The organism is Buttiauxella sp. JUb87 (assembly GCF_004361975.1).
In the GTDB taxonomy this organism is placed as follows: domain Bacteria; phylum Pseudomonadota; class Gammaproteobacteria; order Enterobacterales; family Enterobacteriaceae; genus Buttiauxella; species Buttiauxella ferragutiae.
Genome location: NZ_SNVY01000005.1, coordinates 115,343 through 173,013 on the forward strand (window position 1 = coordinate 115,343; position 57,671 = coordinate 173,013).

General features: G+C 48.8%; 53 protein-coding genes, 1 tRNA gene and 2 pseudogenes (2 of these 56 running past the window's edge). 35 read left to right on the top strand and 21 right to left on the bottom strand.

Going from position 1 to position 57,671, the window contains the following annotated elements; genetic code table 11:
* From EC843_RS17660 to EC843_RS17675, 4 genes are all read left to right on the top strand, one after another.
* Window positions 1-191, top strand: partial view of an RNA helicase gene (locus tag EC843_RS17660; RefSeq protein WP_133522735.1) — the 3' end only. The gene continues 313 nt to the left of window position 1, outside the view; only the last 191 of its 504 coding nucleotides appear in the window; its start codon lies beyond the left edge, outside the window; it ends in the stop codon at window positions 189-191.
* Between the two features lie 203 nt (window positions 192-394).
* On the top strand, window positions 395-955 hold the full coding sequence (locus EC843_RS17665) for an NlpC/P60 family protein (protein ID WP_121814327.1): 561 nt from the start codon (window positions 395-397) through the stop codon (window positions 953-955).
* Window positions 956-1,130: 175 nt separating this feature from the next.
* Window positions 1,131-1,676 (top strand): hypothetical protein, encoded by a 546-nt coding sequence (locus EC843_RS17670; RefSeq protein ID WP_064540044.1) that lies wholly within the window; start codon window positions 1,131-1,133, stop codon window positions 1,674-1,676.
* Between the two features lie 219 nt (window positions 1,677-1,895).
* Window positions 1,896-3,254, top strand: a complete 1,359-nt coding sequence (locus tag EC843_RS17675; protein WP_133522736.1) for an 8-oxoguanine deaminase — start codon at window positions 1,896-1,898, stop codon at window positions 3,252-3,254.
* A gap of 2 nt (window positions 3,255-3,256) precedes the next feature.
* On the opposite strand, the gene EC843_RS17680 is transcribed toward EC843_RS17675, so the two are convergent.
* The gene (locus EC843_RS17680) at window positions 3,257-4,618 is read right to left on the bottom strand and encodes a hypothetical protein (protein WP_064540040.1); all 1,362 of its coding nucleotides are present in this window, start codon (window positions 4,616-4,618) and stop codon (window positions 3,257-3,259) included.
* A 251-nt stretch (window positions 4,619-4,869) separates the two neighbouring features.
* Here EC843_RS17680 and EC843_RS17685 point away from each other — a divergent pair, with 251 nt between their 5' ends.
* From EC843_RS17685 to EC843_RS17715, 8 genes are all read left to right on the top strand, one after another.
* Complete coding sequence (locus tag EC843_RS17685) at window positions 4,870-7,404, top strand: penicillin G acylase (protein ID WP_133522737.1); 2,535 nt, start codon at window positions 4,870-4,872, stop codon at window positions 7,402-7,404.
* A gap of 238 nt (window positions 7,405-7,642) precedes the next feature.
* Complete coding sequence (locus EC843_RS17690) at window positions 7,643-7,900, top strand: hypothetical protein (protein ID WP_064540036.1); 258 nt, start codon at window positions 7,643-7,645, stop codon at window positions 7,898-7,900.
* 3 nt (window positions 7,901-7,903) lie between these two features.
* Entirely contained in the window at window positions 7,904-8,053 is a 150-nt protein-coding gene (locus tag EC843_RS24590) for a hypothetical protein (RefSeq protein WP_166642075.1), read from the top strand.
* A gap of 385 nt (window positions 8,054-8,438) precedes the next feature.
* Window positions 8,439-9,146 (top strand): oligogalacturonate-specific porin KdgM family protein, encoded by a 708-nt coding sequence (locus tag EC843_RS17695; RefSeq protein WP_064540034.1) that lies wholly within the window; start codon window positions 8,439-8,441, stop codon window positions 9,144-9,146.
* A gap of 295 nt (window positions 9,147-9,441) precedes the next feature.
* Window positions 9,442-11,904 carry a hypothetical protein gene (locus EC843_RS17700; protein ID WP_133522738.1) on the top strand — a complete coding sequence of 821 codons (2,463 nt, stop codon included), beginning with the start codon at window positions 9,442-9,444 and terminating at the stop codon, window positions 11,902-11,904.
* The gene (locus EC843_RS17705) at window positions 11,901-12,974 is read left to right on the top strand and encodes a glycoside hydrolase family 88 protein (RefSeq protein ID WP_064540030.1); all 1,074 of its coding nucleotides are present in this window, start codon (window positions 11,901-11,903) and stop codon (window positions 12,972-12,974) included. The genes EC843_RS17700 and EC843_RS17705 overlap by 4 nt, the downstream gene beginning before the upstream one ends.
* A gap of 39 nt (window positions 12,975-13,013) precedes the next feature.
* Window positions 13,014-14,657: an alpha-glucoside-specific PTS transporter subunit IIBC gene (locus EC843_RS17710; protein WP_064540028.1), complete on the top strand. Its 1,644-nt coding sequence runs from the start codon at window positions 13,014-13,016 to the stop codon at window positions 14,655-14,657.
* An 82-nt stretch (window positions 14,658-14,739) separates the two neighbouring features.
* The gene (locus EC843_RS17715) at window positions 14,740-15,573 is read left to right on the top strand and encodes a TIM barrel protein (RefSeq protein WP_121815693.1); all 834 of its coding nucleotides are present in this window, start codon (window positions 14,740-14,742) and stop codon (window positions 15,571-15,573) included.
* A 298-nt stretch (window positions 15,574-15,871) separates the two neighbouring features.
* On the opposite strand, the gene EC843_RS17720 is transcribed toward EC843_RS17715, so the two are convergent.
* Window positions 15,872-16,249: a hypothetical protein gene (locus EC843_RS17720; protein WP_133522739.1), complete on the bottom strand. Its 378-nt coding sequence runs from the start codon at window positions 16,247-16,249 to the stop codon at window positions 15,872-15,874.
* A gap of 323 nt (window positions 16,250-16,572) precedes the next feature.
* Window positions 16,573-16,956 (bottom strand): annotated as a pseudogene (locus tag EC843_RS24975) (RHS repeat-associated core domain-containing protein); the annotation flags it as partial.
* Window positions 16,957-16,966: 10 nt separating this feature from the next.
* Between EC843_RS24975 and EC843_RS17730 the strand changes: the two are divergent.
* Window positions 16,967-17,236 carry a SymE family type I addiction module toxin gene (locus EC843_RS17730; protein ID WP_133522767.1) on the top strand — a complete coding sequence of 90 codons (270 nt, stop codon included), beginning with the start codon at window positions 16,967-16,969 and terminating at the stop codon, window positions 17,234-17,236.
* Window positions 17,237-17,298: 62 nt separating this feature from the next.
* On the opposite strand, the gene EC843_RS17735 is transcribed toward EC843_RS17730, so the two are convergent.
* Both EC843_RS17735 and EC843_RS17740 read right to left on the bottom strand, forming a co-directional pair.
* On the bottom strand, window positions 17,299-17,628 hold the full coding sequence (locus EC843_RS17735) for a hypothetical protein (RefSeq protein WP_133522740.1): 330 nt from the start codon (window positions 17,626-17,628) through the stop codon (window positions 17,299-17,301).
* Window positions 17,629-17,637: 9 nt separating this feature from the next.
* Entirely contained in the window at window positions 17,638-19,299 is a 1,662-nt protein-coding gene (locus tag EC843_RS17740; protein WP_243739158.1) for an RHS repeat-associated core domain-containing protein, read from the bottom strand.
* Between the two features lie 81 nt (window positions 19,300-19,380).
* Here EC843_RS17740 and EC843_RS17745 point away from each other — a divergent pair, with 81 nt between their 5' ends.
* The gene (locus tag EC843_RS17745) at window positions 19,381-19,638 is read left to right on the top strand and encodes a SymE family type I addiction module toxin (protein ID WP_279535816.1); all 258 of its coding nucleotides are present in this window, start codon (window positions 19,381-19,383) and stop codon (window positions 19,636-19,638) included.
* Between the two features lie 50 nt (window positions 19,639-19,688).
* On the opposite strand, the gene EC843_RS17750 is transcribed toward EC843_RS17745, so the two are convergent.
* The gene (locus EC843_RS17750) at window positions 19,689-20,066 is read right to left on the bottom strand and encodes a hypothetical protein (protein ID WP_133522743.1); all 378 of its coding nucleotides are present in this window, start codon (window positions 20,064-20,066) and stop codon (window positions 19,689-19,691) included.
* A gap of 16 nt (window positions 20,067-20,082) precedes the next feature.
* Window positions 20,083-22,725, bottom strand: coding sequence for an RHS repeat-associated core domain-containing protein (locus EC843_RS17755; RefSeq protein ID WP_133522744.1), 2,643 nt, complete (start codon window positions 22,723-22,725; stop codon window positions 20,083-20,085).
* Here EC843_RS17755 and EC843_RS17760 point away from each other — a divergent pair.
* The 8 genes and pseudogenes from EC843_RS17760 to EC843_RS17795 form a co-directional block, all read left to right on the top strand.
* A pseudogene (locus EC843_RS17760) lies at window positions 22,711-23,898 on the top strand (type VI secretion IcmF C-terminal domain-containing protein); the annotation flags it as partial. The gene EC843_RS17755 and the pseudogene EC843_RS17760 sit on opposite strands and share 15 nt — an antisense overlap.
* Before the next feature lie 74 nt (window positions 23,899-23,972).
* On the top strand, window positions 23,973-24,452 hold the full coding sequence (locus EC843_RS17765; RefSeq protein ID WP_064539989.1) for an Hcp family type VI secretion system effector: 480 nt from the start codon (window positions 23,973-23,975) through the stop codon (window positions 24,450-24,452).
* Between the two features lie 17 nt (window positions 24,453-24,469).
* A complete protein-coding gene (locus EC843_RS17770) occupies window positions 24,470-25,345 on the top strand; it encodes a hypothetical protein (RefSeq protein ID WP_064556643.1) in 876 nt (291 codons plus the stop codon).
* Window positions 25,332-25,814, top strand: coding sequence for a DUF1240 domain-containing protein (locus EC843_RS17775; protein WP_133522745.1), 483 nt, complete (start codon window positions 25,332-25,334; stop codon window positions 25,812-25,814). The genes EC843_RS17770 and EC843_RS17775 overlap by 14 nt, the downstream gene beginning before the upstream one ends.
* A 65-nt stretch (window positions 25,815-25,879) precedes the next feature.
* Window positions 25,880-26,350 carry a DUF1240 domain-containing protein gene (locus EC843_RS17780; protein ID WP_064556647.1) on the top strand — a complete coding sequence of 157 codons (471 nt, stop codon included), beginning with the start codon at window positions 25,880-25,882 and terminating at the stop codon, window positions 26,348-26,350.
* A gap of 92 nt (window positions 26,351-26,442) precedes the next feature.
* Window positions 26,443-26,910 (top strand): hypothetical protein, encoded by a 468-nt coding sequence (locus EC843_RS17785; RefSeq protein WP_133522746.1) that lies wholly within the window; start codon window positions 26,443-26,445, stop codon window positions 26,908-26,910.
* A 66-nt stretch (window positions 26,911-26,976) separates the two neighbouring features.
* Complete coding sequence (locus EC843_RS17790; RefSeq protein ID WP_133522747.1) at window positions 26,977-27,444, top strand: DUF1240 domain-containing protein; 468 nt, start codon at window positions 26,977-26,979, stop codon at window positions 27,442-27,444.
* Between the two features lie 112 nt (window positions 27,445-27,556).
* Window positions 27,557-28,885, top strand: a complete 1,329-nt coding sequence (locus EC843_RS17795; RefSeq protein ID WP_133522748.1) for a type VI secretion system ImpA and VasL domain-containing protein — start codon at window positions 27,557-27,559, stop codon at window positions 28,883-28,885.
* A 157-nt stretch (window positions 28,886-29,042) separates the two neighbouring features.
* On the opposite strand, the gene EC843_RS17800 is transcribed toward EC843_RS17795, so the two are convergent.
* Window positions 29,043-29,804: a hypothetical protein gene (locus tag EC843_RS17800; RefSeq protein ID WP_064540247.1), complete on the bottom strand. Its 762-nt coding sequence runs from the start codon at window positions 29,802-29,804 to the stop codon at window positions 29,043-29,045.
* A 260-nt stretch (window positions 29,805-30,064) separates the two neighbouring features.
* Entirely contained in the window at window positions 30,065-30,973 is a 909-nt protein-coding gene (locus EC843_RS17805; protein ID WP_133522749.1) for a LysR substrate-binding domain-containing protein, read from the bottom strand.
* A gap of 100 nt (window positions 30,974-31,073) precedes the next feature.
* Here EC843_RS17805 and EC843_RS17810 point away from each other — a divergent pair, with 100 nt between their 5' ends.
* Entirely contained in the window at window positions 31,074-31,847 is a 774-nt protein-coding gene (locus EC843_RS17810; protein WP_064540245.1) for a 2OG-Fe(II) oxygenase family protein, read from the top strand.
* Here EC843_RS17810 and EC843_RS17815 read toward each other — a convergent pair.
* The 4 genes from EC843_RS17815 to EC843_RS17830 all read right to left on the bottom strand — a co-directional run bounded on the left by EC843_RS17815 (window position 31,844) and on the right by EC843_RS17830 (window position 35,198).
* On the bottom strand, window positions 31,844-32,938 hold the full coding sequence (locus EC843_RS17815) for a DUF2817 domain-containing protein (RefSeq protein WP_243739160.1): 1,095 nt from the start codon (window positions 32,936-32,938) through the stop codon (window positions 31,844-31,846). The two genes, EC843_RS17810 and EC843_RS17815, sit on opposite strands and share 4 nt — an antisense overlap.
* Window positions 32,939-32,949: 11 nt before the next feature.
* Window positions 32,950-33,720, bottom strand: a complete 771-nt coding sequence (locus EC843_RS17820; RefSeq protein WP_121814308.1) for an ABC transporter substrate-binding protein — start codon at window positions 33,718-33,720, stop codon at window positions 32,950-32,952.
* Between the two features lie 357 nt (window positions 33,721-34,077).
* Entirely contained in the window at window positions 34,078-34,869 is a 792-nt protein-coding gene (locus tag EC843_RS17825) for an SDR family oxidoreductase (RefSeq protein WP_064539978.1), read from the bottom strand.
* 253 nt (window positions 34,870-35,122) lie between these two features.
* Window positions 35,123-35,198, bottom strand: a tRNA-Phe gene (locus EC843_RS17830).
* 435 nt (window positions 35,199-35,633) lie between these two features.
* Here EC843_RS17830 and EC843_RS17835 point away from each other — a divergent pair.
* Entirely contained in the window at window positions 35,634-37,772 is a 2,139-nt protein-coding gene (locus EC843_RS17835) for an ornithine decarboxylase (protein ID WP_133522750.1), read from the top strand.
* 136 nt (window positions 37,773-37,908) lie between these two features.
* Here EC843_RS17835 and EC843_RS17840 read toward each other — a convergent pair whose 3' ends face one another.
* The 4 genes from EC843_RS17840 to mutY all read right to left on the bottom strand — a co-directional run bounded on the left by EC843_RS17840 (window position 37,909) and on the right by mutY (window position 41,911).
* Window positions 37,909-39,162: a nucleoside permease gene (locus tag EC843_RS17840; RefSeq protein WP_133522751.1), complete on the bottom strand. Its 1,254-nt coding sequence runs from the start codon at window positions 39,160-39,162 to the stop codon at window positions 37,909-37,911.
* Window positions 39,163-39,417: 255 nt separating this feature from the next.
* Window positions 39,418-40,494 carry a membrane-bound lytic murein transglycosylase MltC gene (gene mltC / locus EC843_RS17845; protein WP_064539972.1) on the bottom strand — a complete coding sequence of 359 codons (1,077 nt, stop codon included), beginning with the start codon at window positions 40,492-40,494 and terminating at the stop codon, window positions 39,418-39,420.
* Between the two features lie 59 nt (window positions 40,495-40,553).
* Window positions 40,554-40,826: an oxidative damage protection protein gene (locus tag EC843_RS17850; protein WP_133522752.1), complete on the bottom strand. Its 273-nt coding sequence runs from the start codon at window positions 40,824-40,826 to the stop codon at window positions 40,554-40,556.
* A 2-nt stretch (window positions 40,827-40,828) separates the two neighbouring features.
* On the bottom strand, window positions 40,829-41,911 hold the full coding sequence (mutY, locus tag EC843_RS17855) for an A/G-specific adenine glycosylase (RefSeq protein WP_133522768.1): 1,083 nt from the start codon (window positions 41,909-41,911) through the stop codon (window positions 40,829-40,831).
* A gap of 155 nt (window positions 41,912-42,066) precedes the next feature.
* On the opposite strand from mutY, the gene trmB reads away from it, so the two are divergent.
* From trmB to EC843_RS17870, 3 genes are all read left to right on the top strand, one after another.
* Window positions 42,067-42,786: a tRNA (guanosine(46)-N7)-methyltransferase TrmB gene (gene trmB / locus EC843_RS17860; protein ID WP_064539968.1), complete on the top strand. Its 720-nt coding sequence runs from the start codon at window positions 42,067-42,069 to the stop codon at window positions 42,784-42,786.
* On the top strand, window positions 42,786-43,112 hold the full coding sequence (locus tag EC843_RS17865) for a YggL family protein (protein ID WP_064539966.1): 327 nt from the start codon (window positions 42,786-42,788) through the stop codon (window positions 43,110-43,112). The genes trmB and EC843_RS17865 overlap by 1 nt, the downstream gene beginning before the upstream one ends.
* A gap of 72 nt (window positions 43,113-43,184) precedes the next feature.
* Complete coding sequence (locus EC843_RS17870) at window positions 43,185-43,901, top strand: DUF2884 domain-containing protein (protein WP_064539964.1); 717 nt, start codon at window positions 43,185-43,187, stop codon at window positions 43,899-43,901.
* Window positions 43,902-44,029: 128 nt separating this feature from the next.
* Here the strand turns inward: EC843_RS17870 and leuD are convergent, their stop codons facing one another.
* The 4 genes from leuD to leuA are packed head-to-tail and all read right to left on the bottom strand — an operon-like array spanning window position 44,030 to window position 48,714.
* A complete protein-coding gene (leuD, locus tag EC843_RS17875) occupies window positions 44,030-44,635 on the bottom strand; it encodes a 3-isopropylmalate dehydratase small subunit (protein WP_133522753.1) in 606 nt (201 codons plus the stop codon).
* Between the two features lie 11 nt (window positions 44,636-44,646).
* Window positions 44,647-46,047 (bottom strand): 3-isopropylmalate dehydratase large subunit, encoded by a 1,401-nt coding sequence (gene leuC, locus EC843_RS17880; RefSeq protein WP_064539959.1) that lies wholly within the window; start codon window positions 46,045-46,047, stop codon window positions 44,647-44,649.
* 2 nt (window positions 46,048-46,049) lie between these two features.
* Window positions 46,050-47,141 carry a 3-isopropylmalate dehydrogenase gene (gene leuB / locus EC843_RS17885; RefSeq protein ID WP_064539956.1) on the bottom strand — a complete coding sequence of 364 codons (1,092 nt, stop codon included), beginning with the start codon at window positions 47,139-47,141 and terminating at the stop codon, window positions 46,050-46,052.
* Between the two features lies 1 nt (window position 47,142).
* Window positions 47,143-48,714 (bottom strand): 2-isopropylmalate synthase, encoded by a 1,572-nt coding sequence (gene leuA, locus EC843_RS17890; protein ID WP_064539954.1) that lies wholly within the window; start codon window positions 48,712-48,714, stop codon window positions 47,143-47,145.
* An 844-nt stretch (window positions 48,715-49,558) separates the two neighbouring features.
* On the opposite strand from leuA, the gene leuO reads away from it, so the two are divergent.
* From leuO to EC843_RS17940, 8 genes are all read left to right on the top strand, one after another.
* Window positions 49,559-50,503, top strand: coding sequence for a transcriptional regulator LeuO (gene leuO / locus EC843_RS17900; protein WP_064539952.1), 945 nt, complete (start codon window positions 49,559-49,561; stop codon window positions 50,501-50,503).
* A gap of 410 nt (window positions 50,504-50,913) precedes the next feature.
* The gene (gene ilvI / locus EC843_RS17905; RefSeq protein ID WP_074388483.1) at window positions 50,914-52,638 is read left to right on the top strand and encodes an acetolactate synthase 3 large subunit; all 1,725 of its coding nucleotides are present in this window, start codon (window positions 50,914-50,916) and stop codon (window positions 52,636-52,638) included.
* A 2-nt stretch (window positions 52,639-52,640) separates the two neighbouring features.
* Window positions 52,641-53,132 (top strand): acetolactate synthase small subunit, encoded by a 492-nt coding sequence (gene ilvN / locus EC843_RS17910; RefSeq protein WP_064539950.1) that lies wholly within the window; start codon window positions 52,641-52,643, stop codon window positions 53,130-53,132.
* 173 nt (window positions 53,133-53,305) lie between these two features.
* A complete protein-coding gene (gene cra / locus EC843_RS17915) occupies window positions 53,306-54,310 on the top strand; it encodes a catabolite repressor/activator (protein WP_064539948.1) in 1,005 nt (334 codons plus the stop codon).
* Window positions 54,311-54,872: 562 nt separating this feature from the next.
* Window positions 54,873-55,331, top strand: a complete 459-nt coding sequence (gene mraZ / locus EC843_RS17925) for a division/cell wall cluster transcriptional repressor MraZ (protein ID WP_064539946.1) — start codon at window positions 54,873-54,875, stop codon at window positions 55,329-55,331.
* Window positions 55,332-55,334: 3 nt separating this feature from the next.
* Window positions 55,335-56,276, top strand: a complete 942-nt coding sequence (gene rsmH / locus EC843_RS17930; RefSeq protein WP_133522754.1) for a 16S rRNA (cytosine(1402)-N(4))-methyltransferase RsmH — start codon at window positions 55,335-55,337, stop codon at window positions 56,274-56,276.
* Window positions 56,273-56,638, top strand: a complete 366-nt coding sequence (gene ftsL / locus EC843_RS17935; RefSeq protein ID WP_064539942.1) for a cell division protein FtsL — start codon at window positions 56,273-56,275, stop codon at window positions 56,636-56,638. The genes rsmH and ftsL overlap by 4 nt, the downstream gene beginning before the upstream one ends.
* 15 nt (window positions 56,639-56,653) lie before the next feature.
* Window positions 56,654-57,671: the 5' portion of a peptidoglycan glycosyltransferase FtsI gene (locus EC843_RS17940; RefSeq protein WP_064539940.1), read on the top strand. Its footprint extends 749 nt past the window's final position; the window shows 1,018 of its 1,767 coding nt (coding positions 1-1,018); it begins with the start codon at window positions 56,654-56,656; its stop codon lies off the right edge, out of view.

Sequence of the window (57,671 nt, forward strand, 5' to 3'; positions counted from 1 at the left end):
CCGCTATCTATCGCTATTACGACAATCTCAGAAAACGTTGCACTGAGGGTGAAAAAGTCTCTTTTGCTGACATCGAAGTGCTGAACTTACGGCAGTGTTTTGATGAGTTCAGCCAGGATGCTTACCCAGCGCTGGTGGCACTGGTTTGGCCGCATTACCAGCGGCCGGAAGTCAGTCTCCATAACGTGTAAGCCCCATGCCAAACAGCCTGACTCAGTATCAGGCTGTTTTTAAAATAAAAAAAATAGAAGTCTAAAAATAGACCGATTCTCTCGTGGCTAAATTTCATACAGCGGTTATTATTTGCTCACCCAAAAGGAGTTGTTCGTCCCATTGCTAAAAATCAGCAATGGCTTGTTTCGCTGTATTTGCCAGTAGATGAAAGATATTTCTTATGCCTCGTTTAAAAAAATTAATTGCCGCAACTTTGTTTATTATTCCTGTTATTTTTAGTGCAAATTCCTTTGCTTTTAATATGCCAAAGGAATTTGCATCAATCGCAAGCCAGTCGCTTGCCAAGAAAGATGTGTTCTCTGAAAAAGGGAACTATATAAAGAATGATGATCACGGTAATACCAATAGTATTAAGTCTGCCATATTGGCACAATTTTCAAACTGGAAAGGAACGCGTTATCACCTTGGCGGTACGACACATCAAGGTGTCGATTGTTCTGCACTGATGCAGCATATATTTAGCGATTCATTCCATAAATCATTACCGAGAACCACAACGCAGCAAATAAAAAATGGGCAGCCTGTCAGCAAAGAAAAACTCGAGCCGGGTGATTTAGTCTTTTTTAGAACGTCGCCGGGGATGCGCCATGTCGGTGTTTATGTTGGCGATAACCAGTTTGTCCACGCCTCAAGCAGTGTCGGTGTCACCATGTCTTCTCTGGCGAACCGTTATTGGGTTGAACATTATGAAACCGCTCGCCGTTTAAACATGGTTGGTTAAATACAATTCTGGATTGCGGGTTTAATTTTATATTGATAATCACTATTATAGCGGCTGGTTTAAGATATTGGTTATTTTACTATGTGGTGCGCAAATATAATGATGGCGATGTATATTCATGACTTATGAATTAGCCGGTGATTATATTTTAATTTCCTACAGGGATTAGTATCAAATGAAACGAAATTTAATGCGTCAGATGACGGGTGCCGTAATCGCTGTAATGGTTGCTGGTACCTTGCTGGTTGGTTGCGATGCGAAACAAGCTGGAGAAGTTGAAATGAAATTTATTAATGTGGAAAAGGTCGCACTGGATTCAGGTCTGGTTAAGCAAGAACAAGCGTATCTCAAAGCAGTAAATGAAAATCTGCATAAAGGCCTGCAACTGGCAGAAAAGAATTATGCCACGCTGCCTGCAGATAAAGTCGCGGCCGCGCGCCAGGCAGATAAAAAAATTATTGCTCAGCAATGGCAAGGTCAGCAACGCGCCGCACGCCAGGTTGTGTTGGCAGCGGTAAAACAGGCAACTGATGCCTATCGCACTGAAAAGAAAATTGCTGCCATTATGCCTATGCAGACTGCAGTTTCGGTTGCGCCGGAACTCGATGTCACCGCTGACCTGACCACCAAATTGAATGCAACCAAACTGGATTTTGGCAAAGTGCCTGAAATCACGGTTAAAGCGGCTGATACTGCAAAACCGGCAGTAGCAGCAAAGTAATTAGCAAATAATTATCCGCAAATATTGGGCTTCGCCTGCGTGTTCCGCGAAGCCCATTTTCGTTAATCCTTAACACTTTCACCTGCCTGATAACAGCCATACGACGATGCCCCGTCAGTTTCCTGTTAGAATGGCAAAATTGCCCCCGCAATGCCTGGATCAGCAGACAGGCCATAACTGAGCTGGCTTCCTTCACTTTTTAATATTCAGGAGCCAGATATGTCTTACCAACGTTTGTGGATCAAAAATCCCCGCGCAGTTTTTACCGCCAATTCGCAAGACGCCGCAGGTGGCGTAGTGATCGAAGGGGCAATCATTCGTGAATTAATTCCCCTGGGTGGCAAGCCCGCAGTTCCATGTGACTCTGTGTTTGATGCTCGCGAACTTGTCTTGTTACCCGGACTTATCAACACACACCACCATTTCTATCAGACTCTGACCCGAGCGTGGGCACCGGTGGTTAACGTGCCGCTGTTTCCCTGGTTAAAACAACTCTATCCGGTTTGGGCGCGGCTTGATGCCGAAGCTTTAGCGCTGGCCAGTAAAGTGGCGATGGCTGAGCTGCTGCTTTCCGGTTGCACAACCACAACGGACCATCACTACCTTTTCCCGCAGGGCATGGAGGAGGCCATCGATGTGCAGGTTGATGTGGTGAACGAAATTGGCATGCGTGCCGTATTAACGCGCGGCTCGATGAGCCTGGGTGAAGATGACGGTGGGTTGCCTCCTCGCCACACAGTACAACAGGCCGGGACAATTCTGCGTGATAGCGAAAGATTGATTAAACGTTACCATCAGCGCGGGGAAGGGGCGTGGCTACAAATCGCGCTCGCTCCATGTTCGCCGTTTTCTGTGACCACTGAAATTATGCGGGATAGCGCCCAACTTGCGCAGCAAGAGGACGTGCGGCTGCATACGCATCTGGCTGAAACCATAGATGAAGAAAACTTCTGTCTGCAACGTTTTGGCTTGCGTACCGTGGATTATCTGGAAAGTGTTGGCTGGCTAAATGACCGAACCTGGCTTGCCCACGGCATCCATTTTAATGAGAGTGAAATTCAGCGCCTGGGGCGAGCGGGAGTCGGTGTCTGTCATTGTCCGGTTTCAAATATGCGTCTCGCATCAGGCATGTGCCCGACGGTTGATTTGGAAAATGCCGGTGCGCCAGTTGGCCTCGGTGTTGATGGTTCCGCTTCAAACGATGCGTCAAACATCATGTACGAGGCGCGGCAAGCATTGTATTTACAGCGCCTGCGTTATGGCGCTGAAGCGATTACTCCGCACAGAGTGTTAGGCTGGGCGACGCGTGGCTCGGCAAAACTGATTGGGCGTAGCGATATTGGCGAAATTGCCGTCGGGAAGCAGGCCGATTTGGCGCTGTTTGCTCAGGACGAACTCCGCTTTAGTGGCAGCCACGATGCGATTTCAGCCCTGTTGTTATGCGGTGTAGAAAGGGCAGAACACGTGATGGTTGGCGGTAAATGGCGAGTGACCGACGGCAATATCGTCGGGTTGGATGTGCCGGATCTGATATCCCGGCACCGCAAGGCGGCGGCGAAATTAGTCGCTGATGTTTAACATTAATCCTCGGTAACTTCCTCGCCGCTTTTGCCTTTTCCCCAGGCGACGCGGCGCTGAAGCATTTTTTTCAGCGCCCGTCCGCTGGTATTCAACCAACCGGTTGGACGTGGATCGGCCAGCATACTCAGTGCGCGAGCGTAATCCAGCACCAGGCCTGGCGTCCACGCCATGGTTTCAGCCCGTTTACGCAGTTGCAGTGCGACCCAAAGTTCCGGCGTCGACATCAGTTTTCCCATCGCCATCCAGAAACCACGCTTTTGCCAAAGCCTGCCGACCGACCCCTCAAGTGCCGCTTCCAAAGCCCGCGCCACACTGCTCGAACAGTTTCGATAGGTCAAATTGTAGGATTCATTCTGGCGATAGCTTTCCCAAAACGCTTTTAGCCGTGCTTCGCTGTAATTACGGATTCGTACTTTTCTTGTGGATGGGCACCACTTTGCGGATTCCGTTGCGTAATCCGGCTGGAAAATCCCCGGTACGTTGTTTTCAGGCGTGGCCCGCAGCAGGCGGGCAAACTCATCTGGCGACTGGTCGATAAGCTCAGCAGGATAGAGGCTGATGTAAACCCCGCCGGGAGATTCCAGTGCGGCGTGACCAGTCGAGATCACGCCGTTGCGATCGACCGCTGCGATATAACGGCTGATCACCGGGCGGGGGATCGCTTCTCCTGCGGCGGATCCGACGGGTGTCCAGACGTGAACCGTCAGCGCTCTTTCGTCATCGTCCGGTGGGCCGTCCCACTCCACAACGTCAGGCGGAAGATGGTCGGCTTCTGCCATAAATACTGAACCTTTAAGACCCGGATTCTCAGCGGCATTTTTAACGCGCATGGCGAGAATAAACAGGTTCCAGCCCGCAAATGCCAGGCCTAACCCGAGGCAATAAGGAACCGTTCCTTCATAGTTTGACGGCCAGGGCTGGAAGAAAAATATCGCCAGCGCAATTTCGGCAATGCCCCCCCACAAAGCGGGCCGCCATCGGCGATAACGCACCACCACAGCTGAAGCGATTTGCAGAGTGCCATCGAAGAAAAACAACAAGCCAAAGATCACCGATAACACGAAGTTACCGTGGTGATGACCGGCCAGAATCAACAGCGCCGCAAGGGAAAATGCCGCGCCTTTAACGTAGCGCAGAATGCGTTGCCCACCCATACCGCTATGCGCGACCATCAATGTCGCAGCGCCTTCAAACAGCAGCAGGCAGGCGAATGGCTCGATAGGGAAATAGAGCGAGCCATCCAGGGCATCAAGAAAAACGACTATTCCGGCAATAAGCGTAATCCAACCGAAACGACGCAGCCCACGCCAGTGGGAACGCAAAAAATCAATGCCGAGCAGGATCATCGTAAGCCGCATCATGGGGAAGTTTCCGTCAATTGCTCCACCAAATATATAGCCCACCAGACTCAAGTGCGATACGAAGCGAATCGACATAACTTTGTGCTTTATGTCAAATTTAATGATTCATATTTTTTGATTAAAGATAAAAATATGAATGATTAATTTAGTTGCCACGCTCACGATTTCATCAGAAACTGTTCTGTTTAAATGGATATTGCCAGCTCCGTTGCTAGTATCCTTTTGCGAGTCTTTCACCCGTAGAGGATACAATGAAAAATAAAAATACCATTATTATGAGTTGCTTTCTGACAGGAGTGGCTGTGTTGTACAGCGCGAAAGTGTTGGCTGCGGAACAAAGCAAAGACGTAAAAATCATTCGCGACGAGTATGGTGTTGCGCATATTTATGCCAACGACACCCACAACCTGTTTTATGGCTACGGCTATGTTGTTGCTCAGGACCGGCTTTTTCAGATGGAAATGGCACGTCGCAGTACTCAGGGTACGGTGGCGGAAGTGCTGGGTGACAAGTTTCTCAATTTTGATAAAGACATTCGGCTGAACTATTGGCCTGCCAGCATTCATGCCCAAATTGATGCTTTACCTGCTGAAGAAAAAGCTGTTTTACAGGGTTATGCCGATGGTATGAATGCGTGGATTGATAAGGTTAACGCCGAGCCTGGAAAGTTGTTGCCAAAAGAGTTTTCGACACTGGGTTTTAAACCGCAACACTGGCAGCCTTTCGATGTCGCGATGATTTTTGTCGGCACGATGGCTAACCGTTTTTCAGACAGCACCAGCGAAATTGATAACCTGGCGTTGTTTAACGCGCTGAAAGATAAATACGGTGACAAGCAGGGGATGGGGGTATTTAACCAAATCAAATGGTTAGTGAACCCTTCAGCTTCAACCACTATCGAACCAGAAGAACATCGTTATCCGTTCAAACTGGCAAACCAGGCCACGCAACTGGCTTATAACTTACCGCGTTTCGACCATACTCCTCCGATGTTCGAGCGCCTGGCAAAAGGTAATGATGGCGCTTTACTCACACTAACTCACCAGAAAAATCAGCAAGTAATTGGCGAACAGTTTGCTCACAGCGGCGCAAATGGGCTGGCGGGCTACCCAACCACCAGTAACATGTGGGTGATCGGCCAGAAAAAAGCGGCAGACGCTAAATCAATTATGGTTAACGGGCCGCAGTTTGGCTGGTACGCACCGGCTTACACCTATGGAATCGGCCTGCATGGCGCTGGATACGATGTGGTCGGGAACACGCCATTTGCCTATCCGGGCCTGGTGTTTGGGCATAACGGAAGCATCTCGTGGGGATCGACTGCCGGTTTTGGCGATGACGTCGATATCTTTGCGGAAAAACTTGATCCTCAACGCCCTGATTATTATCAGCGTCACGGGCAGTGGGTGAAAATGCTTAGCCGCAGTGAAACGATCAACGTTAAAGGCGGGGCTCCGGTTTCGTTCACGATCTATCGCACGGTACACGGCAACGTCATCAAAAACGACCCGCAAACCTCAACGGCTTACGCAAAATCTCGAGCCTGGGAGGGAAAAGAAGTCGCTTCATTGCTGGCGTGGACGCATCAAATGCAGGCGACAAACTGGACGCAATGGACGAAACAGGCGGCAAATCAGGCCTTAACCATCAACTGGTATTACGCGGATAAACAGGGGAATATCGGCTATGTTCACACTGGCGCGTATCCGCAGCGTAAACCTGGGCACGACCCACGCCTGCCTGTTCCGGGAACCGGTGAATGGGACTGGGATGGGATTTTGCCGTTCTCCAGCAATCCGCAAATCTACAACCCGAAATCGGGTTACATCGCAAACTGGAATAATGCGCCAGAAGCAGGTTATCCGGCCTCGGATCTTTTTGCTTTCCTGTGGGGGAGCGCCGATCGTGTCGATGAGATAAAAAAATTGATCGACGCACAGCCGAAACTCACGCATGAGCAGGCATGGGATATTATTGCCAAAACCAGCCGCCAGGATCTGAATCTGCGCCTCTTCCTGCCTTCTATCGAACAGGCGGTTAAAGCGTTACCAGCTGACGATCCGCGTCGCCAGCTTGCGGAGATCCTCGCAAATTGGGATGGCAACAATCAAATGAATGCCGACGGCAAAACTTATCAGCATCCGGGGTCAGCAATTTTGAACGCGTGGCTGACCAGCATGCTGAAACAAACGCTTGTTGCCGCTGTGCCTGCACCATTTAATAAGTGGTACAGCGCCAGCGGCTATGAAACCACACAGGATGGCCCAACCGGCTCACTGAATATCAGTGTCGGAGCCAAAATTCTGTATGAGGCATTGCAAGGAACGCGTTCACCAATCCCGCAAACGGTTGATCTTTTGGGTGGAAAACCATCGGATGAACTGATCAGAAATGCGTTGCAGGATAGCTGGCAGCAGCTATCACAACGTTATGGCACTCAAGTTGATAGTTGGAAAACTCCGGCGATGCCGCTGACCTTTAGAGCGAATAACTTCTTTGGCGTGCCGCAGGCCAACGCCGATGAAGCGGTGCATCAGGCGGAATACCAAAACCGTGGTACTGAAAACGACATGATTGTTTTTGGTGCGAAGGGAGATGAAGTGCAAGCGTGGGATGTGGTTGCACCTGGCCAAAGTGGCTTTATCGCTCCAGACGGAACGCCTGCGAAGCACTATCGCGATCAACTGGAAATGTATCAGACGTTTGGCCGAAAACCATTATGGCTAAACAGCGCAGACGTGAACGCCCATAAAGAGTCTGAAGAGGTAATTCAAGTCGTGCAGTAGTTAATTATTAGTACAGCCAAAATAGCGTGTGGTGGCTATTTTGGCTGTGGTTTATCCTGTCATGTTTTGTCATTTGTCCTCACATCCTTGCAAAATAGCCATTTCACTCATCACTCAGCGGCGTCGCCAAGCGATGGATCCTTTCGCCATGCATTGCGAGCCTTACATTATTGCAATCGCCACGGATAAAAGAGAGGGTTAAGCTCGTGTCAATTATCAGCGCTTTGATTCTGGAAACGTGAAAGTTTATGAACTGGCCGTTGTTCCCGATAACGCAATATTGTTATACGGGCCGGAAAACCCCGGTGATTTTGTCACCCTTAATCTGGCGCTAATGGAATCCGATGCTGATATCAGAATGGCTGGTGAAAATCTCGATGCTTTTATCAGCGATGCGGCAAATAAAACTCAAGCGTCCACATTACTGGCAGCCAACCCAACCGTTTCGGTTGCGATAAAAGTTGCTGAAGAAATGCTGGCATTAAGTGCCAGGTAAATGATGAAAAATGATGATGACAAGGTGATGTTGATTCATGATAGCTGGTTGCGCGATTCACCCATTCCTTACGATATTAACCATCACAAAATTCACGCTAATGACTTTGCTGAAATGACGCTGCGGGTTATGCCGATGATCAGTTCGAAATAATAAAAGAGGCGATATTTTCGCCTCTCTATTTCCGCCCCTAATTATTTCATTTAAAATTAAATTTATTATTAAACAAAAAAAAGAAAATCATTTTATTGAATTTGAAGCTGGCTCTCATTTTTTTAATGCGACAAACTCCCATCGTTGAAAATGAAACAGCGTGACAGTATATTAAAACCGTTGTTTTGAAAAAATATTGTGATTTAATTGAATAGGTTATGGCGGTACTTTAAATCTATGCCACTACTGTGCCTCTGACCCATTCGTTGCAATTTTACGCGCTCAATACGACCCCATGAACCCATTCCACATTAAGTGCCATAGAGCACGTTTTCTGGCGTGGGTCATTGTTAGTTGCCGTTTCACAGGAGAGTGATCGAAAGGTATGAAGTTAAAATTCGCATGTGCCGCTATTGCCGTTTGTTCGGTGTTAACCAGCATGAATGCTAACGCATGGAGCCTGAATTATCGCCACGAGTTTCTGGAAAAACAGGAACAGCAAAGCGACCGATTGGTTGTTTCGCATCGTTTCGATAATGGTTGGGGCTTTGGTGTAGAGTCCAAATTTACCAATGGTGGTGAAGGGGAAGGCGCTTTCGACGAATTCCACACTACCGGTACTGAATATGATTTGAGTTATCTTGCCAAACCTAATGACACATGGTGGTGGGAAGCCGGTTTTAATACCGAGATCACTGATACCGTGCAGGATTTGCGAGTTCATGTTAAACCAACGTATTGGTTCAACGAAAATTTTTATACTGCCGCTCGTTTCCGTGTTGGGCAGAGAAACTATACGGATGATGTCAATAAAGATAATGGCCATTATTTCCAGCTGAACTATTACCTTGGCTATAATGCGGAAAGATGGTCTATCGCCTATGACTTCGAATATAAGAAACTTGATTACCCTGATTTTAAGGGTGAAGAGTACTCTTATCTTAATAACGTAACAATTCGTGTGCCAATTAATAAAAATTGGCGGCCATATACCGAAATTGGTTATGTGTCATATAACGACCCTTCTGACAATAGCCCTTACCCAAATGACTGGCAGTGGCGTTGGCGCGTCGGGATTGAATACGTCTTCTAATTTTATCTCTGCTTCACTAACAATGAATCAATCACACTATTAATAGATTTTGTGAATGCATGGAGTGCATCTATTTTTTAGTGCGTGGCTTTTTAGCGCATGGTTTTTTAGCGCGTGGTTTAATTGTGTTGGTTATAACAATAATTCTCGGTGAAATAAGTTATTAGTTTATTGAGAACCATGTTTTCACCTTCATCAAGCTGCTTCCCCCTTTCTGGAATACAGGAAAGGGGGAAGTCAGGTTATTTAACTCTACTAGCACTCGATGGGTGCTAATGGCTTCAAGGACAGTTGTATGGACATTGGGAATTGGGTGCTTGAGCCAAATACAGCACTGACCCGTTTTTGTGTTTCTCCTCCTCGTGAGGAGCGATTCGCTGAATTTTTCGCTGGCGAAGCCATGGATATGGCTATGGATTACCGCTTCCAGAATGGCTCCGGGCCGCAAGAAGATGCGTTTTGTCGGCGTATTTTTCGCCAGCAGATGGCTGAACGCACCGTTGAACTGAGTGAGGCCATTGCGCGTACCCATGTGAGTTACACGGGTGAAAGCGACACGGTTTCCTTTTCCTCCTTCCAGCGCGTGCCATTCCATGTGCAACGTTGGCTGGAGTTGGAACTACACGCTACGGAAGCGGGCAGTTACCCTTTTCAGCTATCGACTTGTGGTGGGGCTCGCCTGTGGTGCAATGAACAGGCCGTCGCCAAATTCACTCCTTTCTCCCGCAACAAAATGCAAAGTTGTGAGCTGATGCTTCCCTTGCAGGCGGGTAAAAATACCCTGCTGATCCACCTGGAAGAGCTGTTTGAACGCGATACCGTGTTTGCGCTGCGTTTTATCTACCAGGGCTGCGTACCGCTTGGTGTTTCATTGCCGCAAACTGATGCCGCCGTGCTTGATGAATTGAGCCTGTTTGCTGGCGCTATGCGCCCGGAACTCACGGCCAGGGATAACCAGGTAAGGATTCGGCTTGGCGCAAATGCACCGACGCAACCGGTTAGTTTGTCGGGTGAGATCCACGGCATGGGTAATGACAATTTTACCCCGCGTCAGGTGGATTTCGGCACTGCCACGCCGGACGGTCAGCTGTTGACTCTGTCTCTGCCCGCGGAGATTGGTTCCGCTCACTATCAAATTGTGCTGCGCATGAGTTGCGCGGGTGTTTCGATTACCCGCAGTTTTGGTGTCAACCTCATGCCGTCGCCTGGCCATGCTGAGCATTCAACCAGCCTCGACGAGCGCAAACTGAAAGCGTTGAGTCACACCGCCCGGTATGGCATGGAGCGGACTTCTCGCCTGCTCGCCATGTTGCAATGTGGTGAAACAACAGCCGAAGCCGATCGGCTGTTGCTCGACACTTTAAAGCGGATCAGCGCCCGCGAAGATTGCTCAGATTTTTCTCTGGTTCCGCTATTGTGGATCTGGCGCGAGCACAATGGTGAACACTTCCCGGCGGCTTTATGGCGACGAGTGCGCAGTTCAATCCTCGGCTATCGCTACTGGATGGACGAGCAAGGCAACGACGTCATGTGGTTCTGGAGTGAGAACCATACCCTCTGCTTCCATACCGCCCAATATCTGGCAGGCCAGATGTTCCCTGATGAGCTGTTCCTGGCCTCTGGGCGTAGTGGCGAAGAGCAGCGTGCTATCGCCGCTCTTCGTCTGGCGCAGTGGTTCGATGCCATCGAACTGTACGGCTTCGTCGAGTGGAATTCAGCTCCTTACTATCCGGTCGATTACATTGGCCTGTTTGCGCTCTATCAACTGGCGGAAGATGCCTGGGTGCGTCAGCGTGCTAAGGGACTGATCGATCGCTTGATGCTGCTAAGTTCCCTGCATTACCAGGATGGGATTGCCGCAGGCACCATGGGCCGCGTCTACGAAAAAGAGCTGTTGGCAGGTGTGCTCACTGAGTTGTCAGCGTACGGAAATGTTGCCTGGGGCGGCGGCTGGTATAACCGCAAATGTGCTTCCTTGCCGCTTTTTTGTGCCAGCGACTATCAGCCACCGGTCGCCGCCGACAGCTACGCAAGGCTGTCTCAAGGCTCGCTCTCAGCCTTCTACCAGGCGGGCGGCGGCAATATTGTTGTCTGGAAAGAGCCGGGCGTTAGCCTCTCAAGTTGCATTAACCACCATCCCGGCCAGCGTGGCCATCAGCAACATCTGATGGACGTGCAGTTTGCCACTCATCACGACGCCAAATTCTGGGTCAATCACCCCGGTGAAGCAGAACCCGGTGGCGAGCAGCGCCCTTCTTATTGGTCTGGCAACGGCGTGCTGCCACAACTGATGCAGGTGGAGAATCGCGCTCTCCAGTTCTGGCAGTTGCCCGCAAATACCGCCTTCCCCTGGACTCACCTCTACCTGCCAGCAGATGCCTTCGAACAGGTGATCACATTGCCTCGGACTTGTCTGGTTCGCGCCGGTAATGCCTTTGCTGTGATTGGCTGCTCGGCACCGCTAAACGCGGTCACCACTGGAATGACCGCGGGCAATGAATATCGGGCCCAGGCGCATCACGTCGCCTGGTTTACCGAAGTCGGTCATGGCGACGACGCAGCTTTCGCGGCGTTCTGCCAGCGCATGGAAACACTGGTGGTCAGTATTGAAGACCAGCAGGCCGTTGTCAGTACGGCGCAAGGCGAGCTCATGCGCCTCGATTGGCAGGGTAAATGCCTGATTGAGGGCGTCGTACACCGTTTCCCCGACGCGGCAGGATGCGATCCCATTGTTACCTGGAGTGGAGAAGCACAATGAAACAACAAGCACTGATCCCAACCCTGGAGCGAGTCGTTCACGGTTTCTGCCAGTTGAAAGGCATGGGTGAACTGACGGCCAGTAAAGGCCTGGCGATTCAGTTTGAGCAGTGGGAGTGGGAGGTTGGCGTTGGGCTATATGGTTTCTGGCGCTACGCCAGCCACAAAGACGATGTCGAACTTCAGGATTCTCTGCTGGCCTGGTACGAAGGGCAGATCCGCAAAGGGCTGCCTGCGATGCAGATCAACACCACGGCTCCGATGATCACCCTGGCGCTGCTGGCGGGTCACAGCGGCCGCGACGATCTACGCGAAACGGTGAACGCCTGGGCTGATGATCTGCTGGCTAATCTGCCAAGAACCGAGGAGGGCGGATTCCAGCACGTAGTGAAGGAGCAACCCAACACCGGCCAACTCTGGGATGACACCCTTTTCATGACCTGCCTGTTCCTCGGCACTGCCGGGATCGTGCTCAAGCGAAAGGATTTAATCGACGAGGCGGTCTATCAATTCCTGCTGCACACCCGTTACCTGAGCGAACCCAAAAGTGGACTTTGGTATCACGGCTGGACCTACGTCGAAAAACACCATTTTGCCGGAGTTTTATGGGCGAGAGGGAATGCGTGGATCACTGTTGCCATCCCCGAATTCATCGATCTGATGGGCGACCACCTGGATGCTGGCGTACGACGCTATTTAACCCAGGTGGTGTCACGCCAGGTGCGTTCTCTGTGTGCATTGCAGGCTGAGAACGGCATGTGGCACACGGTGTTGGATGACCCTTATTCACCTCAAGAATCCTCAGCCACGGCGGGGATCGCCTACGGCATGTTGCGCAGCGTGCGGCTGGGTCTGCTGGATGACAGCGTCATTGCCCCAGCCCTGCGGGCAGCCCATGCCGTGTGGCAGCGCATCGACGAGGACGGCATCGTTCTCGGGGCTTCCAAAGGAACCATGGTAGGGCATGACCACCAATACTACTGCGACATTGCCATCGCACCGGTTCCTTATGCACAGGCACTGACCATGTTGCTGCTACTCGAACTAGAGCAAGGCCAGTGGCTGGCATAACAGTTTAATTTTTTTTGTTATTTTTTGGAGAAACAAGAGATGTCCAAACGGAATTTTATGGGGGCCTTCCAGACTTTTGGTGGTGCTATGGCTGTCCCCATTGCCTTTTTACCTTTCACTGGTTTGCTGCTCGCTATCACCGGGCTACTCACCATGCCCGATATCATGGGGAGCCTGGCTCACCCTGACTCCAACTTTTACAAGGTGATGACAATCATCAAGTCGGGTGGCTGGACTATATTCCGCAACTTCCCGTTACTGTTCTGTATGGCGCTCCCTGTGGGTCTTGCCAGGACCGGCCAGGCACGAGCGGCGCTGGTCGCCTTCTTTGCCTACATGGCTTACAACTATTTCACCAACAGCATGCTGACCTTCTGGGGGCCAGAGTTTGGGGTCGATTTTAATCAGAATGTTGGCGGCTCCAGCGGCCTGGCAATGGTTGGTGGCGTCAAAACGCTGGATACCAGTATCGTCTTCTCGCTGATCATCGGCGGAGTGGTCACCTGGATCCACAACCGTTTCTTCGAAAAGAAACTGCCGGATTACCTGACTATTTTCCAGGGGATGAGCCTGGTCTTTATCGTCTCTTTCTGCGTGATGTTGCCGATGGCCTGGCTGACCTGCGAACTTTGGCCAAAGGTACAAGTCGGCATCAATGCCATGCAGAGTTTCTATGTTGAAGCCGATGCCTTTGGTATGTGGATGCTGGCGTTCGTGGAACGTATGCTGGTACCAACCGGCTTGCACCGTTTCGTTTACTTCCCGTTCTTCTTCGGCCCAGCGGTAGTGGATGGCGGTCTTTACACCCACTGGATCGAGAACGTCTCGACTTATGCAGCATCAACCACGCCTCTGGTTGAGCAGTTCCCAGCTGCCGGTTACTCCTTGTATGGCAACATCAGCGTGTTCTGCTCACTCGGTTCAGGCCTGGCTATTTATGCTACTGCTAAGAAGAAGATGAAGCGCAAGATTGCCGCTCTGGTGATCCCGGCGATCATCACGGCAATGGCTGTTGGTATTACCGAACCTATCGAGTTTACCTATCTGTTTGTGGCGCCGGTGCTGTATCTGGTCAATGCTATTATTGGTGCGACCCTGTGTGTGGCGCTCTATCTGTGCGGCGTAGTGGGTTTCATGGGCGGTGGTCTCAACGATATCATCCTGTTCAACTGGGTCTTCTATGCTAAGAACCATGCTCACCTTATCTGGATCCACCTTGCTCTGGGCCTCGGTTTCGCGGCTATCAACTTCTTCGTGTTCCGCTACATGATCCTGAAATTTAACTTCCTGACACCAGGCCGTGGTGATGAGGAAGAGGAAGAAGATGTGCGCCTTTATTCTAAACAAGACTACCGTGGCAAACAGTCTGGACCGGTTGTTGCAGGTCAAGAGCCAGATCGCCTCAGAGCTGCCGCAATCCTGCAATGTGTGGGTGGGTGTGAAAACGTCGATACCATCGGAAACTGTCAGACGCGTTTACGCCTGGTGGTGAAAGACCCGGCCCTGGTACAGGATGACAAGGCTCTCAAGCAAGCCGGAGCTTTGGGTGTGATGCGTACAGGTAAAAACCTTCAGGTTGTGGTGGGTTTATCCGCTCCAATGGTGCGCGAATATTTCGAGCAGGAGTACAATAAAGGCCCGGCCATTCAACCGGACACGACGACTCCAGTGCCAGCAGTCTGATTAGACTGGAAGCGTTTCATTAATTGAATTTGCGAGCCCTGATGGGCTCGCAAGCCATTTTATGACTTCACAGGATGAAGATATGACAACGTTAAAAATAGGCGCACGCGGACATGATCTTATCGATCAGACTCCAGAAGGGATTATTGCTTATGCGCGCCAGGCGGGGATTGACGGACTGCAACTGGCAGTACACAGGAGCTGGGTCGAGGCCTGGCAGGCTCGTGATATCGACACGATGGTCGCCAATATTCAACAGCTTCAGCAGGCCGGTATTTCCATCTTTCTGCTGGCCAGTTACTTCAACCCTGCTCATTCAGATACAGACTTCTTGAAGAGTGAGATGGAGCGCGTGCGTTTTAATATCGAACTTGCTCGCCGCTGCAATGTCGGCGTCGTGGGCAGTGAGACTGGCTCTCTGAACGACAATGACTGGACCTGGCATCCGGATAATCACAGCGCGGCCTCCTTCAAGAAAGTGGAGCGGACCTTTGAGCAGTTAAAACCCGAACTGGAGCAGGCAGGTTGTGATTTTCTGGTCGAGGCGGTCAAAGATCATATTATTTATGACGCCAATTGTCTGGCGAGCCTGAACACGCGATTGGGCGATAATTTCAAGGTGACTCTTGATCTGGCCAACTTGCTGGATGCGGATAATGCCGGGAACTGGCGTGAGATCTTAGTCGATTTTCTTAGCCAGCATGGCGAGCGCATCCGATTGTTCCATTTCAAGAATTTCATCTTGCAAGGGCGAGATAAGATTCCGACGAGCCTGGAACATGGCCTGATTGATTATGTTGAGGTGTTGGCTGTGCTGGAACAGCGCCAACTGGCTCATATTCCGATCATTGTTGAAGAACTGACCGGTGACCCGCTGTTAGAAAGTGTGGCTTACCTGCGCCGCTTGAGTCAGTGATTCATGGTTTAGAGATAGGGTTTTTCACGGCACGTGGCGCCTGGACGCCACGTTTTCCATAACTCAGCGGGGAGTCAATTATTCGACTCGCTCATCGCTTCATTTCGGTACTGGGCAGCAGCAGTTATGAGTTGCTCCACCCGTTTTTCCACCAGACTACCGTTAACAGCGTATTTCCAGGTGATGTTGTGTTCGTTCACTACCTGGACAAAACAGAGTATTAAATCGGCGCTGCGGGGAATGGTGAGTTAAGTACTCCCCCGGAAAGACCGAGGTAATCTTTCCGGGGGTTTATCAATTATAAATCAGTTGGATATAAGGTGACTTTATCCGGTGTAGTGACAAATGATACATACCCACTCGCAACATTTTCACCAGACACCTCAATAAAAATAATGTCTCCATCGAGTGATACAGTTAAGACACCATCATCCTCACATGCAATTATTTTCGCCTCAAATATCAATTTATCATCAGAGAATATTATACTGGTTCTATTCTCACCAATAAGATTTATATTATTCCGCCATTCAAAATGATCATCTATATCTAATTCAATTTCTTGATAGGAATCTAACAGTGGTTTTTTACCCGCCCAAACAGCAATCCCACTACCGATAGCAGATTTGAAACTCACGAATGAATTATCCAGCTCACTTATGATTATATTTTTCATTTTGGGAAAGGTACCCTGACGACACTATTATCGACATTCATTACGTTAGTAACAGGATCGTATGTCCATGTTTCTTCATGGTAGTGATGCTTAGTAGGACCGCTATTCATTTCATGATTACCGTAACGAATGCTCCGCGTGCCATCAGCAAAAACGATCCTGTCTGCATCTGGCATTCCTGTTCTTGGATGGGTATTTGTATGTGGCCCTGGCCCAAGGAACTTATCCCATTGATTTACTGCATCCTGGGGCTTCACCGGTTTGGGAGCATAAGTTTCATTATGATATCCCTGCCCTGTAGTTTCATTTGGACCGCTTTTACACAGCCCAAGTGGATCAACCCACTTCAACGGATTCGACACATACCCGTAAGGGTTCACCCCACCCGCCAGCCCTATCGGGTCTGCCGAAATATACTGCCCCGTCTCACTATCATAGTAACGGGAGCGGTTGTAGTGCAAGCCGGATTCTGTGTCTTCGTATTGCCCCGGAAAGCGCAGTCTGCAACTCAGCTTGTCATCATTCGCACTTTCTTCACGACCCCAGAGCTGTTGCTTGCCGCGCCAGACGATGGTGCCGTCTTCAGTCAGTAATTCCTGAATGCGGCCGACGGTGTCTGTGACGGCATAGTGCAGTTTTCCCTTCGCATGCCGCGCGACAGACGTTAGTGCCGCCGGCTCGTACAGCTACTGAACTCTTTCCTCAAACGTCGGCGTTATTGTCGGCTATGTACCGAACCGGGGCGATACCGGCACACCCAATATTCATTTAAAGGGGAAATGGCTGAAAGAAGCGGAGTTTGAGACGGGCGCACATCTCACCGTTAAAATAGCTGACGGCTGCATTGTGATTATTAAAGACAGCGACGAAGTGGACGAGCTGAAACATGAGCAGGAAGCGCTGCGCCAGCAACTTCGGGAGATTAAGCAGACTAATCTGAACATAAAGAGCGCCGCTAAGGCAGCGCTCCGTGGGATGGCAGTTTAGGATAAGTAAGAAGTAAAATAGCCGGGAAGATTTAGTTTCTTACCCGGCCTTTTTAGTTTCACTTATGGCATCATTTTTTTGATATCTTCAGTAGTCAAACTAAAACTATCTATAGTATTAGCATTTAATCCTAAATTAAACTCACTATCTACTTTTTTCAACCAACAACAAAACTCCAGAAATATACTTTCATTTTCCTCTGTCAACTCCATAAAACCAGAGTCAGTATGTGACAACTCTAATGAATTTATTACAGACTTCAAATCATCTGTATTCTCTGTTAAGTCTTCAGATTCAATTGACATTAAATATTTAATTGTCAATAGCTCATCTGATATATCCATTATTGTAGGAAGGGATGATACCTTTCCTTTTATTTCTTGTAACTTCATATAAACACCTCAATAGGATGAATCATCAAGAGGAATATGGGCACCATTAGGATCTGATTTAAATTTCCCCCATGTACCATCGGTTCTAAATACTTCTCCAGTTGAAGTATTTTTTATACTTGCTGTTGGGCCACTTGCAGCATTGGAATTAGGGAATTTGGCTGCTGCTGATGGATTAGCACCATGGCCATGTACGGTATAACTACCCGAGTCATATTTAAATCCACCACCAGGGAATTTTGCTGGATCATGCGCCCATGAATTAAGGATGCCATTTTGATTTGCCCAAGCATCAATATCAGCTTTACTTACTCTACCATTATTTACTATTTCAGAAGGATCGGTATTGCTTGTTAAGGTCTTACACAGCCCCAGCGGATCAACCCACCTCAGCGGATTCGGCACATACCCGTACGGATTCACCCCACCCAGCAACCCTATCGGGTCTGCCGAAATGTACTGTCCCGTTTCACTATCATAGTAACGGAAGCGGTTGTAGTGCAATCCGGATTCTGTATCTTCGTATTGCCCCGGAAAACGTAACCTGCAACTTAGGCTGTCATCATTTGCACTTTCTTCCCGACCCCAGAGCTGTTGCCTGCCTCGCCAGACGATGGTGCCGTCTTCAGTCAGTAATTCCTGAATGCGGCCGACGGTGTCTGTGACGGCATAGTGCAACTGGCCTTTTTCATAACGCGCCAGTGGTGTGAAGCTGCCTGGCTCGTAAATCCAGCGAATACTGTCGTCATATGCCGGAGTGCCACCGGCATACACCGGGATTTCTTCGGTCAGCTGGTCGCCATTCCAGTGGAAGTCGTAACCGGTTTTCTGGCGGTTGGTGCAGCGTTTGCTGATGCGCCTGCCAGACGGGTCGTAGCGGTATTCCCAGCGTTCGCCGTCCGGGGTTTCCAGCGCGGTGAGCTGGCTTCGGGCATCCCAGCGGTAGCGCCACTGGAGAGGGCGGTAACCGCCTTTATCCACCAGTTTTTCCACCAGACGACCGTTAACATCATATTTCCAGGTGATGTTGTGTTCGTTCACCACCCGGACAAAATTTCCGTCTTCCGGTTTCCCGCTGTCGGGGTTGATGCGTGAGGTGGTGTGCCGCCAGGCTTTATGCTCCCGCGATGCGACCCGGCTATGCTGCTGTTGCTGGTAGGCTTCGCTTTCCATTACGTCATTCACCCAGGTCTGGCGGCGGGTGATATTGAGGTTCTGGTCATAGGTGAAGCGTTCTTCGCGCATTGGCACACTGCTGCTGCCGGTCCAGGTGGAGTGGCTTATCTGGTCGTTCGCGGTCAGGGTGTGAACTGCGGTACCGCGCAGTGAGTCGGCAATCATTGTCAGGTTGTAAGCCTTGTCGTACAGCCACTGACGTTGCAGGTCTTTATTGCGGGCGTCTGGTTCAGTGTTACTGCCGGCGCGCTGCTGCGTCAGCATCCCGGTTGGTGTGTAACCCAGTTGCTGACGGAAGCCGGTGTCACTCTGTCGGGTGATTTCGTGGCCGCGCAGGTCGTGGGTGAAGGTCAGTGGCGCTTGGTCTGCTATCTGCCACTGTGTCAGCTCTCCCATTAATCCACGGGTGAAGTATTCGGTAATACCCGCAGAGGTGCGCTTCGTGACATAATCCTGTTGTGCATCGAACCGGTACTCAACAGCGCCGCTGACCACAGGCAACTAAGAAGGTAGTTAATTATGGCTGAGCACGATTGTATTTAAGAATCAGGGATTTCCAAAGCGCAGCGCCGTTATATTGTTGGCTATGTGCCGAACCGGGGCGATACCGGTACACCGAATATTCATTTAAAGGGTAAATGGCTGAAAGAGGCGGGGTTTGAGACGGGCGCACATCTTACAGTGAAAATAGCTGATGGCTGTATTGTGCTTATTAAAGACAGCGATGAAGTAGATGCGCTGAAGCATGAGCAGGAAGCCCTACGTCAGCAACTGCGGGATATAAAAATGGCTAATCGTAATATTAAAGCAGCGCCGTGGGGGATGGCGGGTTAAGTCAAAGGACCGGAAAGATCTGAGGATCCTTCCGGTCACGCTTAATTCCATTAACTTATCCTGTTTAATAGGATTTCAACATAAGATTTATCACCGTTATATATGAATCCGTCACCACCATCAGGCAAATCTAGTTTATTAGATATTATAGATTTCAATAGATTAACTTTTGAAACATGCTGTTGCTTGGAGAAATCAATATCTGTATAAAAATGTTCGCTCTTTGTAGTTTGTCCTTTCAATTTAATAAATCTTTCAGCACTACTCATAGATTCAGTATCTGATTGATAATTCTTATAATACTCAAAAAACAAATTCAAATCTCCAATCAATGAAAAACCGACAGTCAGCTTAGAACCATCGACTGAAACCTCTCGTTCAATTAATGGGATATCTTTTATTTCCCGACAATCCAATACAACCTTCATAAAATAACTCCAGTATTTAAGGTGTGATGATTATTCCGGCTTTAGTTCCATCAGGGAATAAAATGTTATAATGTGGATTTGTATCGTGCAATATATTATTAGAATCATGAACAGTATCTGAGAGTGGGTTTTTGGTATTATATAAATCACCGCGATATGTACCTTTTGGTTGTTTCCATACATCACCGAACGCAGTGTCTTTGAAAAGATAACCCGAATTAGCAGGGAAATTATCAACATGCGGCCTTAATTCAGACATATAATCTAATAATTTCCTCGCATCCTCTGCGCTTCTGACAGTCACATCCTGACCATTGCGTAACGCTTCCATATCGCGTAATTGCTGAGCGGCCGGAGGACAACAAGCCAGCCCCAGCGGATCAATCCACCCCAGCGGGTTATGCACATACCCGTAAGGATTCACCCCACCCAGCAGCCCTATCGGGTCTGCCGAAATGTACTGTCCCGTTTCACTATCATAGTAACGGAAGCGGTTGTAGTGCAATCCGGATTCTGTATCTTCGTATTGCCCCGGAAAGCGTAACCTGCAACTCAGGTTGTCATCGTTAGCACTTTCTTCCCGACCCCAGAGCTGTTGCTTGCCGCGCCAGACGATGGTGCCGTCTTCGGTCAGTAATTCCTGAATACGACCGACAGTGTCTGTGACGGCATAGTGCAACTGTCCTTTCTCATAACGCGCCAGTGGTGTGAAACTGCCTGGCTCGTAAATCCAGCGAATACTGTCGTCATACGCCGGAGTGCCACCGGCATACACCGGGATTTCTTCGGTCAGCTGGTCGCCATTCCAGTGGAAGTCGTAACCGGTTTTCTCGCGGTTGGTGCAGCGTTTGCTGATGCGCCTGCCAGACGGGTCGTAGCGGTATTCCCAGCGTTCGCCGTCCGGGGTTTCCAGTGCGGTGAGCTGGCTTCGGGCATCCCAGCGGTAGCGCCACTGGAGAGGGCGATAGCCGCCTTTATCCACCAGTTTTTCCACCAGACGCCCGTTAACATCGTATTTCCAGGTGATGTTGTGTTCGTTCACCACCCGGACAAATTTTCCGTCTTCGGGTTTCCCGCTGTCGGGGTTGATGCGTGAGGTGGTGTGCCGCCAGGCTTTATGCTCCCGCGATGCGACCCGGCTATGCTGCTGCTGTTGGTAGGCTTCGCTTTCCAGTACGTCATTCACCCAGGTCTGGCGGCGGGTGATATTAAGGTTCTGGTCATAGGTGAAGCGCTCTTCGCGCATTGGCACACTGCTGCTGCCGGTCCAGGTGGCGTGGCTTATCTGGTCGTTCGCCGTCAGAGTGTGGACGGCGGTACCGCGCAGTGTGTCTGCAATCATTGTCAGGTTGTAAGCCTTGTCGTACAGCCACTGACGTTGCAGGTCTTTATTACGGGCGTCCGGTTCAGTTTGACTTCCGGCTCGCTGCTGCGTCAGCATCCCGGTTGGTGTGTAACCCAGTTGCTGGCGGAAGCCGGTGTCACTCTGTCGGGTGATTTCGTGGCCGCGCAGGTCGTGGGTGAAGGTCAGTGGCGCATGGTCTGCTATCTGCCACTGTGTCAGCTCTCCCATTAATCCACGGGTGAAGTATTCGGTGAGTCCTTCAGTGGTGCGTTGTGAGATATAGTCGCGTTCTTTTTCCCATGTATATTCAGTGCGTCGGCCGTTGAGGGTTTCGGCAGTAATGCGACCGGCCTCATCATATTCATAATTGACGGTAGCATCGTCATTCTTCGCTTCGACCAGACGGCAGAGGGTGTCATAACGGAAGAGGGTGGTGCTGAGTACGCGGGTGCTGTCGCCCTGAGTGACGTCCTCGCGTACGACCTGGTCGGTGACGTTATATACCCGGTTAAGGTGGGCGCCATCCGGGAAAGCAGTGCAGATACAGCGGCCTGCGGCGTCGTAGCGGTAATTCAGCGTTCTGCCGGTGAAATCGGTTTCAGCAATCAGCTGCCCGGCTTTGTCGTAGGTCAGACGGTAGTGCTCACCAGCGGCGTTGGTGATTTCAGTCAGGCGGGTGAGTTTATCGTAACGGCATTCCAGCCGTTCACCGTCCGGGCGTATCACCGCCGTCAGCAGGTCGAATGCACCGTATTCATAACGGGTGGTTTTTCCTTCCCCGTCAGTGAAGCTTTCGGGCAGTTTTTCACTGTTCTGACGCATCAGTTCGCGCACACCGTCGGGGCGGTTAATTTCCTCGACGCTGCCCTGTGGCCCGGCATGCTTTTTGCTGTGGCGGAACTGCGTGGTGAAGCCCAGCGGGTCTTTGACGCTCAGCAGACGGCCCAGCATATCCTGTTCTGTGTGTGTGATACCGCCATTCGGGGCAGTGGTTTCCCGCACCTGGTGCAGGGCATCATGGCTCCAGCGCCAGGTCGCGCCGCCGGGAAGAATATGAGCCAGTAAATCGCCCTGTTCGCTGTAGCTGAACTGCTGGCTCCGGCCCTGCGGGTCAGTGAGGCTGACCACGCTGCCGAGCTCGTCGTAAGCCCACAGCCATTGCTGGTCGCCCGGTGTGGTCAGGCGGGTGAGCTGCCCGGCGTCGTTGTACTCGTACCAGAGACTGTGGCCGCCGGGGAGGGCGACATGGCGGATGTCGCCCTCATCGTTATAGTGATATTCAGTGGTGCGCCCAAGGGCAACCTGAACGTGCATAACTATGAGTCGATCACGGAACTGGCAGGGTCGCTGGAGCAAATCATCAGCGGCGACCAACCTCTTCAGCGGGCGCTGACCGCATTGCGGGATAACACGCAACCGGCGGTGTTTTCCGAAAAACTGGATGACAAGGCCCGCGAAGAAGCGTTGGCAGAGCCGGATTACCTGTTGCTGACGCGTCTGGGGCATGAGTTTGCTACCGAAAACAGCACACTGACGGTACAGAAAGACAAAGAAAGCACTCTACAGGCAGTTTACCAACAACTGACAGAGCTGCATCGTTATCTACAGGCTATTCAGAACGCACCGGTGCCGGGTAAATCAGCGCTGAAAGCCGTGCAGTTACGGCTGGATCAAAACAGCAGCGACCCTATTTTCGCCACTCGGCAGATGGCGAAAACATTGCCCGCACCGCTCAACCGTTGGGTAGGCAAGCTAGCTGACCAGGCCTGGCATGTGGTGATGGTGGAAGCTGTTCACTATATGGAAGTGGACTGGCGCGAAAACGTAGTAAAACCGTTCAATGAACAGCTTGCGAATAACTATCCGTTTAACCCGCGTTCATCGCAGGATGCATCGCTGGACGCGTTTGAACGTTTCTTTAAACCAGACGGTATTCTGGACAGCTTTTATCAGCAGAACCTGAAGCTGTTTATGGAAAACGATCTGAGTCTGGTGGATGGCGATAACAACGTGATTATTCGCGAAGATATCCGCCAGCAACTAGATACCGCGCAAAAAATCCGCGACATCTTTTTCAGTCGGCAAAACGGTTTAGGGACTCAGTTTGCGGTGGAGCCGGTGCAGCTTTCGGGTAACAAACGGCGCAGCGTATTGAACCTGGATGGCCAGCTTGTCGATTATAGCCAGGGTCGTAACTATACCGCGCATTTGGTGTGGCCGAACAATATGCGCGAAGGTAACGAGAGCAAGCTGACGATGATCGGTACTGGAGGGAATGCGCCACGAAGTATTAGCTTCAGTGGGCCGTGGGCGCAATTCCGGTTATTTGGTGCAGGCCAATTAACCAACATTCAGGATGGTAGTTTCAGTGTGCGCTTTAATGTGGATGGCGGTGCAATGGTATATCGGGTACATACCGATACAGAAGATAACCCATTTGTTGGCGGGCTATTCAGCCAGTTCAAACTGACGGATACGCTGTACTAAGGATCGATGCCTTCTCAGGTTATTTATCTGATGAAGGCATCACATAATATTTAAACTTATCGTGCGGAATAATTATGGCAAATCTTATATATATGTCTCTTAACGGGGAATTACAGGGGTTAATTTCAGCTGGATGTTCTTCTCTGAATTCTATCGGTAATAAAGCGCAGGTTATTCATTATGATCAAATAATGGTGATGGAATTGTCTCACAGCTTAACTCGGCAGCAGAATGTTAATCACCAGGCGCTAACGATGGTTAAGCCGATAGATAAATCATCCCCTTTATTGGGGAAAGCCATCACAGAAAATGAATGTTTAACTTGTGATTTCAGTTTCTATCGTACCAATCGTATGGGCATGAATGAATGTTATTATAAGCTGAAATTAATTAATGCCAGAATAGCGGGAATTCACCTTCAGGTTCCCCATACTATTGATGATAGTGATGGCCAACCGCAAGAAACTATTGAGCTGACATATGAGTCAATTAATTGGGAGCACTGTACTGCGGGAACCAGTGCATATAGTTTATGGAGCGATCGTATTTTCTAATAATCATTGGAGGCGTTATGGATAACAAAAATCAGAATGCTTCACTGAGTGATTATCTCGGTGAAATAGTGAGTGGCAATGCACCCATTAACCAGTTGTACCCTCAGCACCCTTTTTTACTTGATACACTTAAACTAGAGGAAGTTTTAAATAAAAACACGCAGCACATTATGTTGCTAACCATGGATGAAGCGTATGCCGTTGCTGATGCACTATATGACAAGGGCACTACCTATGCTGGGAATATTAAAGATACGGTAGCGGGTGCAAAAAATATTTTTAAACTGGGGAGTTACAAAGATGCCGGGAAATTGGTTTTTAACTTAAAAGGGTTGGCTGTTAAAGCAACTCCTTACATCCAGAAGGGGGTCACCTATATTAAAATTAGCGGTTATTCTTCTGTGCGTCGAATTCTGAACGGAACCCGTTATGCGGTTAATCACCCACAAATCCTTGAACTGGGTATAGGAAAAGCAGGGATTAATGCCGGGATCATGAGTGGTGCACGGTTCTGCATTTATTTTTCTGCTGCTCAACGTGTCGTGGAGTTTATTTTTTCCGATCATAGTGGGGAGGCTGTTGCCGAATTTATTGGAAATATCACCATGGATGTGGCAAAAGTGATAGTGACTATATATGTGACAAAAATGGTAGTAGCAGGCGTAGGTGCCATGTTTAGTATCACCCTTCCGATTTCTGTAGGGATAGTGCTTATAATTTTCTTGGGAATGATAATCACTTATTCGTTATTTAAAATTGATAAGGAATTTAATTTATCTGAAAAATTAATCACAAGTATCCGAAAGGGAATGGAAGAGCAGCAAAAAGTGACTGAGTGGAATATGAAGAACATGAATCCTTATCAGTCTTCTATGATAAATGGGCAATATTGAAATCATGGATGTTAAGAAATACAAGAAAAAAGTTGTAGCGCTTACAATGGTTATCTTCGCAACAGGTATGATAATGTTTCTTTATTATTATTGTAGCCAGACTATAATGGGTTTGATTAACGGTGAGGATTATATTTTTTATACTTGGGGAAGTATTCCATCCTTTTTTGCATTGCCTGTGATGATTTATGGCGATGTGCTCTGTTTGAGTGTACTTCTTCCATATAGTATGCAAATGACACCTGTTTTGCTAAAGCTAATAATCCCAGCAACAATCTATGCTGTTGCCGAATTGGTTCTGGGATTTATGCTTTCTATAATAATATCTATTTACCCTCTAGGTACTAATTACTATCAATGTAACACCTCCGGTATTGTATCAGGTAGTCATTACGCTAAGAGTAAAGGAATGTGCAAGGCGAGAGAATATTCAGCAAACAGTGAAGGTAAAAATAAAATCCAGAAATAAAAACAACAGGTATTTAAAATTCAGATGATTCTAATTTTTATTAATGATAAAGAGATGTCTACATTATGGATGTTGTGAAAATAAAAGGTATAGCTTCGTCCGTTTTTATTATTGCATTCACGACGAGCATGATTGTGTTTATTTGTAATGAGGCTGGTACGGACACGCTGAGCCTAATTAAAGGTGAGGGTTATATTGTATTTGATTGGAAGCAAATACCTGTATTGCTTTTCATTCCGGCTATGATTTTATTCGATCTATGTGCTCTTTGTATGTTAATTCCAATATGCAGGAAAAAAACAAATCAAGTTATGCAGAAATTACTGATCCCATTGACAATATACTGTGTTGCCGTATTCATTATTGGTTCGATTGTTTCTATGATTATTTCTGTATTCGTTCTTGGTGCTAATTACTATAAATGTGATTCCACAAGTATAGTCTCTTCAGGTAGTCATTATGCTAAGAGTAAAGAGATATGTAGAGAGAGGGCATATTCATCAAGTGGTGAAGATGAAACTCAGAAAACAGAATAATGCTTTTTCAAGTGAATCTGTAGTTATTGTAAATTCATTACAAGCATTTACATGATGGGTAATTCATAAATAATGAATGAGGTGTTGATACAGTGAACATTGAAAAAATAAAAGGAGTATCTTGTGCTATTTTTACAGTTGTATTCCTGACCGGAATGATTGTGTTTGTTTATAATAAAGTAGGGCCTGATACGTTAAAGTTGATTAAAGGCGAGGGTTATATATACTATGACTGGAAACAAATTCCCGTATTCCTTTTTCTTCCGGTTGCAATTGTTTTTGATTTGTTTATATTTCTTATAATAGCCTTGCCATCATGCAGGGAAAGAATAGGTGTGATTGTAAGGAAGTTAATAATACCAGTATCGATTTACAGTGTTGTGGCATTTTTTGTTGGTATTATTATTTCAATGGTTATTTCTGTATACCCTCTTGGCACCGATTACTATAAATGTGATTCCACAAGTATAGTCTCTTCAGGTAGTCATTACGCTAAGAGTAAAGAAATGTGCAAGGCGAGAGAATATTCAATAGACAGTGAAGGCGAAACTCAGAGGTAAATCCAGAAGATATTTAAAGCACAGATGATTATCAATTCCCATTAATGATTAAGAGATGTTTATATTATGGATATTGTAAAGCTGAAAGGTATAGTAGGCGCTGTTTTTATTTTTTCTTTTCTAACAAGTGGGGTGGTGTTTTTTTATACCATTGGTAGTGAGACACTTGTTGGGATGATTAAAGATAACGATTATATCTATTATGACTGGAAGCAAATTCCTATGTTGTTTTTTATTCCAGTCATGGTTTTATTGGATTGTTTGATCATTTGTCTTCTGCTTCCATGCAGAAAGAAAGTTGTTGCGATTACTAATAAACTAATGATCCCAGTAACAGTTTACAGTATTGTCGCATTAGTTTTCGGTTTTCTTTTATCTATCGTTATTTCGATATACCCTCTTGGTACAAATTACTATAAATGTGATTCTACTAGTATCGTATCCTCAGGTAGTTATTATGCTAAGAGTAAAGAGATATGCAAACAAAGAGCATATTCACCTGCGCAGGAAAGCAAAGTAGATTCTATTAAATAATGTTTAATCTGTCGATATTGAATTTGTAAGAGTTATGCGAAATATATAATGAGCACAAGATTATTCTGTACGTGGTTATTTTGTTCTCAATTACATCCAAGGAATAAGTAAAATGAAAGAGACGCAGACCATCGTTACTGGTAGCGACCCGCGCGAATTGCCGGAATTTAGTGCCATCCGCGAGGAAATTAATAAAGCCAATAATCCATCGCAACCGGAACTGAACTGGAAACTGGTGGAATCGCTGGCGCTGGCGATTTTCAAAGCCAATGGAGTGGATTTGCATACTGCAGCTTACTATACGCTGGCTCGCACCCGTACCCAAGGGTTGCCCGGGTTCTGTGAAGGGACTGAATTGCTGGCAGCGATGATAAGCCATGAATGGGAAAAATTCTGGCCGCAGAGTGGCCCCGCGCGCACCGAAATGCTCGACTGGTTTAACACTCGTACTGGCAATATCTTGCGCCAACAGCTGTCATTTTCTGACGCTGACCTACCGCTGCTCTATCGCACTGAGCGGGCATTACAACTTATCTGCGACAAACTCCAGCAGGTGGAGTTGAAGCGTCATCCGCGTGTGGAAAATCTTTTGTACTTTGTGCAGAACACGCGAAAACGGCTTGAACCACAGCTAATAACCAGCGTGCCAGTACAACCGACTGTCCGGACGCTGGTGTACGCACCAGAGGGTGCAGAAACCTCACACGATTTGTTACCGCCCCTTCCTGAATTGCCGGAGATGAGAGTGGCTGTTCATGGTATGGCAGCCAGCCAGCCTATAGCCCAGAAGGGAAATCTCGTTAAGGGATTTGCAGGTGGTGTGTTCTGTAGCGCCGTTGTGGTTGCCGCATTCTGGTGGTGGCAGGTTTACCCTATGCAGCAACAAATCGGTGCAGTGCGCGATACGGCGCAGGGGGCAGCAACTGTGTGGTTAGTATCACCGGATCAGGCGAATTATCAGCAGCGGTTACAGCAACTCCTTACTGTTTCACCGTTGAAACCACTGGAAACGGGTCAACGGATGGTTCGCACGGCAGACAGCCAGTGGCCTGAAAGTTTGCAACAACAGCAAGCGACGGCGCAGTGGAATGACATGCTAAAAGGCCGCTCAGCAAACAGCCCCGAACTTAAGGGCTGGCAGCAGACGCGCACGGATTTACGCGCATTCGCTGAATTGTTAGTACAACGTGAAAAAGCGAAAGAAGGTTTTACACTTTCTTCTATCAAAACCATGGTCTATCAGGCAGAACGGACGCTGAACCAGGAAACACCTCTGGAATACCTGCTGACGCAATACCAGGATGCACACGAGCAGAAGCTGAATACTGATGCTCTGGAAAAACAAATTAATGAGCGGCTGGATGGCGTATTAAGCCGCTGGTTGTTGCTGAAAGACACCACTGTTCTGGGGACGGTAACCGACACTAAAGTTGATAAATAGTACTGACTATCAGGGGGATTAACATGGCAGATTTTTTAACTGACATTAAACAGAAAGTGATAGTTGTTGATATATCACCGTATTTAACATGAAGTACGAAAGTAATATATTTATCAATGCCTGCCGCCATAAATTACAGGCGGCAGATGTGGTGATATTACTGATATCGGTTCACTAGATCTTTAACCACAGCTACAAACGTTTTCTGCTTAAGCTGAATAATCTGTTGCTCTGTTGTATTTATGTTTCCTGACTGAACCGGGAGCACACTGTATTCATAATTGACAGGTGACCAGGTAGCCCATTCACCCGTTGCTACATTCACCAGAGAAAAACGTACCAGGTAACGCAGTGAGGCTGAATCCGTGAGTTTTTCATTTTTATAATCGGACCATGCCATGTTTTTTGTCACAGAATCATATCTGCCTGACTGCAATGTATCCTGGTAAACGATAATGACTCTTTGATGCCCCTTCGCTGCAATATAACGTAACGCCTGCATATAATTCATATTTTCACTGGCAATAATATCCCCACTCTCATTTTTATTACATACAGCTACTTTTTGTCTGTCTGGAATTCCGGTGAATGTCGATACCCGATAGTATTTTTCCATTTCCTGTTGCATGGACATTTCAGGCGCCTTGTTACCTGACTGAACCAGGATAACGGCAGAATTCAGCGGTACACTTAACTTCTCGCCATCCAGTGCTGCCTGAATATCTTCTTCAGATACAGCCAGTGTCGTTTCATTCCCAAAAATGTCTTTGTCGGTCAGTTGCTGTGCGAGGGCATTTTTACTGGCACTACTTTCTGGACGAAATGCTCCGGTTTTTTTTGCATCAATAGGGGAATGTGGTGCACAGCCGGCAAGAAAAAATGCAGCCGCGCACAAAAAGACTGTTGACCTGGAATCCATGCTACTTTCTTCCTTGTTTTCGCCAAAATTATTGTGATTGTTCATCTGGAAATCTGAAGTGATTATATACCTGTACTAGTAGTCAGCAAAATAGGATTTATTTTATTATACATTCATGAAATATATGGGTTGTACTGAAATGATTATCTGAATGATTTTCATGATGGTGAATTAAGTGTTTAGTCGTGGTGGTGATATTTCTGTAATATTAAATAGGTAAGTAGAAATATCACAATGTTTGGTCTGGCACGGCACTTTTATTAATCATCCGTTCCGGCAATCCCTCCTAGCCAGGCAATTAACTGGCTACTTCCAGGTTGGCTCAGTGTTCGTTGTGGCCAGGCGAGAAAATAGGGTTTACTCAGCGGCAGGCTGAGCTCATCTACGACAACAAGGGTGCCTAATGCTAGTTCTTTGGCAATTAAATGCCGTTGCCCAAGTACAACCCCCGTACCCGCGACAGCGGCATCTAATGCGAGTGAAGTGAGATTGAAGATGAAAGAGGGCTGCGGTTGAGGTTCTTCCCTCTCTTTAGCCTGAAACCAGCTTCGCCAGTCAGGTAGAAAACGCCCTTCATTTCCCCAGTCGAGATGAATCAGTGGTGCTTCGTTTAGCAGATCCCGGCCCTGGAAACGCGCAACCAGTTCCGGGCTGGCGACTGGCAGCACCTCATCGTGAAATAAAAATTGTTTTTCCAGTTGGCTATAGCGCTCTTCACCAAAACAGATAACAAAATCGGCATGCATGGTGTTGAAGTCCACCTGGGTATGAGTGCCATGCAACGCCAGGTCAACATCCGGGCAATGGGCACGCCAGTTATGTAACTCGGGAAGTAGCCATTTGGTTGCCAGCGAAGGCAAAGAATAGAGCGTTAATCGGGGAGCCGCAGCGGCATAGCGAATGTTTTGCTGGCCAAGCAGCAAAATATCAAAAGCTTCAGTGACATAACGTAAATACTCTTTCCCTGTTTCGGTCAACATCACTCCGTTTGGCGTGCGGACAAAAAGTGCACTGCCTAGCTGTTCCTCCAACTGACGAATTTGCTGGCTAACAGCCGCAGGAGTGAGCGCTAACTGAGCTGCCGCTTTTGCAAGGCTGCCCAATTCAGCCGCTGCTTTGAACGAGTTAATCACGCTGATTTTGGGTAATCGCAGTTGCGGTGCAGGCATTAATTTTTCCTTTTCAAGGTATTAAGTATTTATCGTTATCTACTCAGCGTGCAGGGGGATTACAGTAAAATCACACCTGCTAACGATGAGAATTGCATATATGCCTGAATCCATTATTAGTCTCGACGCGCACCCGATTAACGATATCGCCTGGCGTCGCTCTTGCCGGGAGCAGTTAAACGCCAGCGGTGCGCTGGTACTACGCCAGTTTTTGCAACCAGCAGCACTGAATACCATTATCGGTGAGGCCGAAGCACAGCGCCATCAGGCGTATCACACGGTCAGCAACCATAATGCATACCTGATGAAAACCGATCCGGAATTCAGTGCGGAACATCCCCGCAATCGCGACGTAATCAGTACCAAAGGTTGCATCACTGATGATTTAATTGCCTCTAATTCGCCGCTACGCACACTTTATAATAGTGCTGAGTTTCAGTTTTTTCTTTGCGATGTACTGGGCGAAGAAGCTCTCTATCCTTATGCCGACTCCCTCTCATCGATTAATATTCACTATGCTCCGCACGGTAAGGAATTGGGCTGGCATTTTGATAACTCATCGTTTGCCATCACTCTGTTATTACAAAAACCGCTAGCGGGCGGTATTTTTCAGTATGTGAAGGATTTGCGCGATGCAGATGCGGGTGAGATGAATTACGACGGAGTGGCAGAAGTCCTTGATGAACGCCGCACTGTCGATCAATTGGCAATTGACCCGGGCGATCTGGTTTTGTTTCGGGGCCGTAATTCGCTTCATCGCGTCACGCCCACCGAAGGTGAGGTGACGCGAATGTTGGTCGTACTGGCTTACAACACTAAACCGGATATCGCACTATCAGAAAACGCCCGTATGACCTTTTATGGGCGTCTTTAATCTTCAGTCTCGTTAAGCAGCGCCCGCCAACCACGGGCAAAGTATTGCTGAGTACGCAACGCCACCAGTGCCCGCCAGTCCTCATCGGCGGGCCAGAACGCTTCCACCAAATCACGTTTAATTTCCTGGCCCTCGGCAGTGGCAGGATTAGCTTTGAGATGTAACCAGTGATCGTTCCGTAGTCGCCGGTGCATCTCTTCTGCGGGGTAGGTGCCACATTCCACGACCAGCGGCAGAATCTGGGTATCAGGCAGAGCGTTGAGCAGGAACTGCGACAAATAACCCGTTGCTGTCGCTGTGACGCCGGTATCGCTATCTCGACCCGCACCGGTAAACAAAAGCGTCAGTGATTCTTTGTAGATCCGTTTGCCCCATGCGTGTGCCGGGAATGGCTGCTCAGCAATAGAAAGCAGCATTGGATGGGCCCAGGCTCCAGCACCCGTATGCAGATCAAAACTGATGATGGTTCGTGCGCGACTGAGATGACGCTCAATGATGGCTTGCATGGTTTGCATGGACCAACTGGGTTGGTTGCCACCATAGAACAAGCCTGTCGGATACTGATACTGCCCGGCCTCGACTACGCGTTTTAGCGCAGGCCATCCCTCCCGGGACAGCGCTGACGCCAGTTGCCTGTCGGCAAATTCCCGCTCACCAGAGTAAATATCGTGCCAACGCAGATAGTCTTGATTACTCGGGATGGTCTGTGAAAAATCGATGAAACCGCGGTTAAGATCAATATTGTCTTCGTTGACTCGCCGCAGGTGGGCGGTTCCCCAGGGGTTAAGCAGATGGATAAACAGCAGTGCTGTATCAGCAGGTAACTGATTCATCTCAAATTCCGCAAGCCAGGCAATCTGGCTCTCTGAGCCATAATAGCCTTCAACCCCGTGAGTGCCAGAAATCACAAGCATCATGCGAGATGCCGTCTCACTGCCAAAAAGCGCTACATCGGTATAAAGTAATTCACCTTTCGGGCCGCTGAGTGGATGTGGATAAGAATGAATCAACCCACCTTTCGTCTCTGCCATAGAAATAAAACGCGACCTTTGAGTGGCATAATCCGCTAATGGAATATCCGCTGTCATCATTGTTTATTTCCTTATGGATAAACTGAGTAATTAAAATATTTCTTTGCCAGACGATCGTAAGTGCCATTTTTATGTATTTCGGCCAATGCCAGGTTTATTAATTGCAGATTTGTTTTATCGTCTTTTCTTAATGCGATGCCAACACCATCACCAAATACTTCTTTGTCTGTAATAGTGGCCTTAATCGCAAAGTTTTTACCCTCCGGTTTATCAAGAAAACCTTGCTCGGCAGAGATAATATTGGTCAGGCTGCCATCAAGACGCCCGGAAACCAGATCAGGATAAATCTCCATCTGATTGGCGTAGGAGATGACCTCCACGCCTTGTGGTTCCCATTTTTTCTTGGCGTAGGTTTCCTGAATAGTCCCCTGTGCTACGCCGATTTTTTTGCCCTGCAGTGAAGCCGTATCATGGCTCAGTGTGCTGCTGTTCAGTGCGATCAGCGCATTTGGAGTGTTATAAAGCATGTCGCTAAATGCGACCTGCTCACGGCGCTTCTCGGTCATTGCCATAGCAGACAGAATCGCATCAAACTTCCGCGCATTAAGCGCAGGAATGGTCGCGTCAAAGCCAATTTCTACCCACTGGCAGGTCACTTTAGCCTGGGCGCAGATGGCATTGCCCAGATCAATATCAAACCCCTGAAGCGAGCCGTCAGTAGCTTTAGATTCAAACGGCGCAAACGTTGGGTCGACACCAATACGTAGGGTCTGCTGTGCAAAAGCAGTATGACTTAATCCTGAAAACGCGAGAATCAGTGAGGCGAGAATATGCTTTTTCATTTTTATCTCCGAGGGGCGCAGGTGAAATTATTAGTCACACATAAATTAATTACCATGACGTTACTATTTCCGCCAGTAAATATCTTACTTCAGCTCTAGTTTTTTCTTATAATTTCGGTTGGGTCGTTGTGGTAAGTAAAACTTTCGACAGCATTAAATATTATTTAATACTATTAGTGGGAATAAATGCGTTTATTTATATTGCAAATTAAGCAGGCGATTTATTGATAAATTATTGGTCAAGTAACCGAACTGTAGAATGGTGATGATTCCAGTTTATTGATAGTGCTTAATAACCAGGTTAGAGATCTATAAAAATGCCGTTCAACCCGGTTATGTCAGTGAAATAGTTTGCTGTCAGAGAGTATCGATGACCCCACCGTCAACGCGAACGGACGCTCCTGTGGTCGCGGAAGCAAACGGCGACACAAGATAGGTTACTAAGTTTGCGACTTCCTCGACGCTGCTGGCACGTTGAATGATCGAACTGCCACGATGCTGCTTGACGAAGGCGGCGGCAATTTCCTCCAGCGGCAACCCCGTTTTCGCTTGCTCATCGGCAAGCATCGCTTCTACACCTTCGGAAAGAGTAGGACCCGGGAGTACGGAGTTAACGGTGACATTTGTACCAGCCATGCGCTTAGCGAGACCGCGGGCGACAGCGATGTCGGCGGTCTTGCTGACGCCGTAGTGAATCATTTCGACCGGAATATTAAAACCGGATTCTGAGGCCAGGAATATCACGCGGCCCCAGTTCAGTTTCTGCATGCCTGGAAGATAGGCGCGGGAAAGCCTGACGGCGGACATGACATTGACCTGCCAGTGGCGATCCCAAACTTCGTCGTCAGCGTCGAAAAAGTCAATTGGCTGGAAGATGCCTGCGTTGTTAATCAGGATGTCTACCTGAGGAATTTGGGCGACAAGAGCCGCACACCCCTCGGCAGTTGACAGGTCGGCCGTGGCAGGTTTAACGCTACCTCTTGCGCCTTCGGCTTCTAGCCGTTTGGCGGCCTTTGTGGTCTTTTCCTCTGAGCGGCCATTGAGCACGACATCCGCTCCAGCCCTTGAAAGTTGGCGAGCAATTGCGTAGCCGATGCCTTCCGTTGAACCTGTAACCAGCGCTCTCTTGCCTGTGAGATCGATTTGCATTTTCTGCTCCTGTCGAGATTGGATGACAAAAACATGGGGGTCAGTTTTGCAGTCTCGCAATGGGCAGGTCAGTGAGGAATATGGGGAGAAAGGAAGTGAATTCGCCCTTCAGAATGCCTGCGCATCAGGATTGCTGAAAGTGTAGCAGGCGCTGGAATGTGGGGGGAGGCGATGAGTCATCGAATAGGGTTCGATGGAGTGAGCGTTTCTCCGAAAGCAAAAAACCAGCCCGTAGGCTGGTTTCTTTAAATAGTGGTGCCCGGACTCGGAATCGAACCAAGGACACGGGGATTTTCAATCCCCTGCTCTACCGACTGAGCTATCCGGGCAACGGGGCGCATTAAACCGTAAAGGCCGTTTGTCGTCAATGGTTTTGTGTTAATAAGCCGTGCGTTTGCGCGAATATTGTGCTCCGGCTAGCAGCGTCGTCTTGAACCCTCGTGCAGAAGGTGCCATGATTGCGCGAAATTTCACACATCGCAACGGGGCGCTTATTGATGTTTAGAGTCAATGTTCACCGGCATCTCTCGATGGCGCTCGTTCACCTTTCTGCTGTATCCCGAAGACCCTTGCTCACCATGCGGTGAGGGCATCGCACGCTCACTGCAGGACAACAGTAAAATCAGGTGATGCCTGGTTTTACTGATGTCTGGCGGTCGGAGTGGGAATCATCCTTCAGACCATCAAGACACATTCGCCGGGGAATGCTCCCTTTGCCGTGCCATCTGGCACTCACTCATCCTTGACCTCTGGGATTTGTGCATATGAAATCTTTGAAAATTGCCGCCAGCCACGATGTGGTTGCCACACTTGAAACGCATCGCGAAGTGGTCACGCTCGATAGCACTGACTTCACCGATATCGCCGCCGTTGTCCTTTCTGTCGCTGATAGCCGCAGCGGTATTCTGGCGCTACTCAAACGTACAGGTTTTTCAATTCCCGTTTTTTTAGCCGCTGATGCAAGGCCTGGCGAGCAAGAAGGGATATCGGGGCTGATAACCGGCGAAGCGCAGGATTATCTGGAGCTGGAAAAAGCGGCCAGTGACTACGAAGCCAATCTGTTGCCGCCGTTTTTCGATACGTTGACGAAATATGTCGCGATGGAAAACAGCACTTTTGCCTGCCCTGGCCACCAACACGGTGAGTTTTTCAAAAAGCACCCGGCCGGCCGCCAGTTCTATGATTTCTTCGGCGAGAATCTATTCCGCGCCGATATGTGCAACGCTGACGTTAAACTCGGTGATTTGCTGATCCATGAAGGATCGGCCAAGCATGCGCAGAAGTTTGCCGCCAAAGTGTTTAACGCGGATAAAACTTACTTCGTGCTAAACGGTACCTCGGCGGCCAATAAAGTCGTCACTAATGCGCTGCTGACCCGTGGCGATCTGGTTCTGTTTGACCGCAACAACCATAAATCAAACCATCATGGTGCATTGATTCAGGCCGGAGCGACTCCGGTTTATCTCGAGGCTGCTCGTAATCCATTTGGGTTTATCGGCGGTATCGATGCGCACTGTTTTGATGAAAAGTATCTGCGTGAGTTGATCGCCGAAGTTGCGCCAGCTCGCGCACAAGAAAAGCGTCCGTTCCGCCTGGCGGTGATCCAACTCGGGACTTACGATGGCACCGTCTATAACGCGCGCCAGGTGGTGGATAACATCGGCCACCTTTGTGATTACATTTTGTTTGATTCAGCATGGGTCGGTTATGAGCAATTCATCCCGATGATGGCGGACTGCTCGCCGCTGCTGTTGGATCTTAACGAAAACGATCCGGGGATCTTTGTGACGCAATCGGTGCATAAGCAGCAGGCCGGTTTCTCGCAGACTTCGCAGATCCACAAAAAAGATAACCATTTACGTGGGCAAGCACGATTCTGCCCGCATAAGCGGCTGAATAACGCGTTTATGTTGCATGCTTCAACCAGCCCGTTTTATCCGCTGTTTGCCGCACTTGATGTGAACGCGAAAATTCACGAAGGGGAGAGCGGACGCCGTCTATGGGCCGAGTGCGTGGTGCAGGGCATTGAAGCGCGCAAAGCGATCATCGCCCATTGTAAGATGATCAAACCGTTTATCCCACCGGTGGTGGCGGGCAAACCGTGGCAGGATCATCCCACTACGGCAATCGCGCAGGAGCGCCGTTTCTTCAGTTTTGAGCCGGGTGAGAAGTGGCATGGTTTTGAAGGTTATGCGCAGGATGAATACTTCGTTGATCCTTGCAAGTTGTTGCTGACGACACCGGGTATCGATCCACAAACCGGGCAATACACTGAATTTGGTGTACCTGCGGCGATCCTCGCAAACTATCTGCGTGAAAACGGGATTGTCCCTGAGAAATCGGATCTTAATTCGATTCTGTTCTTGCTGACGCCTGCTGAAAGCACTGAGAAGCTGGCGCATCTGGTGGCGATGCTGGCGCGGTTTGAGCAGCATATCGAAGACGATACGCCGCTGGTGGATGTTTTACCGACGATCTATCAGAAATATTCCCAACGCTACAGAGGTTATACGCTGCGCCAGTTGTGCCAGGAAATGCACGATCTTTACGTCAGCTTTGCGGTGAAGGATCTGCAAAAAGCGATGTTCCGCAAAGCCAGCTTGCCTGCAGTTGCTATGAATCCACAGGATGCCAACAGCGAGTTTATTCGCGGTAATGTGGAACTGGTGCGTTTAAGCGAATCAGAAGGGCGCATTGCGGCGGAAGGTGCGTTGCCGTATCCGCCGGGCGTGTTGTGTGTCGTGCCGGGCGAAGTCTGGGGCAGTGCCGCGCTGCGTTATTTCCTCGCGCTGGAGGAAGGTGTGAATATGTTGCCGGGCTTCTCGCCAGAATTGCAGGGTGTGTATAGCGAAACAGATGCGGATGGGATCAAGCGTTTGTACGGCTACATGATAAAAGCCTAAAAACGCTCCCCTTTTCAGCTTTTGTAGGGGGGATAAGCGCTAGCGTCATCCACCAATTTACATTAGTGGTGTCGGATGACGCTGCGCTTATCCGACCTACGAAAAAAGATTTGCCAGTAGTTTTAGGTGTTATCAATCAGACCGCTGGCTGGATAGCCGCAGGCGTTCTGACGTGTTTATATTTGAACAGTGCGACGAAGGCGAAGGCCAGTACCAGTGAATATCCGGCGAAAATTAGCCATACGCTTTGCCAGTCAGTAATGCCAGCCGTCGTGTAGTTTTCCACCACTTTCCCGCTGACAATCCCGCCCAAAATGCAACCAAAGCCGTTGGTCATCATCAGGAACATGCCCTGTGCGCTGGCACGAATTTCTGGTTTCACTTCTTGCTCAACGAATACCGAACCGGAAATGTTGAAGAAGTCAAAGGCGCAACCGTAGACGATCATCGACATTACCAGCAGCATGGTGCCCATCGGCGTTGGGTCGCCAAAGGCAAACAGACCAAAGCGCAGCATCCACGCCACAATACTGATGAGCATCACGTTCTTGATGCCGTAACGCAGCAGGAAGAACGGAATCGTCAGGATAAATACGGTTTCAGAAATCTGCGAAATAGACATCAGCACTGACGCGTGTTCAACAATAAAGCTGCTGGCGAACAGCGGGTTTTGATCGAAGCTGTGCAGGAAGGTGTTGCCAAACATATTGGTAATTTGTAACTCGGCACCTAACAGCATAGAGAAGATAAAGAAAATCGCCATGCGCTTGTTTTTGAATAAAGCGAAGGCATCCAGCCCTAACATGGAAGTCCAGCTTTGGTTTTTTTGCGCGTTGGCGACCGGAATATGTGGCAGTGTCAGGGTGAACAGGGCTAAAACCACTGACAGTGTGGCACCGATATAAAGCTGCATGTGGCTCAATTCGAAGCCTGAGAAGCTCACGCCCCACATGGCGAAGATAAAGCCAATAGTTCCCCAGATACGAATTGGCGGGAAGTCAGTGACAATATTCATTCCCGCTGATTGCAGGCGATAGTAAGAGATGGTGTTCACCAGGCCAAGCGTTGGCATATAGGCCAGTGAGTTCAGCAGAATCACCACGAACATCGCACTCGGTGAGGTGACCTGGGCTGCGAAATACAGTGTGACGGCGCCAACCAGATGACAGGCAGCGTAGAGCCAGCGCGCACTAATCCATTTGTCCGCAATAATACCCAGTAGCGTTGGCATAAATACCGCAGCAATCCCTAATGAACTGTATACCGCGCCGATGGCCGCGCCATCAAACTTGAGGGTGACGAACATGTATGAGCCGAGTGTAGTCAGCCAGCTACCCCACAAGCAGAACTGCAGAAACGAAAGTACTTTAAGCTGCAGCTTAAGGTTCATGGAAATTTCCTCACAGGATTTAACTATCGAATGTTGCATTTCTCACATATCTGTTTCGATATGTTGTAATCGTAACATTAGCAGGGCTGCGGAGTAATTTTTGGTACATTCAGCAAATAAATGAAAACATCTTCAAGTTACATTCGAAAATAGTGACCGGGGCTACATTTTTTGCTGAATGAGGCAGGTAAAGCGCGGGCAATGTTGTCTCTCCTGGCATCAAAATGAATGACAGGAGAGACAACAAACAGAGGATTAACGCCGACGATAGCTCTTCTGTGCGGTGTTCACTTTTTTCAGATAATTACGAGATTCCGCAGACGGGTGGCGTGTTGTCAGGGTTTGATAGATATCACCTGGAGCCATACTATTGATAATATTGAACGCGCGGTTCTTATCGTTGTTGAACACGCGCAGCACGCTGCCTGCACCGCCGTTATATGCGGTGATGACGGCATAACGGCGCGAGGTTGGGTTATCAATTCCGCTCAAATAGCTGTCTTGCAGAATCGCCAAATAAGCCGTGCCGGTATCGATATTGCTTTCCGGGTCAAACAAGAAGCTGCGGCTTGGTTTGCCCCATTTCCCTTGCGATTTGAAGACATCAACCCCGGCGCTGTGCTGCACAACCTGCATCAGGCCCAGTGCATCAGCGTGGCTCACGGCATACGGGTTAAAGCTCGATTCGGTTTGCATGATTGCCAGGATCAGGGATTCATCGACGCCATATTTCTTCGACGCTTTGCGTACCATGCCAATGTATTTATGCGCACGTTTATCAAGGTGGTTTGGTACCAGGTTGATGGTCACGCTATAAACAATTTTCAGCCCGGTACTGCGGCTTTTCATGCGTGTTTGCAGCAGGTAATCAGCAAACTTAGAGGCGCGGCCTTCCCAGCGAATCGGCTGGCCGGTGTTATCAACTACCTGGCCATACAGGAACGGTTCTTTGGAGATAACCACATCATTGGCATCGGAATAAAGGTCGATTGAACCCGGATCGTCGCCCATCAGTAACGTGTTGATGATCGCCTGACGTAAGTGCGCAGCAGGTTCAGTGCCGGCAATGGTTTCGATGGTAATCGTACCTTCGTCAAAGTTGATGTGGCTACGGGTCAGGTATTGGTCGGTATATTTCACGTAGTCTTTAGGACCCGCAATCAACACTTCCTTGATGCCCCAGATATTTTCAATGTTATGAGCGAATTGCCCCATCAAAATATCGAAACCATTGGTGTCTTTAACAAAAGCCTCGTTATAGGAGTCTTCTTTTTTGCTCGAACATGAGATGAGCAAGGGGACAACCAGAGCTAGCGCGAGAAATTTTTTCATCGTTCCGTGTATGCGTGTGCTTGTTGGAGTTTGCATGAGGGGCGATGGCCCCTGTATTTTTATTTTTCTGGCGGCGTGTAGCCTTCGATGTGGACTTCTTTGCCTTCGAACAGGAAGTTGATCATTTCAGCTTCCAGCTCTTTGCGGTGTTCTGGATTCATCATGCTCATTTTGCGTTCATTGATAAGCATGGTTTGTTTGGTCTGCCACAAAGCCCATGCTTCTTTAGAGATCTCGTTATAGATACGTTTGCCGAGTTCACCTGGATACAACTGGAAATCCTGGCCTTCCGCGTCACGTTGTAGGTAAGTACAAAAAATAGTTCTGCTCATCATTATTCCTCTTCAACAGCTCGTGCGGGTTTAAGTACCACCGGCTCGGCGTGTAATTGCTGTAATAAACGCTCTACAGGGGCGGCCAGTCCTACGGACGGTGGCTGCGCTAAGTTATACCAGAGAGCGGTTCCTTCATCCATGCACCCATTAAACGAAAGCACCGGCAGCCACATCGGGACAATGTCCAAATGGAAGTGGCTGAATGTATGGCGGAAGGCGTTTAATTGCGTGAGATTATCTGCGGGAATATTGCGTTGTGCTAGCCAGTCGTACAGTTCTTCTTCGCTCGCAAATTGTGGGAAGCAGTACAAACCGCCCCATAATCCAACAGCAGGGCGCTGGGAAAGCAGGATGCTTTGTTGATGCTGCATCATCAGGAAATAGCCAGTGCGCTCAGGTATCGTCACCTTCGGTTTTTTGCCTGGATAGTTCGCCCAACTGTTATTGGCATAAGCGACACAAATATTATTCACCGGACAAAGTTCGCACTTGGGTTTCGAACGCGTGCAAACCATCGCGCCAAGATCCATCATCGCCTGGTTAAATTGGCTAACGCCTTGCGCGGGTGTGACTTGTTCGCTGATGTCCCAGAGTTTCTTCTCAACATCTTTTTTACCCGGCCAGCCAGAAACCGCATAACAACGTGCCAGCACGCGTTTTACGTTGCCATCAAGAATCGGGAAATGTTTGCCCAGCGATAGAGAGAGGATTGCACCTGCGGTGGAACGGCCCACACCGGGTAGCGCTGAAACCTCTTCAAAGGTTTCCGGGAACACGCCATTGTGAAGATTAGCCACCATTCGTGCTGCTTTATGCAGATTTCTGGCGCGAGCGTAATAACCGAGGCCAGTCCAAAGATGTAGTACTTCATCAAGTGGCGCATTAGCGAGATCGGTGACGGTCGGGAAGCGTTCCATAAAGCGCTCAAAGTAAGGAATGACGGTGGTAACTTGCGTTTGTTGCAACATTACCTCCGACAGCCATACTTTATACGGCGTTTTTTCGAGTTGCCATGGCAGGGTTTTGCGCCCGTACTTTTGGTACCAGTCGAGAACCTGGTTGGCGAATTGCGGCGCTTGTATCATTGTTGCCTGGCATCCGATAAATGTGTGATTTAGGGGGCTGATTCCAGCACAGACGGCTCCGTGCTGTAAACCGGAACTTTCTGGTGCTTGCTTCTCATCATTAACTTTGGATAATGCCCGTTTCCCGAACACTAACTCAAAGCCTGAACACCATGAAAAATGACGTCATCTCACCGGAATTTAATGAAGAAGGCCGCGCGATGCGCCGGATTCGTAGTTTTGTGCGCCGCCAGGGTCGCCTGACTAAAGGGCAGGAGTACGCACTGGAAAACTATTGGCCGGTGATGGGCGTTGAATATCAAGACGCGCCTGTCGATTTTGCCGAGCTGTTTGGCCGCGAAGCACCAGTGACGCTGGAAATTGGTTTTGGCATGGGTACGTCGCTGGTGGCAATGGCAAAGGCTAATCCACAGCAGAACTTTTTAGGCATTGAAGTGCACTCGCCAGGCGTCGGTGCATGCCTCGCGACAGCTCATGAAGAGGGCGTTGAGAACCTGCGCGTGATGTGTCACGACGCGGTTGAAGTGCTGCAAAAAATGGTTCCTGACAATTCTTTATCCATGGTTCAGCTCTTTTTCCCTGATCCGTGGCACAAAGCACGTCATAATAAGCGCCGTATCGTTCAAGTGCCGTTTGCCGAGCTGGTAAAAAGCAAACTGAAATTGGGTGGTGTGTTCCATATGGCAACCGACTGGGAACCTTATGCAGAACACATGCTCGAAGTGATGTCCTCTATCGATGGTTACCAAAACCAGTCAGAGAGTAACGACTACGTACCGCGCCCGGATTCACGTCCGGTGACCAAATTTGAACAACGTGGCCATCGTCTTGGTCATGGCGTATGGGACTTAATGTTCGAGAGGGTAAAGTAATGGCAATTAATCGTAGCCGTCGTTTGCGTAAGAAAATGCACATCGACGAATTCCAGGAACTAGGGTTCTCTGTTGCATGGCGTTTCCCGGAAGGCACCTCCGAAGAACAAATTGATAAAATCGTTGATGCGTTTATTGACGAAGTTATCGATAAAAATGGTTTGGCTTTTGATGGCGGCGGCCACCTTTCCTGGGAAGGCTTAATCTGCCTGCAGGAAATCGGCAAATGCACCGAAGAGCATCAAGCTCTGGTGCGCAAATGGCTTGAAGATCACAAAGCAGAAGACGTTCGCACCAGCGAGCTGTTTGATGTTTGGTGGGATTGATATTTGCAGAATAATTAGGTCGGTGAAAACCGGCCTTTTTTTTCTTAAATTTTTAGAAGTTCAGGAGTCACTATGATTCGTAAGGCACTGATGGGCGTTTTGCTGCTCACCGCGATGCAGGCGCAGGCCGACTATAAATGTAGCGTCACTCCTCGCGATGACGTGGTCATCAACCCGCAATCAGTCCAGGTTGTTGGTGAGAATGGAAATCTGGTTATTGCCCCAGACGGTAGCCTGCAATTCAACGGCAAGCCACAGACTTTAAATGCAACGCAGCGCCAATTGGCGGTGAATTATCAGCAAGCGTTGCGTACAGACCTGCCATGGATCAATAACGGTGCTTTGGCTCGTGTAGAAAAAGGCCGTGTCGCGCTGGATAAAATCATCGCTAAAGAAGTGGGTGAGAGCAGCAATATGCGTGGCCGCCTGACTAAACTCGACGCGCAACTCAAAGAGCAGATGAACCGTATTATCGAGACTCGTCAGGACGGTTTAACCTTCCATTACAAAGCGATTGACCAGGTTCGAGCCGATGGGCAACAGCTGGTAAACCAGGCGATGGGCGGCATCTTGCAAGACAGCATCAACGAGATGGGTGCGAAAGCCGTTTTGAAAGGTGGCGGCAATCCGCTGCAAGGCGTGCTGGGTAGCCTCGGTGGCTTACAGACTTCCATTCAGAATGAGTGGAAGAATCAGGAAAAAGATTTCGAGCAGTTTGGCCGCGATGTGTGCAGCAAAGTGGTGACGCTGGAAGGGCAGCGCAAAGGGCTGGTCGAAACATTAAAGTAATGTTTTAGCCGTTGTAGGGTGGATAAGCGAAGCGTCATCCACCGTTTGTCGGGTGACGCTGCGCTTACCCGACCTACAAAAAAGCCTTGTCATCAGTCTAATGGCGGGTGAAACACCCGCCATTATTGTTAACGCATAAACGCCGGTTGTTTCTGCTCGTAAGCAGAAATTGAACCTTCGTGTTGCAGCGTCAGGCCAATACTATCCAGCCCTTCTAACATGCAGTGGCGGCGGAAAGTATCGATATTAAACGAGTAACTTTTCTCGCCCGCAATTACGGTTTGCGCTTGCAGATCGACGACAAACTTAATCCCCGGATTTGCCGCAACCAGTTTGAACAGCTCGTCCACTTCTTCTTCGCTCAACGTCACCGGCAGCAGCTGGTTGTTGAATGAGTTTCCGTAGAAAATATCTGCAAAACTTGGCGCGATAACCACTTTAAAACCGTAATCGGTTAAGGCCCACGGTGCGTGTTCACGCGAAGAACCGCAGCCGAAGTTTTCACGCGCCAGCAAAATAGAAGCGCCTTTGAACTCCGGGAAGTTCAGCACGAACTCTGGGTTTGGCTTTTGGCCTGCGTCATCCAGAAAGCGCCAGTCGTTAAACAGATGAGCGCCAAAACCGGTGCGTGTCACCTTCTGCAAAAATTGCTTAGGAATGATTGCGTCAGTATCAACATTTGCGGCATCCAGCGGAACGACCAGGCCGGTATGTTGGATAAATTTTTCTGCCATGGTGTTTTCCCTTATTTCAACGTGCGGATGTCAGCAAAATGACCAGATACCGCAGCGGCGGCTGCCATTGCTGGGCTAACCAGATGCGTGCGGCCACCACGGCCCTGACGGCCTTCGAAGTTACGGTTGCTGGTGGAAGCACAACGCTCACCGGGTTCCAGGCGGTCGTTGTTCATTGCCAGGCACATCGAGCAGCCTGGTAAACGCCATTCAAAGCCCGCTTCAATAAAGATCTTATCCAGACCTTCAGCTTCGGCCTGCGCTTTGACAGGGCCGGAACCAGGAACCACTAACGCCTGCACGCCTGGAGCCACTTTGCGGCCTTTGGCAATTTCAGCCGCAGCACGCAAATCTTCAATGCGTGAGTTGGTGCATGAACCGATAAACACTTTATCTATAGCCACTTCGGTTAATGGAATGCCTGGTTTCAGGCCCATGTAAGCCAGTGCTTTTTCAGCAGAGGCGCGTTCAACAGGGTCCGCGAAGGATTCTGGATTCGGGATGTTTTCGGTGACGGAAATCACCTGGCCTGGGTTGGTACCCCAGGTGACTTGCGGTGCAATGTCAGCGGCGTCCAGCGTGACAATGGTGTCGAACTTAGCGCCTTCGTCGGTGCTGAAGGTTTTCCAGTACGCTACTGCATCGTCCCAGTCGGCATCTTTTGGTGCATGCAGGCGGCCTTTCACGTAGTTAAACGTAGTTTCGTCTGGAGCAACGATGCCAGCTTTAGCACCCATTTCAATTGCCATGTTGCACAGCGTCATGCGGCCTTCCATCGACAACGCCTGAATTGCGCTGCCGCAGAATTCCACCACATGCCCGGTACCGCCAGCGCTGCCGGTTTTACCGATAATTGCCAGAACGATGTCTTTTGCCGTGATGCCTGGTGCGGCGGTGCCGGTGACTTCAATCTTCATGGTTTTAGCACGACCCTGTTTCAGGGTTTGCGTCGCCAGAACGTGTTCAACTTCAGAAGTGCCGATACCGAACGCCAGTGCACCGAATGCGCCGTGGGTCGCGGTGTGGGAGTCGCCACAAACAATGGTCATGCCAGGCAAGGTGATACCTTGTTCTGGGCCCATGACATGGACGATGCCCTGGAATGGGTGGTTCAGGTCATACAACTCAACGCCGAATTCTTGGCAGTTTTTCATCAACTCCTGCATTTGAATGCGGGCCATTTCGCCGGAAGCGTTGATGTCTTTAGTTTGCGTAGAAACGTTGTGATCCATGGTGGCAAACGTTTTGCCTGGCTGACGCACCGGGCGCTTATGCGCACGCAGGCCATCAAACGCCTGCGGGGAGGTCACTTCGTGAACCAGATGACGGTCGATATACAGCAGCGGCGTTTCATCCACGGCTTCGTAAACGACGTGGGCATCGTACAATTTTTGATATAACGTCTTCGCCATGATTATTTCCCCTCTGCCACGAAACGAGCAATGGTATCGCCCATTTCGTCGGTGCTGATTGCATTGCCATCGCGAGCCAAATCGCCGGTACGGAAACCTTCTTCCAGCGCAAGGTTGATAGCGTTTTCGATGGCCTGTGCGGCCTCTTCAGCATCCAGGCTGTAGCGCAGTAATAGAGCCAGAGACAGGATCTGCGCAATTGGGTTAGCAATGTTTTTACCTGCGATATCAGGTGCTGAACCGCCAGCAGGTTCGTACAAACCAAAACCTTGTTCATTCAGGCTTGCGGAAGGCAACATGCCCATAGAGCCGGTGATCATCGCGCATTCGTCAGACAGAATGTCGCCGAACAGGTTGGAGCACAGCAGCACGTCAAACTGAGATGGGTCTTTGATTAACTGCATGGTGGCGTTGTCGATGTACATGTGCGCCAGTTCTACGTCCGGATATTCTTTAGCGATTTCGCCGACGATTTCACGCCACATTACCGACGATTGCAGCACGTTAGCTTTATCAATCGACGTCACTTTGTTGCGACGTTTGCGTGCTGATTCGAAAGCGATGCGGGCAATACGCTCAATCTCAAAGCGGTAATACACTTCGGTATCAAACGCTTTTTCGTGCATGCCAGAACCTTCGCGGCCTTTCGGTTGGCCGAAGTAGATCCCGCCGGTTAATTCACGCACACACAGAATGTCGAAACCGTTAGCGGCAATGTCAGCACGCAGCGGGCAAAACTCTTCCAGGCCTTGATACAGACGAGCAGGGCGCAAGTTGCTGAACAATTTGAAGTGCTTACGCAATGGGAGTAACGCGCCACGCTCAGGTTGCTGAGCGGGTGGCAAGTGTTCCCATTTCGGGCCACCGACGGAGCCAAACAGAATGGCATCTGCTTGTTCGCAGCCTTCAATGGTCACCGGCGGCAGTGGATTGCCGTGGCGGTCAATGGCAATACCGCCCACGTCATATTGACTGGTGGTTATGCGTATATCGAAGCGCGTACGAACTGCATCCAGCACTTTCAGCGCCTGAGCCATGACTTCTGGGCCAATGCCGTCACCCGGCAATACTGCTATATGATGAGTTTTTGACATGTCACACGGTTTCCTGATTATTTTCTTTATTATGAGCTTTGCGTTGCAATTCTTTCTCGACGATTCCCGCGCGCCAGATGTTGTTCAGCACGTTGACCATCGCTTTTGCTGAGGATTCGACGATATCGGTCGCCAGACCTACGCCATGGAAGCGACGGCCTTTGTGGGTGACGACTATGTCCACCTGACCCAGCGCATCTTTACCCTGGCCTTTCGCAGACAGCTGGTATTTCACCAGTTCCACATCGTAATTGGTGATGCGGTTAATCGCCTGGTAGACCGCATCGACCGGGCCGTTGCCTGTTGCTGCTTCAGATTGTGTTTCTTCGCCACATTGCAACTGGACGGAAGCGGTAGAAATCACGCTTGAACCGGACTGCACGTTGAAGTATTCCATGCGGAAATGTTCTGGCTCTTCTTGTTGCTTACCGATAAAGGCCAGAGCTTCCAGATCGTAATCAAATACCTGGCCTTTCTTATCAGCCAGTTTCAGGAAGGCGTCGTACAACGAATCCAGATTGTAATCGTCTTCTTTATAACCCATCTCTTCCATGCGGTGTTTCACAGCAGCGCGGCCAGAGCGGGAGGTCAGGTTCAATTGCACCTGATTCAAGCCAATAGTTTCCGGGGTCATGATTTCGTAGTTTTCGCGGTTTTTCAGTACGCCATCCTGATGAATCCCGGAGGAGTGCGCGAAAGCATTGGAACCAACCACCGCTTTGTTAGCTGGAATTGGCATGTTGCACAACTGGCTGACAATCTGGCTGGTGCGGTAAATTTCATGGTGATTGATATTGGTATGCACGCCCAACATTTGGCCGCGTACTTTAATCGCCATGATCACTTCTTCCAGCGCGGTGTTACCAGCACGTTCACCGATGCCGTTCAGGGTGCCTTCAACCTGGCGAGCGCCTGCCTGAATTGCCGCGATAGAGTTGCCTGTCGCCATGCCCAAATCATCGTGGCAGTGAACGGAGATAATCGCTTTATCAATGTTAGGGACGCGGTTATACAGGGTCTGGATAATGCCGCCAAACTGTACTGGAGTGGTGTAACCCACGGTGTCCGGGATGTTAATTGTGGTAGCGCCAGCGCCAATTGCAGCTTCTACAATGCGGCACAGGTTATCGATTGGGGTCCGGCCTGCATCTTCACAAGAGAACTCTACGTCGTCGGTGTAGTTACGGGCGCGTTTTACAGAATTGACTGCACGGGCTAACACATCATCGAAGGTACTACGTAGTTTCGTTTCGATGTGCATCGTGGATGTCGCCAGGAACACGTGAATACGGAAGGCCTCGGCAATTCTTAATGCTTCGGCTGCAACATCAATATCTTTATCTACACAACGAGCGAGGCCACACACACGGCTTTTTTTGATGTTGCGAGCGATGGTCTGCACAGATTCAAAGTCACCAGGGGAGGAAACAGGGAAACCAACCTCCATCACGTCAACACCCATACGCTCCAGTGCCATTGCGATTTGCAGTTTCTCTTTAACACTCAGACTAGCCTGTAACGCCTGCTCACCATCACGTAAAGTGGTATCGAAAATAATGACTTGTTGGCTCATGTTGTGGTCCTTTCTCGTCTTAGGGGCCGTTGCTACGAGCATAAAAAAACCCGCGCAGTGGCGCGGGTTTTTTCTGTCTGATGGCTTGAATCAACGCTTGATTTCGCCCACCAGCCTACCGCGCAAAGAAGTTGCGTTTAGTAGTAGGTCTAGTAGGCGAATGCTGCGAATCATGTTTCAAGCCTCAAGTGAATTCGTTATGCATTTATTGGTACTTGATCTGCTTTGCTGTGTCAACACTCGATTGCCTCAACCCCCGATTAAGGATTGAAAGACAACCACCGACCTAAGCCATTTGTGCTGACATATGTAACTTTCATAATATATCTAAAAAGTATGGAAAAGGATTACTTACGTTCCCCTGTAAAATTGAAATTCTCAGAAACAATTAAAAATATAATGTTTGTTATCTATTTCATTCATCATGGTTATGATTTGAGGTCAATAATCCATGTTTTGATGCTATTTTAGGAATTTGGCCTCTTTCTTTATTAACTGAATATGAGTAGAGAGATTGTTTCCGTGATGATGATGTTATCCATGCTTAATATATTATTCACTGTGCGAATCATTGTGTGTTAAGTCATTTTGTGATTTGATTAGCACGATCCAGAAATCAACTGACGAAGAGTAAAATCATATGAGTTTTATAGATTTATCAGGGTGTCAGTAGCTGAAGTCGTGTTGGTATATTAGAAAGCGTAAATTTATTGATTTATATCTGAATTGTTTAATTAACGTTTTTAAATGCATAAATCAGCATGCTCTGCTTAGTAAATGATAATAGGAGTAGTTCACAGGGCTAATCTGTGAATAAGGAATTGAAATCTTAGTGGAGACTAACATGTCTGATAACTACGTAGAGCAGCCAGCAGCTCATGATGGGTTTAAGCCTCAGTTGCGTTCCGTTGATTTAAATTTATTAACTGTATTTGATGCTGTTATGCAGGTGCAGAATATTACTCGTGCTGCTCAATCTCTGGGAATGTCCCAACCCGCAGTGAGTAATGCAGTAGCCCGGCTTAAAGTGATGTTCAATGATGAGCTGTTTGTTCGCTACGGCCGTGGTATCCAGCCTACAGCACGCGCATTTCAGCTATTTGGTTCAATTCGTCAGGCTTTGCAATTGATACAGAATGAGTTGCCGGGAGCAGGTTTCGAACCGAGCAGCAGTGAAAGAGTGTTTAACATCTGCGTCAGTAGTCCTTTGGACAATATGTTAACCTCTGCGATTTTCAATAATATGAAGCGTTTTGCTCCAGGTATTCAATTATTGTTTAAGTCTTCATTAAATAAAGATATTGAACATCAATTGCGTTATCAAGAGACCGAGTTTGTTATTAGCTATAGTGAATTTCGTCGTCCTGAGTTTACTTGTATCCCATTGTTTGAAGATGAAATGGTACTGGTAGCCAATCAGAAGCATCCGCGTTTAATTAAACCGCTTACTGAAGAAGATGTTTATAACGAAAAACATGCAGTGGTCTCCCTTGAGCGTTTTGCATCATTTAGTGCTCCGTGGTATCACACTTTGGAACAGCAATCCTGTATTGCTTATCAAGGAATGGCATTAACTAGTGTTTTAAATGTTGTTTCGCAGACTCAATTGGTCGCTATCGCACCACGCTGGTTAGCTGAAGAGTTTGCTGAATCACTTCATTTGCAAACATTCCCACTGCCGCTGCAAAATAATAAGGCCACCTGCTATTTATCCTGGCACGAAGCTGCCGGACGCGATAAAGGGCATCAGTGGATGGAAAAACTTCTGACCACTGTATGTAGTAAATAGGTTCCGATTGTTCACTTGATCCAGCCGGATAGTAAAAGCTATTCGGTTATTCCGCATTTATTCATTTTTCTGGTTTTTTTCTCTGTAGTTGTTTTTGTTCTTTCCTTCCTTCGATCCCAATAATTCCTGCTGTAATTAGATTTAACCTACAAAGCCACCATTCATAACATTTTCAATCATAATCTTTGCTTATGCTCAGAGCTTAACTCCGTCTGAGTAGTGTTTTGCAGTGTTGATGAGAAAACGCTGTATCGACGGCTGAAGATTGGCAATTGATTGCCTGATTTTCAACGGTTATGTTAGGCGGACTATCAAAAAAGAAAATAAATGCAGGGCGCAACAACCTGTCTCAACGACTTAGCCGAAATGATTTCAGCGGTCGGTCAAACACGTAAGCCTGGAGGCAAACCATGGAGATGTTGTCAGGAGCCGAGATGGTCGTTCGATCGCTTATCGATCAGGGCGTTAAACATGTATTCGGTTACCCCGGAGGCGCAGTACTCGATATTTACGATGCGCTTCATACTATTGGCGGCATTGATCATGTGCTGGTACGCCACGAACAAGCAGCAGTGCATATGGCCGATGGCCTTGCACGTGCAACCGGTGAAGTGGGTGTCGTACTTGTGACATCAGGTCCGGGTGCGACAAACGCGATAACCGGTATAGCTACGGCTTATATGGATTCAATCCCGATGGTCGTACTATCGGGCCAGGTGGCGACATCCCTTATTGGCTATGACGCTTTCCAGGAATGCGACATGGTGGGAATTTCTCGCCCAGTCGTAAAACATAGTTTCTTAGTCAAACAAGCGGAAGATATTCCGGCCATTATTAAAAAAGCCTTCTGGCTCGCAGCAAGCGGTCGCCCAGGGCCGGTGGTGGTGGATTTGCCGAAAGACATTATGAGTCCGGCAAACAAGTTTCCTTATAGCTACCCTGAATCCGTCAGCATGCGTTCTTATAACCCGACCACTCAAGGTCACAAAGGGCAGATTAAGCGTGCACTGCAAACGTTGCTGGCGGCGAAAAAACCGGTGATGTATGTCGGCGGCGGGGCAATCACTGCTGCTTGCCATGACGAATTGCACGAGCTGGCGGAAAAACTCAATATTCCCGTTGTTTCCTCCTTAATGGGGTTGGGTGCATTCCCTGGAACGCATCGTCAGGCATTAGGAATGCTGGGGATGCACGGAACCTACGAAGCCAACATGGTGATGCACAATTCCGATGTGATTTTCGGTGTCGGAGTGCGCTTTGATGACCGCACCACTAACAATCTGGCGAAGTACTGCCCGAACGCGACTGTGCTGCATATTGATATCGACCCAACTTCGATATCTAAAACAGTCGGTGCAGATATTCCAATTGTTGGCGATGCGCGTCAGGTTTTACAGCAGATGCTGGAATTGCTGGCGCAGGAGGATACGTCACAATCCTGCGATGAAATTCGTGACTGGTGGCAACAGATTGAGCAATGGCGTGCGCGTCAGTGCCTCGAATTTGACAGAACCAGCGATAAAATTAAGCCACAGGCAGTTATTGAAACTATCTACCGTCTGACCAAAGGCGAAGCTTACGTCACTTCGGATGTCGGCCAGCACCAGATGTTCGCCGCACTCTATTACACCTTTGATAAACCACGCCGTTGGATTAACTCTGGTGGCCTCGGCACGATGGGCTTTGGCCTGCCTGCGGCACTAGGTGTGAAGCTGGCATTGCCGGAGGAAACCGTAGTTTGTGTCACCGGCGATGGCAGTATTCAGATGAATATCCAGGAGCTTTCTACTGCGCTGCAATACGGTTTGCCAGTGTTAGTGCTCAATCTTAATAACCGCTATCTCGGCATGGTCAAACAGTGGCAGGACATGATTTATTCGGGTCGCCACTCCCAATCCTATATGGAGTCTTTACCTGATTTCGTACGCGTTGCAGAAGCTTACGGCCACGTTGGGATTGGTATCAATAAACCTGAAGAACTGGAAAGCAAACTTATTGAAGCGCTGGAAGCGGTGCGTAACCAGCGTCTGGTATTTGTCGATGTGACTGTCGATGGCACTGAGCATGTGTACCCAATGCAGATCCGTGGCGGTGGTATGGATGAGATGTGGTTAAGTAAAACGGAGAGAACCTGATTATGCGCCGGATATTATCTGTATTACTCGAAAATGAGTCCGGGGCGCTGTCCCGAGTTATTGGCTTGTTCGCTCAGCGTGGTTACAACATTGAAAGCCTGACGGTGGCACCGACTGACGATCCGACACTGTCTCGTATGACTATCCAAACGGTAGGTGATGCAAAAGTGCTTGAGCAGATTGAAAAGCAATTGCACAAGCTGGTTGATGTTCTGCGGGTGAGTGAACTGGGACAAGGGGCTCACGTTGAGCGCGAAATCATGCTGGTTAAAGTACAAGCCAGTGGTTACGGGCGTGAAGAAGTGAAGCGCAATGCTGAGATCTTTCGTGGGCAAATCATTGATGTAACCCCAACGCTGTATACGGTTCAGTTAGCAGGAACCAGCGATAAGCTAGACGCTTTCCTGAATACGATTCGTGAAGTGGCAAAAATTGTCGAAGTGGCACGCTCGGGTATTGTGGGCGTATCGCGTGGTGATAAGATCATGCGCTAGCCTGTGAATGGCGAATAAAAAGTAACCCGGTCTACTCATGCCGGGTTTTTTTTTGCAAATGACCCAACAACTGCCAGTAAAAGCGGTTGCCCGAGTTATTATTCTGCGCTTAGATGATAAAAATGAAACCATGACCAGGGCATGGTTATGGCAATCCTAAATAAGGGGCTACTGTGAAATTGGATGAAATCGCGCGCCTGGCTGGAGTTTCGCGCACCACGGCGAGCTACGTCATCAACGGTAAGGCAAAGCAGTATCGCGTCAGCGATAAGACTGTTGATAAAGTTATGGCGGTTGTTCGCGAACATAACTACCACCCGAATGCGGTGGCGGCGGGATTACGTGCCGGGCGTACGCGTTCTATCGGATTGGTTATTCCAGATCTTGAGAACACGAGTTATACCCGTATCGCTAACTATCTCGAGCGGCAGGCTCGTCAGCGTGGGTACCAGCTATTAATTGCCTGCTCTGAAGATCAGCCGGATAACGAAATGCGCTGTATCGAACATCTGTTGCAACGTCAGGTGGATGCCATCATTGTTTCCACCTCTTTACCCCCTGAGCATCCGTTCTATCAGCGTTGGGCGAACGATCCCTTCCCAATAATTGCACTCGATCGTGCATTAGACCGTGAAAATTTCATCAGCGTAGTGGGTGCTGACCAGGAAGATGCAGAAATGCTGGCCAGCGAGCTGCGTACTTTTCCTGCTGAAACTGTACTTTACCTTGGCGCATTGCCGGAGCTTTCCGTCAGCTATCTGCGTGAACAAGGTTTTCGCACTGCATGGAAGGATGATCCGCGTGAGGTGAATTTCCTCTATGCCAACAGCTACGAGCGCGAAGCTGCAGCACAGTTATTTGATAAATGGCTGGAAACCCATCCAATGCCGCAGGCCCTGTACACCACTTCATTTGCGTTATTACAAGGTGTTATGGATGTAACATTGCGGCGTGAGGGGCAATTACCGACAGAGTTGGCGATTGCTACCTTTGGGGATCATGAATTGCTCGATTTCCTGCAATGCCCAGTCCTCGCGGTAGCTCAGCGCCACCGTGATGTTGCGGAGCGTGTGCTGGAATTAGTTCTTGCCAGTCTTGATGAGCCACGTAAACCTAAGGCCGGCCTCACGCGTATTCGCCGTAATCTATACCGTCGTGGCAGTTTAAGTCGCCACTAACAAGAAATGGCAGTTCCGGCTGCCATTCTTATTTAAGAATATTCTCGTGTTAATTCCCTTAGTAATACAGGTAATTATTTTTTACCGGTAATAGTTAAATCTTTAATTCCAGAATCGATATAACACGGCTTTGGAATTATTTTGTTACATAGCAATGTGTAAAAATGCCGGATAATTAAACAATAGCTATCTGAAAAGAATCAAACTTCCCTCCAGCCCGCGCTTCGCCTACATCTGACGCTGTTATCCTGCCGAGAAATACCTTAAAATGCCGACCGCGTCGCAAACTGGACACTTCATATTTTACCTGTCAGGTTTTCAGTCGATTTAACGATATTTATGCTTATTGATCCTTTTTCTTTCAAATATTCATAACGTTAATTTTGCATCGTGAATGTAGCGCCTTTTCACGCCAGTCATTTATCAATCGCTTAGGAGATGAAAATTATTTCCGTCTGCGTTGTAGCTTGCTTGACAAGGTTTTCCTCCGCTCCGTAAACTCCTTTAGGTGGGATTTTGTGGGTCAAAGTGGTGGAAAGGGGAATTTAAGGGTGAGGCTGGCATGTTCCGTGGGGCAACATTAGTCAATCTCGACAGCAAAGGGCGGCTCGCCGTTCCTACCCGTTACCGGGATGCGCTTGTCGAAACCTCTGAAGGTCAGATGGTTTGTACCATCGACATCCATCACCCATGCCTGCTGCTTTATACCCTTCCCGAATGGGAAATTATTGAACAAAAGCTAGCTCGTCTGTCGAGCATGAACCCGGTTGAGCGTCGCGTGCAGCGATTGTTACTGGGCCATGCCAGTGAATGTCAGATGGATAGCGCCGGGCGTTTGTTGTTGGCCCCAGTTTTGCGCCAACACGCCGGGCTAACCAAAGAAGTGATGCTGGTTGGGCAGTTCAATAAATTTGAACTGTGGGATGAAACGACCTGGCATCAACAGGTCAAGGAAGACATCGACGCTGAGCAGGCCACGACGACTACGTTGTCGGATAGGCTGCAGGACTTGTCACTATAAATAATGATGGAAAATTTTAAACATACTTCGGTGCTGCTTGATGAGGCCGTGAATGGTCTCAACATTCGTCAGGATGGCATCTACATTGATGGCACCTTTGGTCGTGGCGGCCATTCTCGTTTGATTCTTTCCCAACTGGGACCAGAAGGACGCTTGCTGGCTATCGACCGTGATCCGCAAGCAATTGAAGCGGCTCAGGCAATTGATGACCCACGCTTCTCCATTATTCATGGGCCTTTCTCTGAATTAGCTGAATACGCACGCGAACGCGATTTGCTGGGAAAAATTGACGGCATCCTGTTGGATCTTGGCGTCTCTTCACCGCAACTCGATGATGCTGAACGCGGTTTCTCGTTTATGCGTGACGGCCCGTTAGATATGCGTATGGACCCGACTCGTGGTCAATCCGCTGCTCAGTGGTTACTCACAGCAGACGAAGCTGATATCGCCTGGGTTATTAAAACCTTTGGTGAAGAAAAGTTCGGTAAGCGTATTGCTCGCGCCATTATTGAGCGCAACCGTGAACAGCCAATGACTCGTACCAAAGAACTGGCAACAGTCGTGGCTGCGGCAATGCCGGTAAAAGATAAGTTTAAACATCCGGCAACGCGTACGTTCCAGGCGATCCGTATCTGGATCAACAGTGAACTTGAAGAGATTGAACAGGCACTTAAAGGTTCAATTGAAACACTGTCCCCTGGTGGCCGCTTGTCGATTATCAGTTTCCACTCCTTGGAAGACCGGATTGTTAAGCGCTTTATGCGTGAAAACACCCGTGGGCCACAGGTTCCGGCTGGTATTCCAATGACTGAAGCTCAGTTGAATAAACTCGGCGGCAGATATTTAAAATCCATCGGCAAAATGATGCCGGGTGACGAAGAAGTGGCGGAAAACCCACGCGCGCGTAGTTCGGTACTGCGTATCGCTGAAAGGACGAACGCATGATCAATAAAGTGGCAGAAGCCCTAAATAAAGTTACTGGCCAGTTGAGCAGTGGCGAGCGTCATGCACTACCAGCGGTGATTGGTGGTGACTTGCTGCGTCATGGGAAAATGCCACTGATTTTGTTTACCGCCATTATCGTTACCGCCATTTTCGTGGTCACCACCGCGCACCATACCCGTCTGCTTACCGCACAGCGTGAGCAAATGGTGGTGGAGCGTGATGCGTTAGATATCGAGTGGCGCAACCTGATTTTGGAAGAAAACGCACTAGGCGATCATAGCCGAGTGGAGCGGGTCGCGACGGAAAAGCTGCAATTGCAGCATGTCGACCCATCGCAGGAAAACATCGTAGTTCAGCAATAAGGAATCGCGTGACAGATGAGAGCAGCGGCAAAAACGCTTAAACCGAAACGCCAGGAAGAACAGGCCAACTTTGTAAGTTGGCGTTTTGCGTTGCTTTGCGGTTGCATTTTGCTGGCGCTGGTTTTCCTGTTGGGGCGCGTTGCCTGGCTGCAAATCATCGCGCCAGACATGTTAGTGCGCCAGGGGGATATGCGTTCCCTACGCGTGCAGGAAGTCTCGACTTCTCGTGGCATGATTAGCGACCGTGCAGGTCGTCCACTGGCAGTGAGTGTGCCGGTGAATGCGATTTGGGCAGACCCTAAAGAGTTGCATGATGCGGGTGGCATTACGCTTGATAACCGCTGGAAAGCACTGGCAGATGCTCTAAAAATCCCTCTTGATCAGCTTGCTTCTCGCGTCAACAGCAATCCAAAAGGTCGCTTTATTTATCTGGCACGCCAGGTAAACCCCGATATCGGCGACTACATCAAAAAACTCAAACTTCCAGGGATTCATCTACGTGAAGAGTCTCGTCGCTACTACCCATCTGGCGAAGTAACCGCTCATCTTATTGGCTTCACCAACGTCGATAGTCAGGGGATTGAAGGCGTAGAAAAGAGCTTCGATAAATGGCTTACCGGCCAACCTGGCGAGCGCGTTGTGCGTAAAGACCGCTACGGTCGCGTCATCGAAGATATCTCCTCAACCGATAGCCAGGCTGCCCATAACCTGGCTTTGAGCATTGATGAACGCCTGCAGGCGCTGGTTTATCGCGAGCTCAACAACGCTGTGGCCTTCAACAAAGCTGAATCAGGTAGTGCAGTGCTGGTGGATGTGAATACAGGTGAAGTGTTGGCGATGGCTAACAGCCCTTCCTACAACCCCAATAACCTGACCGGCACGCCGAAAGACATTATGCGTAACCGTACTATTACGGACGTTTTCGAGCCAGGTTCGACAGTTAAACCGATGGTTGTCATGACCGCTCTGCAACGTGGTGTGGTACGTGAAAACACCGTTCTGAATACCGTGCCGTACCGCATTAATGGTCATG

Bases quoted from the DNA above. Each gene is read 5' to 3' on its own strand.
- EC843_RS17685 (WP_133522737.1), top strand. From the start codon at position 4,870: ATGAAAAATAAAAATACCATTATTATGAGTTGCTTTCTGACAGGAGTG.
- EC843_RS17870 (WP_064539964.1), top strand. From the start codon at position 43,185: ATGATTCGTAAGGCACTGATGGGCGTTTTGCTGCTCACCGCGATGCAG.
- leuC (WP_064539959.1), bottom strand. From the start codon at position 46,047: ATGGCGAAGACGTTATATCAAAAATTGTACGATGCCCACGTCGTTTAC.
- ftsL (WP_064539942.1), top strand. From the start codon at position 56,273: ATGATCAATAAAGTGGCAGAAGCCCTAAATAAAGTTACTGGCCAGTTG.
- EC843_RS17735 (WP_133522740.1), bottom strand. From the start codon at position 17,628: ATGAAGTTACAAGAAATAAAAGGAAAGGTATCATCCCTTCCTACAATA.
- EC843_RS17835 (WP_133522750.1), top strand. From the start codon at position 35,634: ATGAAATCTTTGAAAATTGCCGCCAGCCACGATGTGGTTGCCACACTT.
- leuA (WP_064539954.1), bottom strand. From the start codon at position 48,714: ATGAGCCAACAAGTCATTATTTTCGATACCACTTTACGTGATGGTGAG.
- EC843_RS17670 (WP_064540044.1), top strand. From the start codon at position 1,131: ATGAAACGAAATTTAATGCGTCAGATGACGGGTGCCGTAATCGCTGTA.
- EC843_RS17795 (WP_133522748.1), top strand. From the start codon at position 27,557: ATGAAAGAGACGCAGACCATCGTTACTGGTAGCGACCCGCGCGAATTG.
- EC843_RS17800 (WP_064540247.1), bottom strand. From the start codon at position 29,804: ATGGATTCCAGGTCAACAGTCTTTTTGTGCGCGGCTGCATTTTTTCTT.
- EC843_RS17780 (WP_064556647.1), top strand. From the start codon at position 25,880: ATGGATGTTGTGAAAATAAAAGGTATAGCTTCGTCCGTTTTTATTATT.
- rsmH (WP_133522754.1), top strand. From the start codon at position 55,335: ATGATGGAAAATTTTAAACATACTTCGGTGCTGCTTGATGAGGCCGTG.
- EC843_RS17680 (WP_064540040.1), bottom strand. From the start codon at position 4,618: ATGATGCGGCTTACGATGATCCTGCTCGGCATTGATTTTTTGCGTTCC.
- leuO (WP_064539952.1), top strand. From the start codon at position 49,559: ATGTCTGATAACTACGTAGAGCAGCCAGCAGCTCATGATGGGTTTAAG.
- EC843_RS17865 (WP_064539966.1), top strand. From the start codon at position 42,786: ATGGCAATTAATCGTAGCCGTCGTTTGCGTAAGAAAATGCACATCGAC.
- EC843_RS17790 (WP_133522747.1), top strand. From the start codon at position 26,977: ATGGATATTGTAAAGCTGAAAGGTATAGTAGGCGCTGTTTTTATTTTT.
- EC843_RS17775 (WP_133522745.1), top strand. From the start codon at position 25,332: ATGGGCAATATTGAAATCATGGATGTTAAGAAATACAAGAAAAAAGTT.
- EC843_RS17840 (WP_133522751.1), bottom strand. From the start codon at position 39,162: ATGAACCTTAAGCTGCAGCTTAAAGTACTTTCGTTTCTGCAGTTCTGC.
- mltC (WP_064539972.1), bottom strand. From the start codon at position 40,494: ATGAAAAAATTTCTCGCGCTAGCTCTGGTTGTCCCCTTGCTCATCTCA.
- mraZ (WP_064539946.1), top strand. From the start codon at position 54,873: ATGTTCCGTGGGGCAACATTAGTCAATCTCGACAGCAAAGGGCGGCTC.
- EC843_RS17665 (WP_121814327.1), top strand. From the start codon at position 395: ATGCCTCGTTTAAAAAAATTAATTGCCGCAACTTTGTTTATTATTCCT.
- EC843_RS17705 (WP_064540030.1), top strand. From the start codon at position 11,901: ATGAAACAACAAGCACTGATCCCAACCCTGGAGCGAGTCGTTCACGGT.
- leuD (WP_133522753.1), bottom strand. From the start codon at position 44,635: ATGGCAGAAAAATTTATCCAACATACCGGCCTGGTCGTTCCGCTGGAT.
- EC843_RS17765 (WP_064539989.1), top strand. From the start codon at position 23,973: ATGGCAAATCTTATATATATGTCTCTTAACGGGGAATTACAGGGGTTA.
- EC843_RS17720 (WP_133522739.1), bottom strand. From the start codon at position 16,249: ATGAAAAATATAATCATAAGTGAGCTGGATAATTCATTCGTGAGTTTC.
- EC843_RS17820 (WP_121814308.1), bottom strand. From the start codon at position 33,720: ATGAAAAAGCATATTCTCGCCTCACTGATTCTCGCGTTTTCAGGATTA.
- EC843_RS17810 (WP_064540245.1), top strand. From the start codon at position 31,074: ATGCCTGAATCCATTATTAGTCTCGACGCGCACCCGATTAACGATATC.
- EC843_RS17850 (WP_133522752.1), bottom strand. From the start codon at position 40,826: ATGAGCAGAACTATTTTTTGTACTTACCTACAACGTGACGCGGAAGGC.
- leuB (WP_064539956.1), bottom strand. From the start codon at position 47,141: ATGTCAAAAACTCATCATATAGCAGTATTGCCGGGTGACGGCATTGGC.
- EC843_RS17750 (WP_133522743.1), bottom strand. From the start codon at position 20,066: ATGAAGGTTGTATTGGATTGTCGGGAAATAAAAGATATCCCATTAATT.
- EC843_RS24590 (WP_166642075.1), top strand. From the start codon at position 7,904: ATGAAAAATGATGATGACAAGGTGATGTTGATTCATGATAGCTGGTTG.
- EC843_RS17715 (WP_121815693.1), top strand. From the start codon at position 14,740: ATGACAACGTTAAAAATAGGCGCACGCGGACATGATCTTATCGATCAG.
- EC843_RS17815 (WP_243739160.1), bottom strand. From the start codon at position 32,938: ATGATGACAGCGGATATTCCATTAGCGGATTATGCCACTCAAAGGTCG.
- EC843_RS17695 (WP_064540034.1), top strand. From the start codon at position 8,439: ATGAAGTTAAAATTCGCATGTGCCGCTATTGCCGTTTGTTCGGTGTTA.
- EC843_RS17805 (WP_133522749.1), bottom strand. From the start codon at position 30,973: ATGCCTGCACCGCAACTGCGATTACCCAAAATCAGCGTGATTAACTCG.
- EC843_RS17700 (WP_133522738.1), top strand. From the start codon at position 9,442: ATGGACATTGGGAATTGGGTGCTTGAGCCAAATACAGCACTGACCCGT.
- ilvI (WP_074388483.1), top strand. From the start codon at position 50,914: ATGGAGATGTTGTCAGGAGCCGAGATGGTCGTTCGATCGCTTATCGAT.
- EC843_RS17825 (WP_064539978.1), bottom strand. From the start codon at position 34,869: ATGCAAATCGATCTCACAGGCAAGAGAGCGCTGGTTACAGGTTCAACG.
- EC843_RS17675 (WP_133522736.1), top strand. From the start codon at position 1,896: ATGTCTTACCAACGTTTGTGGATCAAAAATCCCCGCGCAGTTTTTACC.
- EC843_RS17770 (WP_064556643.1), top strand. From the start codon at position 24,470: ATGGATAACAAAAATCAGAATGCTTCACTGAGTGATTATCTCGGTGAA.
- ilvN (WP_064539950.1), top strand. From the start codon at position 52,641: ATGCGCCGGATATTATCTGTATTACTCGAAAATGAGTCCGGGGCGCTG.
- EC843_RS17710 (WP_064540028.1), top strand. From the start codon at position 13,014: ATGTCCAAACGGAATTTTATGGGGGCCTTCCAGACTTTTGGTGGTGCT.
- trmB (WP_064539968.1), top strand. From the start codon at position 42,067: ATGAAAAATGACGTCATCTCACCGGAATTTAATGAAGAAGGCCGCGCG.
- EC843_RS17755 (WP_133522744.1), bottom strand. From the start codon at position 22,725: ATGCACGTTCAGGTTGCCCTTGGGCGCACCACTGAATATCACTATAAC.